49 protein-coding genes and 2 pseudogenes (2 of these 51 only partly in view) are annotated in these 57,671 nt (G+C 62.5%); 11 read left to right on the plus strand and 40 right to left on the minus strand.

Annotation, left to right across the window (positions count from 1 at the left end):
- The 3 genes from TM49_RS02610 to TM49_RS02620 form a co-directional block, all read right to left on the minus strand.
- Positions 1-210, minus strand: partial view of a carbohydrate ABC transporter permease gene (locus TM49_RS02610; RefSeq protein ID WP_045679416.1) — the 5' portion only. The gene continues 714 nt to the left of window position 1, outside the view; only the first 210 of its 924 coding nucleotides appear in the window; it begins with the start codon at positions 208-210; its stop codon lies off the left edge, out of view.
- A gap of 128 nt (positions 211-338) precedes the next feature.
- Positions 339-1,682 carry an extracellular solute-binding protein gene (locus TM49_RS02615; protein WP_244464781.1) on the minus strand — a complete coding sequence of 448 codons (1,344 nt, stop codon included), beginning with the start codon at positions 1,680-1,682 and terminating at the stop codon, positions 339-341.
- Between the two features lie 35 nt (positions 1,683-1,717).
- Entirely contained in the window at positions 1,718-3,259 is a 1,542-nt protein-coding gene (locus TM49_RS02620; protein ID WP_045684649.1) for a sulfatase, read from the minus strand.
- Between the two features lie 86 nt (positions 3,260-3,345).
- Between TM49_RS02620 and TM49_RS02625 the strand changes: the two genes are divergently transcribed.
- Positions 3,346-4,254: a LysR family transcriptional regulator gene (locus tag TM49_RS02625; protein WP_045679418.1), complete on the plus strand. Its 909-nt coding sequence runs from the start codon at positions 3,346-3,348 to the stop codon at positions 4,252-4,254.
- Between the two features lie 26 nt (positions 4,255-4,280).
- On the opposite strand, the gene TM49_RS02630 is transcribed toward TM49_RS02625, so the two are convergent.
- The 10 genes from TM49_RS02630 to TM49_RS02675 all read right to left on the minus strand — a co-directional run bounded on the left by TM49_RS02630 (position 4,281) and on the right by TM49_RS02675 (position 17,809).
- Positions 4,281-5,798: a sulfatase gene (locus TM49_RS02630; RefSeq protein WP_045679419.1), complete on the minus strand. Its 1,518-nt coding sequence runs from the start codon at positions 5,796-5,798 to the stop codon at positions 4,281-4,283.
- Between the two features lie 97 nt (positions 5,799-5,895).
- On the minus strand, positions 5,896-7,731 hold the full coding sequence (locus TM49_RS02635; RefSeq protein WP_144409458.1) for a chloride channel protein: 1,836 nt from the start codon (positions 7,729-7,731) through the stop codon (positions 5,896-5,898).
- Positions 7,732-7,870: 139 nt separating this feature from the next.
- Positions 7,871-9,556 carry a glycoside hydrolase family 3 protein gene (locus tag TM49_RS02640; protein ID WP_045679420.1) on the minus strand — a complete coding sequence of 562 codons (1,686 nt, stop codon included), beginning with the start codon at positions 9,554-9,556 and terminating at the stop codon, positions 7,871-7,873.
- A gap of 87 nt (positions 9,557-9,643) precedes the next feature.
- Positions 9,644-11,572, minus strand: a complete 1,929-nt coding sequence (locus tag TM49_RS02645) for a glycoside hydrolase family 127 protein (protein WP_045679421.1) — start codon at positions 11,570-11,572, stop codon at positions 9,644-9,646.
- Positions 11,573-11,610: 38 nt separating this feature from the next.
- The gene (locus TM49_RS02650) at positions 11,611-12,672 is read right to left on the minus strand and encodes an ABC transporter ATP-binding protein (RefSeq protein WP_045679422.1); all 1,062 of its coding nucleotides are present in this window, start codon (positions 12,670-12,672) and stop codon (positions 11,611-11,613) included.
- Positions 12,669-13,493: a carbohydrate ABC transporter permease gene (locus tag TM49_RS02655; protein ID WP_045679423.1), complete on the minus strand. Its 825-nt coding sequence runs from the start codon at positions 13,491-13,493 to the stop codon at positions 12,669-12,671. Before TM49_RS02655 ends, TM49_RS02650 begins: the two co-directional genes overlap by 4 nt.
- Positions 13,490-14,389, minus strand: coding sequence for a carbohydrate ABC transporter permease (locus TM49_RS02660; protein ID WP_045679424.1), 900 nt, complete (start codon positions 14,387-14,389; stop codon positions 13,490-13,492). The genes TM49_RS02655 and TM49_RS02660 overlap by 4 nt, the downstream gene beginning before the upstream one ends.
- 67 nt (positions 14,390-14,456) lie before the next feature.
- Complete coding sequence (locus TM49_RS02665; protein ID WP_045679425.1) at positions 14,457-15,686, minus strand: ABC transporter substrate-binding protein; 1,230 nt, start codon at positions 15,684-15,686, stop codon at positions 14,457-14,459.
- Positions 15,687-15,830: 144 nt separating this feature from the next.
- Positions 15,831-16,766, minus strand: a complete 936-nt coding sequence (locus TM49_RS02670; RefSeq protein WP_045684652.1) for a sugar phosphate isomerase/epimerase family protein — start codon at positions 16,764-16,766, stop codon at positions 15,831-15,833.
- 2 nt (positions 16,767-16,768) lie between these two features.
- Positions 16,769-17,809: a Gfo/Idh/MocA family protein gene (locus tag TM49_RS02675; RefSeq protein WP_082074589.1), complete on the minus strand. Its 1,041-nt coding sequence runs from the start codon at positions 17,807-17,809 to the stop codon at positions 16,769-16,771.
- A 155-nt stretch (positions 17,810-17,964) separates the two neighbouring features.
- Here TM49_RS02675 and TM49_RS02680 point away from each other — a divergent pair, with 155 nt between their 5' ends.
- Positions 17,965-19,002, plus strand: a complete 1,038-nt coding sequence (locus TM49_RS02680; RefSeq protein ID WP_045679427.1) for a substrate-binding domain-containing protein — start codon at positions 17,965-17,967, stop codon at positions 19,000-19,002.
- Here TM49_RS02680 and TM49_RS24025 read toward each other — a convergent pair.
- From TM49_RS24025 to TM49_RS02715, 8 genes are all read right to left on the minus strand, one after another.
- Positions 18,921-19,268, minus strand: coding sequence for an AraC family transcriptional regulator (locus TM49_RS24025; protein ID WP_082074590.1), 348 nt, complete (start codon positions 19,266-19,268; stop codon positions 18,921-18,923). The genes TM49_RS02680 and TM49_RS24025 overlap by 82 nt on opposite strands.
- Positions 19,269-19,336: 68 nt before the next feature.
- Complete coding sequence (locus TM49_RS02685; RefSeq protein WP_045679428.1) at positions 19,337-20,551, minus strand: MFS transporter; 1,215 nt, start codon at positions 20,549-20,551, stop codon at positions 19,337-19,339.
- Between the two features lie 244 nt (positions 20,552-20,795).
- On the minus strand, positions 20,796-21,722 hold the full coding sequence (locus tag TM49_RS02690) for an isoaspartyl peptidase/L-asparaginase family protein (protein ID WP_045679429.1): 927 nt from the start codon (positions 21,720-21,722) through the stop codon (positions 20,796-20,798).
- A gap of 2 nt (positions 21,723-21,724) precedes the next feature.
- Positions 21,725-22,618 carry a polysaccharide deacetylase family protein gene (locus TM49_RS02695; protein ID WP_045679430.1) on the minus strand — a complete coding sequence of 298 codons (894 nt, stop codon included), beginning with the start codon at positions 22,616-22,618 and terminating at the stop codon, positions 21,725-21,727.
- Positions 22,615-23,367, minus strand: a complete 753-nt coding sequence (locus TM49_RS02700) for an SDR family NAD(P)-dependent oxidoreductase (protein ID WP_045679431.1) — start codon at positions 23,365-23,367, stop codon at positions 22,615-22,617. Before TM49_RS02700 ends, TM49_RS02695 begins: the two co-directional genes overlap by 4 nt.
- Complete coding sequence (locus TM49_RS02705; RefSeq protein WP_045679432.1) at positions 23,358-24,377, minus strand: ketopantoate reductase family protein; 1,020 nt, start codon at positions 24,375-24,377, stop codon at positions 23,358-23,360. Before TM49_RS02705 ends, TM49_RS02700 begins: the two co-directional genes overlap by 10 nt.
- Entirely contained in the window at positions 24,374-25,075 is a 702-nt protein-coding gene (locus TM49_RS02710; RefSeq protein WP_045679433.1) for a creatininase family protein, read from the minus strand. Before TM49_RS02710 ends, TM49_RS02705 begins: the two co-directional genes overlap by 4 nt.
- Complete coding sequence (locus tag TM49_RS02715) at positions 25,047-26,072, minus strand: GntR family transcriptional regulator (RefSeq protein WP_045679434.1); 1,026 nt, start codon at positions 26,070-26,072, stop codon at positions 25,047-25,049. Before TM49_RS02715 ends, TM49_RS02710 begins: the two co-directional genes overlap by 29 nt.
- A gap of 153 nt (positions 26,073-26,225) precedes the next feature.
- Here TM49_RS02715 and TM49_RS02720 point away from each other — a divergent pair, with 153 nt between their 5' ends.
- From TM49_RS02720 to TM49_RS02745, 6 genes are all read left to right on the plus strand, one after another.
- The gene (locus TM49_RS02720; protein WP_045679435.1) at positions 26,226-27,797 is read left to right on the plus strand and encodes an ABC transporter substrate-binding protein; all 1,572 of its coding nucleotides are present in this window, start codon (positions 26,226-26,228) and stop codon (positions 27,795-27,797) included.
- Positions 27,798-27,961: 164 nt separating this feature from the next.
- On the plus strand, positions 27,962-28,936 hold the full coding sequence (locus tag TM49_RS02725; RefSeq protein ID WP_045679436.1) for an ABC transporter permease: 975 nt from the start codon (positions 27,962-27,964) through the stop codon (positions 28,934-28,936).
- Positions 28,936-29,847, plus strand: coding sequence for an ABC transporter permease (locus TM49_RS02730; RefSeq protein WP_045679437.1), 912 nt, complete (start codon positions 28,936-28,938; stop codon positions 29,845-29,847). The genes TM49_RS02725 and TM49_RS02730 overlap by 1 nt, the downstream gene beginning before the upstream one ends.
- Positions 29,844-30,809 (plus strand): ABC transporter ATP-binding protein, encoded by a 966-nt coding sequence (locus tag TM49_RS02735; protein WP_045679438.1) that lies wholly within the window; start codon positions 29,844-29,846, stop codon positions 30,807-30,809. Before TM49_RS02730 ends, TM49_RS02735 begins: the two co-directional genes overlap by 4 nt.
- On the plus strand, positions 30,806-31,837 hold the full coding sequence (locus tag TM49_RS02740) for an ABC transporter ATP-binding protein (protein ID WP_045679439.1): 1,032 nt from the start codon (positions 30,806-30,808) through the stop codon (positions 31,835-31,837). The genes TM49_RS02735 and TM49_RS02740 overlap by 4 nt, the downstream gene beginning before the upstream one ends.
- Positions 31,834-33,324 carry a carboxypeptidase M32 gene (locus tag TM49_RS02745; protein WP_045679440.1) on the plus strand — a complete coding sequence of 497 codons (1,491 nt, stop codon included), beginning with the start codon at positions 31,834-31,836 and terminating at the stop codon, positions 33,322-33,324. Before TM49_RS02740 ends, TM49_RS02745 begins: the two co-directional genes overlap by 4 nt.
- Positions 33,325-33,401: 77 nt before the next feature.
- Here the strand turns inward: TM49_RS02745 and TM49_RS02750 are convergent, their stop codons facing one another.
- The 8 genes from TM49_RS02750 to TM49_RS02785 all read right to left on the minus strand — a co-directional run bounded on the left by TM49_RS02750 (position 33,402) and on the right by TM49_RS02785 (position 41,406).
- A complete protein-coding gene (locus tag TM49_RS02750) occupies positions 33,402-34,439 on the minus strand; it encodes an ABC transporter permease (RefSeq protein WP_045679441.1) in 1,038 nt (345 codons plus the stop codon).
- A complete protein-coding gene (locus TM49_RS02755) occupies positions 34,436-35,953 on the minus strand; it encodes a sugar ABC transporter ATP-binding protein (protein WP_045679442.1) in 1,518 nt (505 codons plus the stop codon). Before TM49_RS02755 ends, TM49_RS02750 begins: the two co-directional genes overlap by 4 nt.
- A 69-nt stretch (positions 35,954-36,022) precedes the next feature.
- Positions 36,023-37,096, minus strand: coding sequence for a TMAO reductase system periplasmic protein TorT (gene torT / locus TM49_RS02760; protein ID WP_045679443.1), 1,074 nt, complete (start codon positions 37,094-37,096; stop codon positions 36,023-36,025).
- A 49-nt stretch (positions 37,097-37,145) separates the two neighbouring features.
- Positions 37,146-38,117, minus strand: a complete 972-nt coding sequence (locus TM49_RS02765; RefSeq protein ID WP_045679444.1) for a 5-oxoprolinase subunit C family protein — start codon at positions 38,115-38,117, stop codon at positions 37,146-37,148.
- Complete coding sequence (locus TM49_RS02770; protein WP_045679445.1) at positions 38,107-38,982, minus strand: 5-oxoprolinase subunit B family protein; 876 nt, start codon at positions 38,980-38,982, stop codon at positions 38,107-38,109. The genes TM49_RS02765 and TM49_RS02770 overlap by 11 nt, the downstream gene beginning before the upstream one ends.
- Positions 38,979-40,373 carry an acetyl-CoA carboxylase biotin carboxylase subunit gene (locus tag TM49_RS02775; protein WP_045679446.1) on the minus strand — a complete coding sequence of 465 codons (1,395 nt, stop codon included), beginning with the start codon at positions 40,371-40,373 and terminating at the stop codon, positions 38,979-38,981. The genes TM49_RS02770 and TM49_RS02775 overlap by 4 nt, the downstream gene beginning before the upstream one ends.
- The gene (locus TM49_RS02780) at positions 40,370-40,612 is read right to left on the minus strand and encodes an acetyl-CoA carboxylase (protein ID WP_045679447.1); all 243 of its coding nucleotides are present in this window, start codon (positions 40,610-40,612) and stop codon (positions 40,370-40,372) included. Before TM49_RS02780 ends, TM49_RS02775 begins: the two co-directional genes overlap by 4 nt.
- Positions 40,609-41,406, minus strand: coding sequence for a 5-oxoprolinase subunit PxpA (locus tag TM49_RS02785; RefSeq protein WP_082074591.1), 798 nt, complete (start codon positions 41,404-41,406; stop codon positions 40,609-40,611). The genes TM49_RS02780 and TM49_RS02785 overlap by 4 nt, the downstream gene beginning before the upstream one ends.
- A gap of 318 nt (positions 41,407-41,724) precedes the next feature.
- Here TM49_RS02785 and TM49_RS02790 point away from each other — a divergent pair, with 318 nt between their 5' ends.
- Entirely contained in the window at positions 41,725-42,624 is a 900-nt protein-coding gene (locus TM49_RS02790; protein WP_045679449.1) for a LysR family transcriptional regulator, read from the plus strand.
- Between the two features lie 13 nt (positions 42,625-42,637).
- Here TM49_RS02790 and TM49_RS02795 read toward each other — a convergent pair whose 3' ends face one another.
- Positions 42,638-43,201 carry a cupin domain-containing protein gene (locus TM49_RS02795; protein WP_045679450.1) on the minus strand — a complete coding sequence of 188 codons (564 nt, stop codon included), beginning with the start codon at positions 43,199-43,201 and terminating at the stop codon, positions 42,638-42,640.
- Between the two features lie 149 nt (positions 43,202-43,350).
- Between TM49_RS02795 and TM49_RS02800 the strand changes: the two genes are divergently transcribed.
- Positions 43,351-44,631: a 4-aminobutyrate--2-oxoglutarate transaminase gene (locus TM49_RS02800; RefSeq protein ID WP_045679451.1), complete on the plus strand. Its 1,281-nt coding sequence runs from the start codon at positions 43,351-43,353 to the stop codon at positions 44,629-44,631.
- Entirely contained in the window at positions 44,628-46,079 is a 1,452-nt protein-coding gene (locus TM49_RS02805; RefSeq protein ID WP_045679452.1) for an NAD-dependent succinate-semialdehyde dehydrogenase, read from the plus strand. The genes TM49_RS02800 and TM49_RS02805 overlap by 4 nt, the downstream gene beginning before the upstream one ends.
- Before the next feature lie 352 nt (positions 46,080-46,431).
- Here the strand turns inward: TM49_RS02805 and TM49_RS23825 are convergent.
- From TM49_RS23825 to TM49_RS02850, 10 genes and pseudogenes are all read right to left on the minus strand, one after another.
- Positions 46,432-46,562 (minus strand): annotated as a pseudogene (locus TM49_RS23825) (IS5/IS1182 family transposase); the annotation flags it as partial.
- An 84-nt stretch (positions 46,563-46,646) separates the two neighbouring features.
- Positions 46,647-46,781: pseudogene (locus TM49_RS02810) on the minus strand (integrase core domain-containing protein); the annotation flags it as partial.
- Between the two features lie 53 nt (positions 46,782-46,834).
- Positions 46,835-47,707: a 2-hydroxy-3-oxopropionate reductase gene (locus tag TM49_RS02815; RefSeq protein ID WP_045679454.1), complete on the minus strand. Its 873-nt coding sequence runs from the start codon at positions 47,705-47,707 to the stop codon at positions 46,835-46,837.
- A gap of 18 nt (positions 47,708-47,725) precedes the next feature.
- Positions 47,726-49,786, minus strand: coding sequence for an alpha-amylase family protein (locus TM49_RS02820; protein ID WP_045679455.1), 2,061 nt, complete (start codon positions 49,784-49,786; stop codon positions 47,726-47,728).
- A gap of 90 nt (positions 49,787-49,876) precedes the next feature.
- Entirely contained in the window at positions 49,877-51,589 is a 1,713-nt protein-coding gene (locus TM49_RS02825; RefSeq protein WP_144409653.1) for a dipeptide ABC transporter ATP-binding protein, read from the minus strand.
- 29 nt (positions 51,590-51,618) lie between these two features.
- Complete coding sequence (locus tag TM49_RS02830; RefSeq protein WP_082074593.1) at positions 51,619-52,830, minus strand: ABC transporter permease; 1,212 nt, start codon at positions 52,828-52,830, stop codon at positions 51,619-51,621.
- An 11-nt stretch (positions 52,831-52,841) separates the two neighbouring features.
- A complete protein-coding gene (locus tag TM49_RS02835) occupies positions 52,842-53,828 on the minus strand; it encodes an ABC transporter permease (RefSeq protein WP_082074594.1) in 987 nt (328 codons plus the stop codon).
- A 115-nt stretch (positions 53,829-53,943) separates the two neighbouring features.
- Positions 53,944-54,939 (minus strand): D-2-hydroxyacid dehydrogenase, encoded by a 996-nt coding sequence (locus TM49_RS02840; RefSeq protein ID WP_045679458.1) that lies wholly within the window; start codon positions 54,937-54,939, stop codon positions 53,944-53,946.
- A 96-nt stretch (positions 54,940-55,035) separates the two neighbouring features.
- Complete coding sequence (locus TM49_RS02845; RefSeq protein WP_045679459.1) at positions 55,036-56,985, minus strand: ABC transporter substrate-binding protein; 1,950 nt, start codon at positions 56,983-56,985, stop codon at positions 55,036-55,038.
- A 401-nt stretch (positions 56,986-57,386) separates the two neighbouring features.
- Positions 57,387-57,671 carry the 3' portion of a GntR family transcriptional regulator gene (locus tag TM49_RS02850; protein ID WP_158498599.1) on the minus strand. It continues 465 nt past the right edge of the window, so only the last 285 of its 750 coding nucleotides appear in the window; its start codon lies off the right edge, out of view; it ends in the stop codon at positions 57,387-57,389.

Below are 57,671 nucleotides of genomic sequence, written 5' to 3' on the forward strand. Positions count from 1 at the left end.
GGTGAACAGCTCGATGAAGTTCGCCAGACCGACAAAGCTGAGATCAGCCTTGCCGTCCGACCATTCCAGCGAGGACAGGCTCAGGATGGCGACGTTGATCACCGGCCAGATGGTCAGCGCCACAAGCAACACGACCACGGGGGCGAGCGAGCCGATCACCCACAGGCGGTTCGCCCGCATGAGCCCCTTTGTCGTAGTGGAGGCACGCATAAGCGCTCCTTTTCAAAGCGAAGGTTTTCAATGCCCTGCAGGGCCGCGGTTTCCGACGGCACCATGGTCATGGGCAAGACAGGCCGGACCGCGCCACCGGTGCGCGGTCCGGCAATCCGATGGCGGTGCTAGAGGCTTCCCGGCGGGGTGACGTCATAGCCCGCCTCGACGAGGATCTTGTTCATGTCCTCGGCCGCGCCGTTCAGCGCCTCGGTCGGCGTGATTTCGCCGATCACCGCACGGTTGAGGTAGAGCGAGATGACGTCCTTCAGCTCGGTTCCCTCGATCAGCGGCATGTTCATCACCGCGTTCTTCGCATTTTCCGAAAACGCCTTGATGTAATCATACTTGGCATCATCGGCGAGCGCCGTATCGGTCAGGTCATCGCGCACGGGAATACCGCTCGCCTCGACATAGGCGACCTGCTGGTCCTTGCCGATAAACCACTTCATGAAGGCGAGTGCAGCCTGCTGGCGGTCTTCCGGCACGTTGCCGGCGATACCGGCATACCACTGCCCGGCCGCAGAATAGTGCTTCTGTCCGGGCTCGGCGGGGATGAGCGCCGTTCCGATCTTGCCGGCAACGATCGAGCTGTTGGGATCCTCCAGCGGCGCAACGGCAGCGGCAACGGCGATCGCCTGGGCCCCCTTGCCGGTCGACAGCAGCTGGATGAGTTCGGCCTGCGCGATGGCACCGGGATTGGGCGGCCCCGCCTCCTGGCCGAGCTTGATGTACATTTCGAGCGCCTTCAGCCCTTCGGGACTGTTCAGCGTCACGGAGTAGTCACCCTTTTGCGGGTCCTTGAAGAAGGTGGCGCCATAGCCGAGGAGGTATGGCGTGAAATTGTAGAGGATCGAGTCACGGCTGGCGCGCGGCACGAAGCCGTAGATTTTCGGCGGGTCATTGAGAGCGTTGGCATTGGCGAGCAGCTCGTCCCAGGTTTCGGGAACCTTAAGCCCCTTCTCCTCGTAGAGATCCTTGCGATAGTAGAGAAGCTGGACATTGCCGTTCGTCGGAATGCCGTAAAGCGTGCTGTCGGGATCGAAGCTGTGGGTATCCGCATTCCAGTAGGCCGCCCCACCGAAGCCGATAATACCGTCCGGCAGCGTGAAGTCCGGATCGATCTCGTTGATCGGCTTCAGAAAACCGCCGGCATAGATTTCAGCCGCACCGGAAGCATTGATGTTGACGATGTCGTAATTGCCCTCCTCCGATCTCAGCGAGTTGCGGGTCTTCTCGAGCATGCCGCCGAACGGGGTGACATCGAGTTCGATCTTGTTGCCGGTCTCATCCTCATAGCGGTCAACCATCGCGATGAAGGAATTCAGCCACGGCGACTGATTGATGAGCATCCTGATCTCGGGCTGGTCCGCGGCAAGCGCCGGGGCGGCCAGACCGAATGCGAGCGTCGCCGCGGCGGCGGTCAGGCGAAGCGAACGGGCGAAACGCCGGTCCGTCGATTTCATGTGCATTTTCATTCTCCTCCCACTTGTGAGCGTTTGCGCCGCTAGCGGCGCTTAAAGGATGGTGCGGCCTCCTCAACCGCCAGTCCCATCCAGTTCATGAATGTCTCCGTTGCGTCATGGCGCGCCAGATGCCCGAGGATGGCCTCCCGCAGGCGCGCCTCGACGGCCTGGTCGCGGATCGGCTGTTGCTGTTCCGGATCTTGGCGCAGATCATAGAGCGCCGTCTCGAAACCCGTGAAGGCCTTTCTGTACTCGCCTGGCGGCCGGCGGGCGCTGGTGAGCGCCGCGATGGAAAATACCGGCACCCCCTTGGTGAAATCCATCGGCGGATGCATCGTCGCCGTCCGCAACTCATCGATCCCGAACAGGGATTTGAGATGGGTCGGCATGATCGTGTATTCCCTGAGGCTCTCGTCACCGAGGTCAGGCGGGTAGAGAAAATAGCTGTAGTCACCATCCGTCACGCCGATGGGACCGCCGAACATGCCGAAGATCACCTCGCGGTCGCCGGGCCTTCCCGCCATTCTTTCGAACAGGGAAAGGCCCGTGGTCTCGGGAGGGATCGGCTGCGAAAAGACGTCGAGCATGGTCGGCATCAGGTCCGGCGTCTGGGTCAGCGCATAGACGCGCGTACCCTGCCGGTCGGCGAGGTCGGGATGATGCATGATCAGTGGAATATGCGCGATCTCTTCGTAATAGGGCGTGACGTTCTTGCCCCACCAGTCATGCTCCGACAAAAGGAAACCGTGATCGGTCGTCAGGATCAGGCTGGTATCCTTCCAGAGGTCATGTTCATCAAAGTAGTCCAGCAGCTTTCCGAGATACTCATCGCACATGGCGACGAGGGCGGCATAATTTGCGCGCACCTCGGCGATCTCCTCCGGGCTCTCGGTGACCGCGACATATTGCGGCCAGTCCAGGATCGGCCCGTCATAATCGGTCGGCACCTTGTCGCGGAAACGCTTCGGCGCAAAGAACGGCTCGTGCGGATCGAAGCATTCGAGCTGCAGCATCCAGTTGTCGGCATCGCGGTTCTCGTCGAGGAAGGCGAAAGCCTTCTCGAAGCACTGGTAGGCCGGGAAGTCTTCCTCTTTGAGGATGAAGTCGCGGTTTACCTGGTGCTGAAGCCGGTTCGCCTGTTTGGGGCCGTTATAGTTGCGGTCCGAATAGTCCCTGCGATAGCGCTCGAGCGGCGGCTTCACCTTGGCCTTCCAGGCGTCATATTCCTGACCGCGCACGAATTCCCAGGTCGAATAGCGCGGATGATAGGTCGCGCCGCCATCTTCGAAATAGTGGAAGTGATCGGTGATCAGATGGGTGTAGACGCCCGCATCCTTCAGCAGTTCCGGCATGGAGTTGTCGAACGGCTCGAGCGGTCCCCATGAACGGTGCATGAAGCTCAGCCGGCCCGTATGCATGTCCCGCCGCGCCGGCATGCAGGGCAGGCTGCCGACATAGTGGCTGTCGAACGTCACGCCGCGCGCTGCAAGTCGATTGAAATTGGGCGTCGCGATGAGCGAACCGCCATAGCACTCCAGGGCCAGCCTGTTGAGCGAGTCAAAAAGCACCAATACCGATCGCATGAATTCCTCCGTGGCCCGCAAACTAGCGCTTCCCCCGAAGCCGCACCAATAGTAAAAGCTCAATAAGCGATAACCGGGAGATATCGATGAGCCTGCATCACGTCTGGAGGCTGAGGCACTTTCTGAGCATTGCCGAAAACGGCAGTTTCCACGCCGCCTCGCGGGCACTCAACATCAGCCAACCGGCCCTGACGAAGTCGATCCGGATTCTTGAGGAGGAGTTCGGCACGGCGCTGTTCGTGCGGCTGCCGCGCGGTGTCTGCCTGACGGAGCCGGGCGAGACGCTGCTGGTGCGTGCCCGCGAGATCGATGCGGCGTGGAATGCGTGTCTTGTCGAGCTCGGCGGCCAGGGGCGCGGCCTCGGCGGCCGCATCCACATCGGTGGCGGGCCGGTTTATTCCGCCGTCTATTTCCCGCAGCTTCTGGCGGAAATGCACGGGTTCTTTCCGAACCTCAGGGTCTCGGTGTCGATCGGGGTCGGTGCGGATCTGCTGCCCGCGCTCAAGAACGGGGATTTGAGGGCCTATGCCGGCGGCGTTCCGGAGGGTTCGGAGGCGCTCGGCCGCGATTTCGAGACAGAGGTGCTGACCATGCAGGCCAATTCGATCTTCGCCTCGCGCAAGCATCCCCTCGTCGCCCAGGACAAGATCGAAATCAAGGACTTGCTGAAATACCCCTGGCTGAGCCTCTACAGCGGCCAGTATGCGAGTTTCAAGATCGACCAGTTCTTCCAGAAACACGGGCTTCCGAGCCCAAAACTATCGATCGACGCCCATTCCCTTCAGATCGGGATGACCATGCTTTCGGAACACAATTTCATCGCCTGCATGCCCGAACCGCTGGCCCGCTGCTTTCCGAATGCGGAACTGAAGAATATCGGCGAGGACGACTTCCGCTGGAGCATGGCGACCGGGGTCTCGTTCCAGAAGAAGGATGCCGAATTTCCGCCGATCCGCTTCATGCTGCGTGCGTTGAAGCGGATGACGACGGCCTAGGGCGGCGCTGTCGCCGCCCCAAGCCTTCAGGGCTGGTCGAGGTCGTACCAGCCGTAGAGCTCCGACGGCGTGTCGTGGCGCGCCAGCTCAGTAATCATCGCGCCATAAAGCCCTTGCAGAACCGCCGGATCCACGACCGGGGCCGTCTGCGCCGGGTCGGCAACCAGGTCGTAGAGGCGGGTGCCGAGATCAGCGAAACTCTTGCCGTCATTATAGGGGATGCGCTTTGCATCCTTGCGCGCATCAATGCCCAGAACCGGAACGCCCTTGGTGAAATCGAAAGGCGGGCAGAGCCGCGCGGTCTTGAGCTCCTCCAGCGTGAAGGGCGCCGTCATATGGTTCGGCACCAGAGTATATTCCGTGAGCCCTTCCCGCGTGAGATCCGGGGGATAGTGGTAGAGAACATGGTCGCCATCGGTCACGCCGATCGGACCGGCAAAGACGCCGAAGATGGCGGCATCCCGGATCGGCTCGCCGCGGGAAAGCAGTGGCATGATGCTCTGCCCTGTCACCTCCTCTGGCGGGTTCAGATTGTAGAGTTCCAGGATGGTCGGCATCAGGTCGACGGTCTGTGTCAGCGCACCACGCCGCTCTCCCGCAAGCGCCTGATGATCGGGATGATGAACCATCAGCGGAATATGGGTGACCTCCTCGTAGTAGGGCATCCGGCACTTGCCCCACCAATCGTGCTCGGAGAGCAGGAAGCCGTGATCGGTGGTCAGGATGACGCAGGTGTCGTCCCACATATCGTGGGCGTCCATATAGTCCATCAGCCTGCCGAAATAGTCGTCGCACATGGCAACGAGGGCTGCATAATTGGCGCGGATTTCGGCGATTTCCTCCGGCGTCTCGCTGACCTGGTCATATTGCGGCCAGTCGAGAACGCGGCCGTTATAGCCGGTCTCGTAGGCCGCCTTGAAGCGCTCCGGCGCATGGAAGGGTTCGTGCGGGTCGAAGCATTCCAGCATCAGCAGCCAGTCGTCGGCACTGCGGTTACGATCGAGAAATTCGAAGGCGGAGGCAAAGCAGCGCGGCCCCGGAAAATCCTTCTCCTCGACGATCGCCTCGCGGTTGATCGCATGCTGCAGCCGCTTGTCCGGCTTTTCGGTGTTGTAGTGGCGCGGATCGAAGGTTTCGCGGATGCGCTCCAGCGGCGGCTCGACCGTGGCGACCCACGGATCGTATTCCTGGCCACGGACATAGTCATAGCTCGAAAAGCGGGTGTGAAAGCCGTGGCCGCCGTCTTCGAAATAATGCAGGTGATCGGTGACCAGGTGAGTGTGGATGCCGTTCTTCCGAAGGATATCGGCGAAGGAATTGTCGAACGGCTCCATCGGCCCCCAGGAGCGGTGGGGAAAGTTCAGGCGCCCCGAATGCATGTCCCGGCGCGCCGGCATGCAGGGCAGCGAACCGACATAGTGGCGGTGAAAGGTGACAGCGCGGGCGGCGAAGCGATCGAAATTGGGGGTCTTGACTGTCGTACCGCCATAGGCGCCGAGCGCGTTGCGGTTCAGGCTGTCAAACAGGACGAAAATGGTTCTCATAGTGTCTCCTCTCCCGCCTCTTCTGAACCGTTTTTACCGCGTGCGGTAATGAAACTTGCGGCCGGATCGATAACCTGAAACGATCGCTCGGAAGGCCTCAACGCCGGCCGGGCGGCCTTCGGTCAACGCCGCTCATGTCCATCCTGACCTTGTCCAGCTCTTCCGCATAACGGCGCAGCAGATAGCTCTCGCTCAGCATGCCGAGCACCTGGTTGGAGGACCGGTCGGTGACGACGGCGAGCGCATCGGAGGAGCGATCCTCGAACAGCTGGGCGGCCTGCCGCGCGCTCATTTCCGGCGTCAGCGCAGCGTCCTTCAGTGCCAGGAACTCGTCAAGCGGACGGTCCAGCATCTCCGCATCGAGCGCATAGATCTCCGGCATCAGCGCCATGCCGACATAGGCACCGGCATCATCGACGACCACGACCTGCTTGGAGGCACCGAGCGGAAAATCGCGCTGGAAGGTCCTGACGGTGATACCGGAGCGGGCAGTGCGGATGTCGCGGCGCATCATCCGCCCGACGGTGAGCGAACGGATGAGGCCGATATCATGCGCGCTGCGGATCGTTTCGCCGCGCTGGTGGAAGCGCCATGTAGCGAAGGAGTAGCCGAAGAACTGACGGATGAGCACGGAGGAGACGGCGGCAACCGCCAGCATGGTGATGGCGAGCGACAGAGAGCCGGTGTCCTCCAGCGTCAGGAACACCATGGTCAACGGCCCGCCGACGACGGCCGCGGCAAGCCCGGTCATGCCGGCAAAGGCGGCAACCCGGCCATCTGCGACCATGCCGGGGGCGACAATCTCCAGCACGTGGAAATAGGCAAGGCCGATCAACGCACCGACGAACAGCGACGCAAAGAACAGGCCGCCCCGGAAACCGCTGCCGAGCGACACCGCCGAGGCCACCATCTTGGCGCCGATCATGAATACGAGCAGCCAGAGCGAGGCCGGCGGTTCCTCGAGGACGGCCTGCAACGCCCCATGGCCGGACGACAGCACGAAGGGCGTGAAGGCCACGGCAATGGCCAGCACGGCGCCGCCGACGAGCGGCCGGACCAGCGCCGGGATCCGTAGCCTGGTAAACAGTTTCTCGGTCTCGCTGACGAGAAGCATCAGGGCGACGCTGAAAAGCGCCGTCACGACGGCAAGCCCCATCAGGGCTGCAAAGGTGTTGACGTCGATCTGCGGCAGGGCGCCGAGCTGGTTGCCGTGGTAATCGGTCAGCCAGCCGGAGACGAAGGTGGCGGCGATGCTGGCCGCCATCACCGGCGCCAGCGCGGCGATCGAATAGGTGCCGATCACCAGTTCGAAGGCGTAGAAGGCGCCTGCGAGCGGCGCCTGAAAGGCTGCGGCAATCGCCGCGCCCGCACCACAGCCGAGCAGGAGTCGCATGTCCGAGCGGCGCGCATGCAGGAAGGCGCTCAGTTTCGAGCCGAAGGCACCGCCCATCTGCGCATAGGCGGCCTCAAGCCCGACGGATGCGCCGAAACCATTGGAGACCACCGTCTGCAGGGTGATGATCAGGCTGTCGTAGAACGAGAGATGTCCACCGTGCAGCGCATTGGCCTCGATCGGGTCGACCAGGCGGCGGCCGTTGCGCTTCACCAGCCAGGCGATGGGCACCAGAATGGCGCCGCCGACGAGCGGCACGAAGAGCGCCAGCTCTCCGAGCGAGCCGGACACGGCGCTCAGCCGCTCATCCCCGGAGAGACCGAAAAGCAGTTGCTGCAATCCATGCGCCGCGGAGGAAATCGCCGCCTGCGCCAGACCTGCCGCAACACCGATCATGGAGGCGATCGCCACCAGCCAGATCTCGCTGCGACGCACCAGCAGGCGCAACCGCAGCACCGGCGAGAGAAGGTGCATCCAGGCATTGGTGGTGCGGAGCGTCGAACGCAGGACGGGCGAATTCAAATCTGGCAGGAAAGACACGGAATTTCACTGAATTGAGGGGCCAAGGCTTTGCGGGCTGACGTCTATCAACCCCGGCCGGACCGATCCAATGAAAAGATGACTCCAAGCGATAACCAGTATTGATCGCCGTCAGTTCTCCGCCCCGACGAAGCCGCCATCAAAAACGGGCCTGCTCCTGTCCGCAGAAGGCATCGACCGGGCTTTTGCCCACAAACGGCTTCACGCCGGTCATGCAGTCCAGCACGGCAGCCTGCATCTCGTCGGAGGTCGCATAGGCATTGATGACGCTCGGCATGCGCGGCGCATCGTAGAGATAATAGGGATAGCCGAAGGAAACGAGCGCGGTCGGCACCTCATGCCAGGGCCGCTTCATCGCCATGCGGAAATCGCCCATCAGCCGCATCCAGTCGAGGAAGATGTGGCTGCGGGTGAGCAGCGTCTCTTCCGCGAGCAGATAAAGAACGAGATCGTATTCCTTCGGCTGCCAGGGATCGCCCGGCCTGTAGAGCGTCACGTCGAAGCCCCGCGCCCGCATCATCTCCGGCAGCGCAAGCGGCAGCGCGGCGCCGTGGATCGGCGAGATGATGCCGCCCGAGATGACCAGTACGCGGCGATGGGTTTCGGCGGAGAGCGGAAACAGGCCCGGCACGTCCTTCACCAGCGTCGGCGCACGCGCAAAGGCATCGGCGGCAATCGCCTTCGCCTCCGGCACCGCAAGCCGTGCAAGCCGAACGCTCACCGCTTCGGCTTCGCGAGTGGCCTTGTGCAGGCCGAGCGCCGCCTTCAGCCCCAGCACCCGTGTCAGTGCCTCGTCGAGACGGGCCTGGCTCAGGCTGCCATCGGCAAGGGCGGCGCGCACATGGGCAATGTCGCCGGTCAGGTCGCCGGTGAACAGCACCATGTCGCAGCCCGCCCTCAGCATTTCGACCTTGGCCGGGCCTGCCGCCATGTAGGACGTCGCCCCCGCCATTTCGGATGCATCCGACACGATGAGGCCGTTGAAACCGAGCCTTTCACGCAGAAGCTTCTGATTGAGCAGACGCGACAGCGATGCCGGCCGATAAAGCTCCTCCGGTCCCGCATCCGGCTCGACCGCCCGCACGAAGGCGGGCAGCGCGATATGCGCCGACATGACGGAGAGCACCCTATTGGCGATGCCCGCCCGGTAGAGCCTGCCGAAGGTTTTCTCCCAGTCTTCAAGCGACAGCGGGTTCACTGTCGTGACGAGATGCTGGTCGCGATCGTCATAGCCTTCGCCCGGCCAGTGCTTGAGGCAGGCGGCGATGCCGTGGTCCTGCAGCGCCTCGATCTGGACCATGGCGTGACGCAGGATCAGATCCGGATCGGCACCGAAGCCGCGGGTGGCGACAATCGCCGAGCGAAAGGCCGCGTTGATGTCGACGACCGGCGTGAACGACCAGTTGGTGCCGACGGCACGAGCTTCCCCGGCGAGCAGGGCATAGATGTCGCGGGTGAGTGCTGTGTCGTCCGCAGCGGCCAGCGCCAGCGGGTTCGGCACCTGGGTGCCGAAGGAAAACGACATGCGCGACCCTTCGAGATCGGCGGAGACGAGAAGCGGAATGGAGGCCTGACGCTGCAGGGTGTCAAGCAGGCCGATCTCGGCCGCGCCATCGTTCTGGAAGAAGCGGGTGACGCCGCCCGGCCGCAGCCGCGCGATCTCCTCTGCCCAGGGGGCCGCCGGCCCATGAAGACCGAGAATGAAGAGCTGGGCAATCTTGCCTTCGATATCGTCATCAAAGGTCGCGGCTTTTTCCCGCACCCAGCCGATCGCCTCGTCATCAAGGCTGAACGGCGGCTCTCTCAATATCTGCAACGGATCCATGCGCACCTCCCCATCGACGCTCCATCATTCCGGACCGTACCAGCTTCCGGCCGGCGGCAGCGGGTTTATTCTCGCGCCGGGGCCACTTCACGGCTCTCGCCGCAGCCAGACCAGCATTTCGCCGGGCGCACGATTGTCCCAGAGATAGTAGGGGATCGCCTTCAGGGATGCCGGCCGGCGCTCCGGTGGGCTTTCGGCATAGAGCCCTTCAGCCGGCTGGCTTTCGAAGAGCGCATCCAGCGACAGCCCGACAGCGCCGGGCAACCCGTCGATATCGGATGGCGTCATCCGCACGCCGTCTTTGATGACATAGGAATTGAGCGCTGCGGTATTGTCGGTTTCCTCCACGCAATAGACGAACGGCCCGCGCAGGATGGCCGCACGCCCCTGATCCGGCGCGACCTTCGGATGGGCATAGAGCAGTTCCGCTTCCATGGTGAGCTCAAGCGCGACCCGGTCGCCCGCATTCCACTGCCGCCGAATGCGCAGATATCCATTTTCCGGCTGCGCCACCAACGGCTCCCCGTTGATCGCGAGCGAAAAGCCCTTCGCCCAGCCCGGCACCCTGAGCGACAGGGTGAAGTCGACCGGCCGCTCGGGATCCAGCGTGAGCGCGATGCTGCCGTCATCGGGATAGCGTGTCGTAAGGCCGAGGTTCAGCCTTGTGCCCGCCACCTCCAGCTCGGCGTCGTTCTCGCAATAGAGATGCACCGCGACCTCGTCTTCCGCAACGCCATAGAAATAGGTGCCGATCGATGTGACGAGGCGGGCGATATTCGGCGGGCAGCACGGGCAGAAATGCCAGCGCCAGCGATGATGTGCACCGCGGCTTTCCAGCGGGTTGTCGTAGAAGAAATGCGTTCCGTCCTCGGATATGCCGGTCAGCGCGCCGTTATAGAGCGCCCTTTCCATGACATCGGCAAAGCGGGCATCCGGCGCGCGGCCGAGCATGCGGCTTGCCCAGAAGACAAGCGCCACCGACGCGCAGGTTTCCGCATAGGCCGTCGCATTCGGCAGGTCATAGTCGTAGGTCAGGCCCTCATTGTCCTTCGAGGGACCGAAGCCACCGGTCACATAGAGGTTCTTCTCCGTCAGGTGGCTCCAGATCGCCTCCAGCGCCGGATCGAGGCTCGGGTCGGAAAATTCCGTCGCGACATCCGCCATGCCGGCATAGAGATAGGCCGCGCGCACGGCATGGCCAACGATTTCGCGCTGCTCGCGCACCGGCTTGTGGGCCTGCGCGTATTCGTAGTTCTTGAAGTGGAAATCCTCAGGCTTCTCGCCGCGCGCGACCGCTTCCTGATCGAAGTAGTGCGGTTCTTGACCACGGGCGTCGACGAAGAATTTGGCGAGATCGAGATAGCGTTGCTCGCCCGTCACCCGGCCAAGCTTGATCAGCGCCAGTTCGAGTTCCGGATGGCCCGGATAGCCGTGCTTCTGATCCGCGTTCGGACCAAAGGTCCGGTCGATCAGATCGGCATAGCGGCAGAGCATGTCGAGGAACTTGCGCTTGCCGGTCGCCTGATAATAGGCGACGGCCGCCTCGATCATGTGGCCGGCATCGTAAAGCTCGTGCTGGTCGCGCAGATTGGCCCAGCGCGTGCCGGGCTCGATGCGCAGGAAGAACGAGTTGAGATAGCCGTCCTCCGCCTGAAGCCGGCCATAGGTATCAATCACCGCATCGATGCGCGCTTCGAGCGCAGCGTCGCGTTGGCGATAGAGCGCGTAAGCCGCCGTCTCGATGCTTTTGGCGAGGTCGGAATCCCAGAACATCTGGGTCGTGACCTTGCCACCCGGATGATAGGGAATGACGATGCCGGGGCTGGGCTTGTCCGGATCGATCTGCTCCAGCATGCCGGCTTCCACGCAGCGATCGAAAAGAAGCGCTGCGGTCTTGGTGGCGATGACGTCGATGCGCGGCCCGAAGAAGCCGCCGACCCGGACCTGGTTGACCGCGAGCGGCCGGAATTTCGACTTCGGCGTCAGGGCAGCCGGGTGTTGGGCATTGGTGTTCATGGAAAAGGCCTTTCCTGTTCGACCGGTCGAAGCCGGCCTCAGATACGCTGTTCCGTCTCTGCGTCGAAGACATGGACGAGTTCGGGATCGATGGTCAGTCCGATGACGTCGCCTTCCCGCACCCCTTCGCGCCCGCCTGAGACGACCGTAATCAGGTCATCGGGGCTTGAGAGATAGGTGACGGAGCCGGTGGATTCGGCCAGCCCGACCTTCATGTGCAGGGCAGCATCGTTCTTTGCTAGCTGCAGGTGTTCCGGTCTCAGCCCGAGCGTCACGCGTCGATTGGGCGCAAGCGTGTGCGACACCGCCAGCCGTTCGCCATTCAGCGCATCGAGCGACACCGACTTTCCGTCCTCGCACACCGTGCCGTCAACGAAATTCATCGCCGGCGAGCCGATGAAGCCGGCGACGAAACGGTTGACCGGCTGCTCGTAGAGTTCGAGCGGCCGGCCGCGCTGTTCGATCACGCCCTTGCGCATGACGACGACGTAGTCGGCCATGGTCATCGCCTCGATCTGGTCGTGGGTGACGTAAACGGAAGTGGCGCCGAGACGATTGTGGAGGGCGCGGATTTCCTTGCGCATCTGCACGCGCAGAGCGGCGTCGAGATTGGAGAGCGGCTCGTCGAAAAGGAAGGCGCGCGGATTGCGGATGATGGCGCGCCCCATGGCCACCCGCTGCCGCTGGCCACCGGAGAGTTCCCGCGGATAGCGATGCAGCAGTTCGCCGAGGCCGGTGGAGGCAGCGACCTCCTGCGCGCGCTTGTGCCGCTCGGCCTTCGCCACCTTCTTCCAGCGCAGCGAATAGGTCAGGTTCTGCTCCACCGTCATGTGCGGATAGAGCGCGTAGGACTGGAACACCATCGCCACATCCCGCTTTCTGGGCGGCATGTCGGAGACATCCTCGTCCTCGATCCTGATTTCGCCGGAGCTGATCGTTTCCAGCCCTGCCATGGAACGCAGCAATGTCGACTTGCCGCAGCCCGATGGCCCGACAAGCGCCACGAAACTGCCCTTCTCGATCTCGAGTTCGATATTCTTCAGCGCATGGAAGGCGCCATAATATTTCTCCAGACTGCGGATCGCGATCTGTGTGGTCATTTGAGGGCTCCCGAGGTGAGGCCGGAGACGATGCGGCGCTGCAGGATGACGAAGACGGCGAGGATCGGGGTCACGTAGATCGCCGAATAGGCCATGATCGAGTTCCAGTCCGACGAGTTCGGCCCGAGGAAGCTGCTGAGCCCGACGCTTGCCGGCTGCAGGAGCGGATCCTGGATGATGGATTTCGAATAGATGTATTCGCCGAACGACGTCATGAAGGTGAGGATGGCGCAGACGAGAATGCCGTTTCTGGCAAGCGGCAGCACCACGAAGAAGAAGGCGCCGACGCGGGAATTGCCGTCGACCAGCGCTGATTCCTCCAGTTCGCGCGGCACGTTCATGAAGGTTGCCCTGACGAGCACCACGAAGAACGGCATCGCCTTGGCGGCGGTCGCGATGACCACGGCAGTGCGCGGAAAGTTCAGAAGGCCGATCTGGTTGAAGCCGACGAACAACGGCGTGATCATCACCGAGGCCGGCAAAACCTGGAGCATCAGGATGAAGAACAGGCCGATATCGATCCAGATGCTGCGATAGCGAGCCAGAACATAGGCGCAGCCCGTGCCGAGCAACACCGTCACCGCCGTGACGCCGCTCGCGATGATCAGCGAGTTGGTCAGGTAGGTCGGCATGGTGCGCCGCGCCCAGACTTCCGGATAGATCGAAAACGCTGCATCACGGGGCCAGAAGGTCGGCGGGTTGGCGAAGATTTCCGAGCCGCCCTTCAGGCTGGTGACATACATCCAGTAGAGCGGAAACAGGTAAACCCCCGCCAGCACAAGCGCGATGGTGATATAGAGGCTGGTGTTTGACCGGGTCATCCGCGCACCTCATGACGGGTGGAGCGGACATAGATGATCGAGGCGAACAACACGATGACGAACAGCATCACCGAGATCGTCGCGCCCTTGGCGAAATCATAGAGCTTGAACGACATCTGCCACGACCAGAACTGCGCGACGTTCGAGGAATTGGCGGGTCCGCCCTCCGTCAGCGCCGGGAACAGGTCGAATTGCTGCAGTGTGCCGATCGTGCCGAGCGCCAGCACGGCGCCGATCGTCGAGCGCATCATCGGCAGCGTGATGGTGTAGAAACGCTCCCAGGCATTGGCGCCATCGAGCTCCGCCGCCTCGTAGATATCGCGCGGGATCGCGGCGAGACCGACGGACAGAAGCAGCATGTTGAAGGCAAGGCCGAGCCAGATATTGGCGATGACGACGGACCAGATCGAAAGGCTCGGATCGGATTTCCAGAACATCGGTGAATCGATGATGCCGATCCCCTTGAGGATCGCGTTCAGCACGCCGAAATCGCCAGCCAGGATCCAGCTCCAGATGGCGCCGACGACGAGGCCGGGCATCACCCACGACACCAGAAACAGGCCGCGAATGACCCTTGCGCCAGCGAAATCCTTGGCGAAGAACAGCGCCAGCGCGAAGCCGAGCGTGAACTGCCCCAGAATGGAAAAGAAGACGAAAATGAATGTGTTTTTCGCCACCAGCCAGAACTCGGGCTGACGATAGACGTCGATATAGTTCTGGAAGCCGGCGAAGGGTCGGATCAGCGCATTCAGCGTGAACATGTCGACCTGCTGGAAGCTCATCAGAACGTTATAGACCAGCGGCAGACCGGCGAGCAGAAACAGGAACAGAAGCGCGGCGCCAACGAGCGCCAGATCGAAGCCGATCCCGTCCCGCAGACTGGAAAGGGGTTTCATCGCAAGAATCTCCCGATCAGGATAGGAATGCGCCCGGCCAGGCTGATGCTGACCGGGCGCGGCAACATCAGTTGACGATCGTTTCGATCGTCGCCTGGGCCTGATCGAGCGCATCACGAGGCGACATCTGCCCGGTCAGCGCCGCCTGCTCGGCGTCGTAGATCGCCTTCGAGATCTTCTGCCAGTCCGGATGCGGGCCACGCGGCTGGGCATATTGCAGCTGATCGAGGAACACGGCGATCGCCTCGTCCTTCTTGGCGTTGCCGCTCGGCTTGATCTCGATATCGCTGCGCGGCGCGACGTAGCCGAACTCATCGTAAAGCCGGTCTGCCTGGGAATCGAAATATTCGAGCGCGCGGAACGCCTCGTCGGGGTGCTTGGTTGTGGACATGATGCCCCAGTCGAAGCCGCCCAGAGCGGATGAGCGGTCGCCGCCCTCTTCCAGCGTAGGCAGCAGGGTGACGCCCCAGTCGAAATCGGCGTCTTCCACCATCCGGTCGATTTCCCAGTTGCCCGAGACCGCCATCGCGGCATTGCCGGAGTTGAAGGTGCCGGTCGAATCCCACTGGCCGAGCGACAGCACGTCCTTGGAGACCCAGCCGTTGTCGATCATCTTCTTCCAGGTTTCCAGCATCTCGACGGCGCCGTCGGTGTTGACGTTCTTGAAGCTGCCACCGGACATCTGGATGATCGGCAGGAACTGGAACGTGCCTTCCTCACCGGCACGCGCCGAGAAGGTGGCGCCATAGACATTGTTTTCCGGATCGGTAAGCTTCTCGGCATCCTCGGCGAATTCGGCCCATGTCTGCGGCGGATGGTCGATGCCGGCCTTTTCGAACAGGTCCTTGTTGTAGAATACGGCGATGGTGTCGGTGTATTTCGGGATGCCGTAATACTTGCCGTCCCAGGTCACCGAATTGAGCGGCCCCTCGAAGAAGTTGTCAGCGTTGATGATATCCGAATTGGCGATCCGGTCGGTGATGTCGAGCATCGCACCGCGCGACGAGAACAGCGCGAAATCCGGATTGTCGAGCGAGACGATGTCCGGCGCGTTGCCGGTGGCATAGGCCCTCAGCGTCTCGTTGACGAGGTCGTCGAAGGGCAGATAGCGATATTCGATGGTGATGTCGTCGTTCATCTCATCGAATTCCTTCGAGAAGGTGTCGGCGATACCGGGCCGGTCATCGCCGTCGATGGACCAGACCTTGAGTGTCACCGGATCGGCGAAGGCGGAATTCGCAAAGCCGATGCCGCCCAGTGCGACACAGGCAAGCAGGCTCAATCTGAAGTTCTTCATGCTTTCCTCCCATAGCAATGTTGCCAAAGACCGGCTGAAGCCTGCATGGCTTCAGCGGTTTCCGGACGGCTCCTCTACCTTCCATCCGGAAATTCTGGTGTTGCCGGCCGCCAGGTTCAGGCGGTCGGCAGGCCTGACGCCAGGTCAGGCCAGCGACGGATCGCCGCCGGCATAGGCTGCGCTCTCGGCGATGAATTCGTGACCGCCACGCGCCGCCTTCAGATGATTCAGCGCCATCACCTGGCCCGTCATTTCGAGATCGCCGCGATAGACCGGATCGTGCCAGCCCTCGATGTCGATGGCGCCCGCGTAGCCTGCCAGGCGAAGCTCGGAGATGATGTCCGTCCAGTTGCTGTCGCCGAAGCCCGGCGTGCGCATGAACACGAATTTTTCCTTGCCGAAGACGCCGTGTTCGCGGATCACCTCCCAGCGGATCGTCGCATCCTTGCCGTGGACATGGAAGAACTTGTCAGCCCATTTGCGGATCTGCGGCATCGGGTCGATGAGATAGACCATCTGGTGGCAGGGTTCCCATTCGAGGCCGATATTGTCGTCCGGCGTTTCGTTGAACATCAGTTCCCAGGCATCAGGATTATGTGCGATATTCCAGTCGCCGGTCTGCCAGTTGCCGTCCATGGCGCAATTCTCGAAGGCGATCTTCACGCCCTTGTCAGCGGCGCGCCGGGCAAGTTCCGACCAGACCTCGCGGTAGCGCGGCAGGCTTTCGGTGAGCGGCTTGTTGCGGATGCGGCCTGTGAAGCCGGCAATGCAGGTCGCGCCGAAGTGATGGGCATTGTCGATGCAGTCCTTCCAGCCCTGAAGGGTCTGGCGGTCCATTTCCTCGTCTTCCAGCGGATTGCCGAACATGCCGAGCGTCGAGATCTCGATGTCCCGGTCGCCGACCGCATCGCGGCAGCGCTTGCCGAGTTCGGCAAGGTCCTGGCCATTGGTCGTCTGCCAGAAGAATGGCTCGAAGCTTTCGAAACCACGATCGGCAATGGCCGCGATATTCTCGGCGGCCTTGCCTTCCGTGGCCTGGATCATGGTGCCGATGCGGATGGACTTGAGGGGATTGGTCACGATCAATGTTCCTGTCTGGCAATGAGGACGCGCTGACGGGTCCTGGCGCTCTCGATGGCGGCAAACACCATTTCGAGGCTTCTGATGTTGTCGGTCCCGACGGTTTCAGGCGCGGTGCGCGCTTCGACCGCGTCAAGGAAGTGGGCAATCATGCTGGCGTGCCCGTGGGTTTGTGCCTCATCCGGCACTGGCGGCACGTCGACGGCGGCGAGCGGCCGGAAAAAGCCTTCGTCACCGGCAACCACATTGGCGGACAAGCCATCTTCGCCATCCCAGAGCAGCGTGCCCTTCGTGCCGATGATGCGCCAGGCCGATTCCCAGCTGGTGTTGGCCCCTTCGGCGCACCATGAACCGCGATAGGTGGCGACAATATCGTCGGAAAATTCAAAGATGGCATTGGCGGCAGCGTCATGCGCATACCAGGAGCCGGCCGGATTGGTTTCAAGGCAGTAGACAGCAAGCGGATCGGCGCCCAGCATGAAGCGCGCCGCATCGAAGGTGTGGATGGCCATGTCGAGCAGCAGGACATGCTCCATCTCGTCGCGGAACCCGCCGAAATGGGCGCCGATGAAGAAATCGCAATGCAGCCCGGTGATCTGGCCGAGCGCGCCGCTCTCGACCATGGCGCGGATGCGACGGACGCCGGCATTGAAGCGGCGGTTCTGCACCACGGCGTGAATGCGCCCTGCCCTTTCGGTTGCGGCGTTGATGGCGCGGGCATCCTCAAGCGAAGCCGCCATCGGCTTTTCCGTCAGCACGTCGCAACCATGCCCGAGCGCCGTCTCGACGATTGCCCGGCGTGCGGCCGGTATCGCCACGTCGAAGACGAGATCGACGTCATGCGCATCGAGAAACGTCGCAAGGTTGTCTGAAATTTCAGCATCCGAAAGCGCGAAGGCGTCACGCAGCGCTTCGGCGGCCGATGTGTTGGTATCGATGAGGCCTGTGATTTTGACGCGCCCCCGGTTCATGGGCGCATCAAGGGCCTTCAGCCAGCCTGCAGCCATATTGCCGCAGCCGACCAGGACGGCAGTCTTGGTCAAGTTACTCTCCTCCCCAGGAGTATACTTATACTTTTATTGTGCAGCGCGGAAACAAGACCTCCATCTTGTCCGCAGCACACTCCGTAAGCGCTTACGACGCTAGTATTAAAACTTGTTTTGTGTCAATAGCCGAATGGGAAGATGGGGAGAATTGAATGAAAGGCATTGCGCAGCTGGCCCAGCAATTGGGGATTTCCACGGGCACGGTATCGCGCGCGTTGAACGGCAAACCGGATGTAAACGCGGAAACCAGACGCCGGGTTCTCGAGGCAGCACGCAGCCAGGGCTATGCGCCGAACCATGCTGCGCGCGCCCTGGCGCAGGGCGCGACCCATCAGGTGGGCTTCATGATCCAGCTTGCGCCGGAGAACGCCTCGAGCAATGACTACTTCTTCATGGGCGTGTTTGACGCGATGCAGCGGGTGCTCGACAAACACGAGCTCGATCTGCTGGTCTTGCCCTGCCCCAGCCATCAGGACCACTACACCTATTTGCAGCGTTTCGTATCCCGCAGTGCGGTGGACGGCATGATCCTCGCCTCGACGATGCGCACCGATCCGCGCATCACGCTGATGCAGTCCTCGGGCATTCCCTTCGTAACGCTGGGGCGCAGTTCCACCGGCAGCGGCTACTCCTGGATCGACCTTGATTTCGAGACCGCCGTCGAAACCGCGATCGACCGCTTCGTCGCCCGCGGCCATCGCCGCATCGCCCTGACCCTGCCGGATGGGGAGATCAATTTCGGCAGTGTCGTGCATCAATCCTACAGGCAGGCGCTCGCCCGTCACGGACTGGAATATGACGAGCAACTGGTGCTGACGACCCATCGGCGGGAAGACGATGGCGATGGCGTTGTCGACAGGCTGCTGGCGCTTTCCGCGCCGCCAACCGCCATTTTCCTGATGTACGAGTTGACGGCGATCGGCATCTATCGGCGGCTGCGCGAACGCGGCCTTGAGCCCGGCAGGGACCTCGCGATCATCAGCTTCCGCGACGAGCCGACGATCCGCTTCATCGAGCCCTCCCTGACCTGCTTCCACATCTCGCTCGATGACGTCGGGATCGCGCTGGCGCACGCACTGCTCGCCCAGATCCCGCAATTTTCCAAGGCCTATCCCGGCGGTATCATCGGCAAGCGACCGCCGGTAACGCTCGTCGCCGGCCGCAGCGACGCCTGCGACCCGCCCGCCTGATGTTGGGCCCGGCATCGCTGACGGTGACGATTGCGGCGGCGAAGCGAACCCGACCTATACGCCGCGAATGATCCCGCCATGGCGGAGCTGAGCCGCCACGTTGCTTCGCGCCGCGCTGCCGGTTCACCGACCGCAGGCCGAGAGGCAGAGCCTCCCTCGACCCGCGTGGAAAAGCGCTCGCGATAGTCGCTCGGCGTCACGCCCTGCAATGCCCTGAAGCGGCGCGAGAAATAGGAGGAATCGCGGTAGCCGAGCCGGAGGCCGATCTCCGGCGCTCCTTTATCTCAAGAGAAAGCACAGAAATTACAAGACAAGCATTTCGCAGTCGGTGACGTCACCTTCGGGCAATCGCCGCGAGCCACAGGAAAGCCACGAGCGTGATCAGTGCCACGACGAGGAGAAGCGCGACCGCTGCCGTCGGTCCGAGCCGCCCCTCGACCAGAATGACGGCGAAGGGCGCCGCTGCCGCGACCACCAGCCGGACAAAAGAAAGATTGCCGGTGAGCGCGCCATAGCCGGCGGCACCGAAGAACTGCAACGGAATGGTGCCGCGGATGATCGAGGCGAGCCCCTGACCGACGCCATAGAAAAGCCCGAAGGCAAGCGCCAGCGATACGACAGGCGAGAGGACAGCAAGGAGAAGAAGGGCGATGCCGAGTGCCGTCGCCACGCTGGCGATCAGGGCCGTCGTCACGGGCGCCACGCTTCCATGGCGCATCAGTTCCCCGATCCGGCCGAGTACCTGGGCGGGGCCGATCACCGCGCCGGCAAGTGCCGCCGTGCCGCTGGAAAAGCCGATCCCGCCGAGAAGCACGACGAGCGAGGCGGAAATGCCTGAAAACAGGAAGCCGGTTCCGGCAAAGGCGACCGCCATGATTGCCAGGATGAGCAGCCGTTCGCGCCCTGCCGGAACCGGCATCGCAGAAGTCGACGCTTTGGCCGTTTCTGCCAGCGGGGAAGAAGGTTCCTCCGCTGCCGCCGGTCGCCCGCGCAACAGCACAAGGTGGATCGGAAAGGCGATGAGGAGGTTGACGAGCGCCAGCACCAGATAGACCGCCCGCCAGCTCGCAAAGCCGAGCATCCATTCGATCACCGGCCAGAACAGGGTGGAGGCGAAGCCGGCGATCAGCGTGACGGTGGTGATTTGCCTCCGTGCCGCAGCGCCGAAATGAACGGCAAGCGCGGCAAAGCCCGCCTCATACTGAACCGCTATCGAAACCGTGGTGATCAGGATCGTGACAACGCCGAACTGCAATGCCGATTGCGTGAGCGCGGCGAGCGCCAGAAGCAGGGCGGCCAGAAGCGAGCCCGTCGCCATGACCACGCGCGGTCCATAGCGATCGAGAACCCGCCCGCAGACCGGCGCGGCCAGCGCCTCCAGAAACAGACCGAGCGACAGCGCGCCGAAGATGAAGCTCTGGCTCCAGCCTTCCGCCGCAGCCGCGGCTGGCGCCAGCAGCGAAAAGGAATAGAACAGCGCGCCGTAACCGATCAGCATCGAAACGCCGAGGCCGAGGGTCAGAGCGGGCAGGCTTTTGAGGGAGATCATGAAACTCTTGCTGTGGGTTCGCACCTGCCGCGACGCTGCCAGCAAAGCCGACCAAAGGAAAGGGGCATAACACCCCTCTGCCTGACAAAACTCGCTTCAGCCCATGTGTTATGTCGGGGCTGTCCCGCATGAGGGCGGAGGGACTTCGACAAAGCGCTGCCCGCAATCATCTGGTTCTGGCTGCCGCGACAGGTGCAGGACATCGCCGCAACGATATCCTCCTGCCGGAACCGCTGCTGCGGGCCTACGAACGATAGATCGCCGTCACGGCCTCCTCGCCGGCGCGAACGAACCCTCGATACATGCCTTCCGAATTGAACGGCAGGGCAATGTTGCCGTCGCGGTCAACCGCGATGACGCCGCCGGAGCCGTCGTTTTCGCCGAGATCGACCATCACCACATGGCACGCGGCCTCTTCGAGGCTCTCGCCCTTGTAACGCATGCGGGCAGCGATCTCGGACGCCGCCGTCCAGCGGATGAATATCTCGCCGTGGCCCGTGCCGGACACCGCGCAGGTGGCATTGTCGGCATAGGTGCCGGCGCCGATCATCGGCGTGTCGCCAATGCGGCCCTTGGCCTTGCCGGTCCAGCCGCCGGTGGAGGTGGCGGCCGCCAGGTTGCCGTCCTTGTCGCAGGCCACCGCACCGACCGTGCCGTGGCGGCGCGCCGGGTCGGCATCATCCTCGCCCTTGGCCTTCATCTTCAGCGTTTCCTGGAGCGCGTCCCAGCGGGCTTGTGTGAAAAAATAGTCCTTGTCGGCGAATTCGACGCCGGCTTTGCGGGCAATTTCCAGAGCATTCGGCCCGGTCATGCAGACATGAACCGTATGCTCCATCACCGCACGTGCCGCCAGAACCGGGTTCTTCGGGCCGAAAATGCTGGCGATCGTGCCAGCCTTCCGGTCGCGTCCGTCCATGACGGCGGCATCCATTTCCTGCTCGCCGTGATCGGTGAACACAGCACCACGCCCGGCATTGAAGAGCGGCTCGTCTTCCAGCGCGCAGACGGCGGCCGTCACCGCATCAAGCGCCGCCCCGCCATCCTTCAGCACGGCTTCACCTGCTTCCAGCGCCCGGCGAAGGCCTGCGTGATAGGCCGCTTCCTTTTCCGGCGTCATCTTCGATTTCAAAATGGTTCCGGCCCCGCCATGGACCGCGAGAGAATAACGCATGTCTACTCCTTCAGCCCGGCTTCGGTAGCGCAGTAGCGGGCGATATCGGCATGGGTGGCAATCCAGCAATCACCCTTTGACGTGATATGCGACAGAAGCTCTTCCAGAATGAAAATCCGCGAACGATAGCCGGTGATGTGCGGGTGCATGGTCAGAAGGAACATGCCGCCCTCTTCATAGGCGCCGTCGAATTCGCGACGGAAGATATCGAGCACATCGGTTGGCGGCGTATAGGGTCGCTGCGCGCCGAAACGGTTCATCATGAAATAGACCGCATCATCGCGGATCCATTCGACCGGCAGCTCGACGATGCCTGTGCGCTCGCCATTGTCGAGGATCTCGTAAGGATCGTCATCGGCAAAAAGCGAACTGTCGTAGACGAGACCGAGTTCGCGCGCGATCTTCAGCGTCGCATCGGAGTAGTCCCATGACGGCGTGCGCATGCCAACGGGGCGGGTGCCGGTGATCTTCTCCAGCGTATCGGCGGAGCGCAGCATCAGTTCGCGCTCCTTATCGGCGGGCACCTGCGCATTGCGTTCGTGGATCCAGCCGTGAAGCGCGATCTCGTGACCATCCTCGGCCAGCGATTTCTGTTCTTCCGGGTGCAGCAGCGCGGAGACGGCGGGCACGAAGAAACTGACCTTTGCGCCGTAACGGTCAAGCACCTTGCGGATGCGCGGGATGCCGCACCTTGCACCAAACTCGCCCCAGCTGAGGCGGGCGGGGGATTCCCCGCCATCGCGCAACTCGTTGGTTTCGTGGTCGCTGTCGAAGCTGAGCGCCACCGCGCAGCGCGCGCCGCCGGGCCAGGCCTTCGGCAGCAGGCTCTTGCCCGCGCGCACCTGATTGACCCGGCCGCGCCAGGTCGCCTCGTCCCATTCATAGGGTTCGCTCATGCATGGCCTCCATCGACCGAAAGAATTTGTCCGCTGATCCAGCCCGCTTGCGGCGAGGCCAGAAAGGTGACGGCGTTTGCGATATCGGCCGGCGCACCAAGGCGGCGCATGTGTATTCCGCCGATGACGGCCTTCTGCCGCTCTTCCCCAAAGGCTGCCCACTGCTTTTCCGTGGACGGATTGGAAAGGATGAAACCGGGCGCCACGGAATTGACCGTGATGCCGAAGGGGCCGAGCTCGAGCGCAAGCTGTTTCGTCAGCCCGACAAGCGCGTGCTTGGCGCTGGCATAGGCCTGAATGCCGGTCAGGCTCGGACGAAGGCCCGCACCTGAGGAGATGGTGATAATCCGGCCTTCTCCGCGCGCCTTCATATCGGGCGCCGCAGCCTGCGCGCACCACATGGCGGCGTCGACATTGGCCTGAAAGATCACGCGCCAGTCATCCTCGCCGATCTCTTCGATCGGACGCCCCGCCTGCCCGCGCACACCACCGGCTGATGTGACAAGCCCGTCGATACGGCCATACTGTGAAAGCACCGTCTGGATTGCCGCATGCGCGCCCTCGCGCGAGCCAAGATCGGCCTGATGCAGGCTGATGCCATCACCAAGAAGCGGTTTCATGCCATCGCCGTCGATATCGATGGCGGCGACAGCAGCGCCAGACGCCTTGAGCTGGCGGGCGATGGCCGCGCCGATACCCTGCGCCGCACCGGTTACGGCAAACACCTTGCTGGAAAGATCTAGCTGCACAGCGGCACCATCTCATCAACAAGGGCCGCCGATTGCTCGCGCTTGCCGTCCTCGATGTCATGAATGAGGTCGACCATCTTCGCGAGGGCGGGAACGGCAAGACCATGCGAGGCGGCAAGCGGGATCATCGTGCCGATCTGCGCATCCACTTCCGTCTTGCGCTTGCGCACGGCAAGGTCGCGCCAGATGCCGGAATGGGTCTTGGCCGTCTTGCGGTTATGAGCCACCATCTTGTCGAGCGCCGCCTGCATACCTTCGGGATCAGCCGCCAGAAAGGCCGCCGGATCAAAACCGTTGAAGCCGAGCGGGCTTGCGCCCTCGGCCTCGGCCAGTTTCATCACCTCATGACCGAGCTTCTCGTAGACGACGCGATGTTTCGGCCGCGCCATCGCATCCGACATGGAATCCGGCGTCAGTGCCGTACAGAACAGCAGTGAGCCATAGCCCATCTTGCCCCAGAGATAGCCCCAGATATTGTCGGTCGCCACGGCATCCGGCTCGACCAGCGACAGGAGCCTGTGCACCTCGCCAACGCGCGGCGTCATCCGGCCATCAAGTTCGCCGACGGCAACGGCAGCGCGGTTGCCATAAAGAATGCGGCCCGGCTCCAGCCAGTCTGCGCCATAATTGACGAAGCAACCGACGGTGTTTTCGGCGCCGATCTTTTCGGCGATCACCTTTTCATTGAGACCATTCTGGGCGGAAACGACATAGCCGCCTTCCGCCAGATGCGGGATGAGCATGTCGAGCGCTTGTTGCGTATGATGCGCCTTGACCGCCAGAAACACGCGATCGAACTGCCCTTCAAGTTCATCCGGCGTGCTCGCCGGCAGGACCTGCGTGAATTCCTCCACCGGGCCTTCGATCTTCAGGCCGGTGGTGCGTATCGCCTCGACATGTTCAGGCACGATATCGACCATGTGCACATCATGGCCGGCGCGGGCGAAATAGGCACCGAGAACGCCGCCGATCGCGCCGGCGCCCCAGATCAGGATTGGCGAATTGCTCATGCCCAGTCACCCTCGATCAGGGCGCGGGTCTCCTCGACAGCCACGGACCAGACCCGGTCCATGTCTTCATCGGGGCGCTGGTAGAGACCGCCATAATTGCCATCGCCGATCAGCGCGCGAACGCCAGCGGCATTGCGATCGCGCAGGCGGTCGAAATCGACATAGGGCTTCTGCTCGGCCGGCATTTTGCGGCCCGGCAGGCGCGTCCAGGCAAAATTCTCCATCCAGCTGGCGTGGCTGGCGATGGGATCGATCTCGCGCACCGTGGCAAACGTCTTTGGCGCCCGCCACCAGTCATGGAAGCGGCAGCGCGCGCCTTCGTGACGTTCCATCCATTCCATCGTCACCGGCTGCACCGGCGTGTTGCCGCCATGGCCGTTGACGATCAGGATACGGCGGAAGCCGGTCGCATAAAGGCTGTCGAGAATGTCTGATATCAGCGCTGCATAGGTCGAGAGCTTCAGCGTGACGCTGCCCGGAAAAGCCATGAAATAGGGCGTCAGCCCATAGGCGACGGCCGGAAACACTGGAACGCCGAGGGGCTCGGCGGCATCGGCCGCGACCTTTTCGGACAGGATGCTGTCGACCGACAGGCTGAGCCAGGCATGCTGCTCGGTGCTGCCCAATGGCAGGACACAGCGGTCATCCGTCTTCAGATATTCCTCGACCTCAAACCAGTTGCTTTCGGAAATTTTCAACGTTGCCCCTCCGTTTTTTCAGGATTTTTGTTCTGTAGGCCTCGATCGTGGGAAGCAGTTCCTTCCGCACGGCGTGGATATCGGGTGTGTGACGGTATTCGAATGCATGCTGGTCGGGTCGGAGCGTTTCGATGAGATAGTCGGCACCGGTGGCATAAACCAGCACGTCGGCAGCGGCGATGGCGGCTTCCACACCTGCCTCGCCGCGTACCACGATCTGCAATTCGGTGATGTGCGGCCCGAAGCGGCGGATGCCAGCCTTCATGATGGTGACGAATGTATCGAAATAGGAGTAGCCGACGACGCGCGCATCGGTCGCAAGCGAGGCAAGCGCGACCCGCGTTGCCTCATCGGGAATGAGGGTGACGCCGGTAATCGGCGTATCGGTGAAATGTGCCTTTGCCGGCTCCAGAAGGCTGCGCGGCGAGATGACGAGATCGACCTGTTGCGGGTCGATGCTGGCGAGATCATCCATGGTGCCGATCGACAGGAGATCGCCTGCAGCCAGATGCGGACGCAGCGCCCTTGCGTAGGCTTCCGTCGCCTCGACGAAATTGCCGAGAATGAGAAGCCGCATGTTGACGTGCGTCTGACGCGACATCATCGAGACCCGCGTGGCAAGCTCGGTCGGATTGACCCCGCATTCACGGGCCAGTTCAACCAGTTCGACAATCTTCGCATCAAGTTCGCGCAGCCGGCCGGCATTGGCGGAAAGCGATATGCTCTTCACGAACGTGCCCGAGCCCACCCGGCCTTCGATATTGCCGACGTCCTGCAGGGCCGCATAGACTGTGCTGACGGTCACCGGCGATATGCCAAGCCGGGTGGCAAGCGCGCGCACCGATGGCAGCCGGGCGCCGGAGGGCAGATCGCCGGAGGCGATGCCGAACTCCAGCGCGCCGCGCAACTGCACGGAAACCGGGACCGTGGATGAACGGTCGATGGCCTCGATGATGCGATCCATGGCCTGATCGAATTGCGCCTGCGTATCTGTCATAGTGTTATAATGGATAAAAACACTCTGGCTGCCAAGCCACCAAAACGACATTTTTCTGACGAGGCAGCTCAGATTTTGTACCAATTTAGGCTTGACCGTATCATTTTTTCGGCCCTACTGTATCACTCAGATGAAACAAAGGGGAACAAACCTATGACGAAATCCTTTCTGCGATCTGCCGTAACGGCCCTTGCCATCATGGCGGCGGCACCTGCTGTCTATGCTGATGACCTGATCATCGGCCTGCGTGCCGGTCCCGATTCCATTGATCCGCACTGGTCTACGCTCGGCAGCCAGGCCGAAGCGCTGCGCCACATCTATGACACGGTCGTTGATGTTGACGACAAGCTGCAGCTGAAACCCGGCCTCGCCGTCAGCTGGGAGCCGATCGACGACACCACCTGGGAATTCAAGCTGCGCGAAGGCGTGAAATTCCATGACGGCTCGGACTTCACCGCCGAAGACGTCAAGTTCTCGATCGAGCGCATTCCGGAAGTCACCGGCCCGATGCCGATGACGCTCTACACGAAATATGTCGACAGCGTCGAAGTGGTCGACGACTACACGCTGCGCGTTCATACAAAGGGCATGGCGCCTGCGCTTCCGAACGACTTCACCCGCCTTTTCGTCGTCTCCGACGGCACCAGCATGGAAGCCCGCAACGAGGAGTTCAACTCCGGCGAAGCGGCCATCGGCACCGGCCCCTACAAGTTCGTCTCCTGGGAGCCCAAGGGCGACCTCGTGCTCGAGCGTTTCGACGATTACTGGGGCGAAGAACCGGCCTGGGAAAAGGTCATTCGCCGCGAAATTCCCGATGACGCCGCCCGTGTCGCGGCCCTGCGTTCCGGCGATGTCGACATGATCAACTACGTTCCGGCGTCCGATTATCTGGCCTTCCAGAACGACGACAGCCTGGAAACCTTCATCTCCGACTCGATCTACATCCTCAACATCGCGCCGAGCGTGAAGGATGAAGAACCGCAGCCGATCACCGTCAACGGCGAGCCGGTCGACGGCAACCCGCTGCAGGACCTGCGCGTGAGAAAGGCGCTCGACCTTGCGATCAACCGCGACGTGCTGGTCAATGTCGTCCTCGAAGGCCTCGGCAACCCGGCCAACCAGCTGATGCCGGAAGGCTTCTTCGGCTATTCGGAAGAACTCGGCCCGCGCGAATACGATATCGAACAGGCCAAGGCGCTCTTGGCAGAGGCCGGCTATCCGGACGGTTTCGAGATCGACTTCACCTGCACCAACAACCGCGTTCCCGGCGATGCCGTGGTCTGCGAAGCACTCGCCCAGATGTGGGCCCGCCTTGGCCTGAAGGTCAACGCACAGGCTCTCAACGGCACGGTCTTCTTCCCCGCCGCAGCGCGCGAGGAATACACGATGACCATGTCGGCATGGGGCACGCTGACGGGCGAAGCCGCCTACACCTATGGTGCGCTGACGCACACCAAGGACGCGGAAAAGGGCTTCGGCAACTTCAACCGCACCGGCTATTCCAACCCGGAATTCGACAAGGTCTTCGACGAAGGCACGCAGACGCTCGATGCCGAGGCACGCAAGAAGCTTTATGAAGAAGCCTCCTACATCGCCATGGAAGACCGCGCGCTGATCCCGACCGTCATCCTGCAGACCGTCTGGGCCGCAGACAAGGACACCGTCGAGATCACGCCGCGCGTCGACCAGGAAACGCGCGCCTACGAAATCAAGCCCGCCAAGTAAGGCGGCGCGGCGAACGCTCGTGCGCCAGGGCGTTCACGGGGCTGCGGCAGGTATCGCCGCAGCCCTTCATCGGCGAATTGATCCCCGGCCAGATGCCGGATGATGCCATTCGTGCGATATTCAGCGCGTCGCGCAGATGCGCATGCTCATTCCAAGAGGCTTAGATGCTTGGTTTTCTTGTCCAGCGGCTGCTGCAGGCCGTTGTCGTCATCTTTGCAATGTCGATCATCGTCTTTCTTGGCGTCTACGCGATCGGCAATCCGATTGACGTGATGATCGACCCCGGCGCGACCCAGGCGATCCGCCAGAAACTGATCGAGCAATACGGTCTCGACCAGCCGCTGTGGCAGCAATATCTGACCTTCCTGACCAATGTCGTGCATGGCGATCTCGGCACGTCGATGGTCTACAATGTCTCGGTCATCAAGCTCGTCTTTTCCCGGCTTCCGGCGACCGTCGAGTTGGTGTTCGTCGCCGTGATGATCGCGACCCTCATCGGCATCCCGGCCGGCATCTATGCGGGCTACCGCCCGAACAGCATTCCCGCCAAGGCGATCATGGCGCTGTCTGTCCTCGGATTCTCGGTACCCACCTTCTGGATCGGCATGCTGCTGGTCATGGCCTTCGCGGTCAATCTCGGCTGGCTGCCATCCGGCGGGCGCGGCGATGTAGGCTCGCTCTTCAGCCTGCAGACCTCGCTTGTCACGCTCGATGGCTGGCGCCACGTCATCATGCCGGCCTTCAACCTTTCGCTGTTCATGATGGGCCTGCTCATCCGTCTCACCCGCGCCGGCATGGTCGAGGCGATGCAGACGGACTATGTGAAATTCGCCCGCGCCCAGGGCCTGCCCGACCGGCAGATCGTGTTCCGCCATGTGCTGCGCAATATCTCGATCCCGATCGTCACGGTCTTCGGCCTTGAACTGGGTTCGACGCTCGCCTTTGCCGTCGTGACCGAGAGCGTCTTCAACTGGCCGGGCGTCGGCAAGCTGATCATCGACAGCATCCTCCAGCTCGACCGCCCCGTCATGGTCACCTACCTCATTCTCGTGGTCATTCTCTTCGTGCTCATCAATCTTGTCGTCGACGTCATCTACGCCCAGCTCGATCCGCGCGTGCGGCTGAAGGGAGGCAAGTGATGGCTGACGCAACGCCCGCTGCGGCGCCGGTGGAAACCCGCCCCGCCCGGTTCCGCAATTTCTGTTCCGACTTTGCCCGCTCCCCAGTCGCCGTCGTCTCACTGATCATGATCGTGGGCCTGCTGTTCGTCTCCTTTGCGGCGCCGCTGGTGTCGCCGCAGGACCCCTATGACATGGCCAAGCTCGACTGGATGGATGCGTTCCTGAAGCCCGGAACGGTCGGCTCCGGCGGCTATACCCATCTTCTCGGCACCGACAACGTCGGCCGCGACATGCTTTCGGCGATCTTCTACGGATTGCGCACCAGTTTCGTCATCGGCCTTTCCGCCGGCGCCCTGGCGCTGATCGTCGGCATTTGCGTCGGCCTGTCGGCAGCCTATTTCGGCGGCCGGATCGAGGCCTTCCTGATGCGCATCGTAGACCTGCAATTGTCGATGCCGGCGATCCTGCTGGCGCTGGTGCTGGTCGCCGTTCTAGGACAGGGCGTCGGCCAGATCATTCTGGCGCTGGTGATTGCCCAATATGCCTATTTCGCCCGCACCACCCATGGCGCGGCGACCGTCGAGCGCGGCAAGGACTATATCGAGGCCGCGCGCTCGACGCCGCTTCCGACAGGCCGCGTTCTCTTCCGCCACCTGCTGCCGAATGTGCTGCCGCCGCTGATCGTGGTCGCGACGGTGCAGGTCGCAAGTGCGATCGCGCTGGAGGCGACGCTCTCCTTCCTCGGCGTCGGCCTGCCGCTCACCGAACCCTCGCTCGGCTCGCTGATTGCCAACGGCTTCAAATATATCCACACGGACCGCTACTGGCTGTCGATCTATCCGGGCCTGTTCCTGATGGTGACGGTGGTGACGATCAATCTGGTCGGCGACCAGGTCCGCACCGTTCTCGATCCGAGGCGCAGCCGATGACCAAAGCACTGGACGTCCGGGGCCTCACCACCCGGTTTGAAACCCGCCGCGGCGACGTCACCGCCGTCAACAATGTCAGCTTTTCGGTCGGGCGCGGCCGCATCATGGGTCTTGTCGGCGAGAGCGGCTCGGGCAAGAGCGTCACCGGCTTTTCCATTCTCGGCCTTGTCGAGGAACCCGGCCATATCACCGGCGGCGAAGTTCTGGTCGATGGCCAGGACCTCAGGGCGTTGAAGCCCGAGGCACTGCGCAAGCTGCGCGGTTCCAAGGTCGCGATGGTGTTCCAGGACCCGATGATGACGCTGAACCCGGTCTTGCGGATCGGCGACCAGATGGCGATGGCCGTGCGCGTGCACGAGAAGATGTCGAAGCACGACGCCTGGGAGCGGGCGCGCCAGGCCCTCGAGACTGTCGGCATTCCGGCCGCCCGCGAAAGGCTGAAGGCCTATCCGCACCAGCTTTCCGGCGGCATGCGCCAGCGCGTGGCCATTGCCACCGCATTGCTTCACCGCCCGGCGGTGATCATCGCCGACGAACCGACGACGGCGCTCGACGTCTCGATCCAGAGCCAGATATTGGCCGAGGTGCGCAGGCTTGCCGACGAGACCGGCACGGCGATCGTCTGGGTCACCCACGACCTTGCCGTCATCTCCAGCCTCGCTGACGACATCTGCGTCATGTATGCCGGCAGGATCGTTGAGCGCGGCACGGCCGAGGAGGTGATTGCCGCCCCTCGCCACCCCTATACGGTGGGCCTGATCGGCTCCGTGCCGAGCCTGCATGAGCCGGGCGCGCATCTGCCGCAAATCCCCGGCTCGACGCCACAGCTTGCCAACCTGCCGTCGGGCTGTCCGTTCAGGCCACGCTGTCCGCGTGCCTCAGACATCTGTGCCACCGAGCCGCCCCTGCATGAGACCGGAACGCATTCGGTTTCCTGTCATCATCCGATGGAGGCCCCATGAGCAAGCCGCTTCTGACAATCGACGGCGTTCACAAGCGCTTCACCCGCAAGCCCGGCCTTGTCATCCAGGGTATCAACAGGCTCGCCGGCAAGCCCTCGGGCGAAACCGTTCATGCGCTTTCCGATATCTCGCTGGAGGTCGCCGAGGGCGAGGTGCTCGGCCTCGTCGGCGAATCGGGCTGCGGCAAGTCCACGCTCGGCCGCATCATCTCGGGCATCTACACGCCAAGTGAGGGCCATGTGTTTCTGAACGGCGCGCCCGTTGCCCGCAAGCATGGCAATAACGTCGACAAGCTCACCACCAAGGTGCAGATGATCCATCAGGATCCGTTCGCAAGCCTCAATCCGCGCATGAAGGTGGGCGAGACGATCGCCGAGGGCCCGCGCATCCACCATATCGTCAAGGCCAATGAAGTCCGCGCCCGTGTGCGCAGTCTGCTTGAGCAGGTGGGCCTTGAGGCCGCCTATGCCGACCGCCTGCCGCACCAGTTTTCCGGTGGTCAGCGCCAGCGCGTTGCCATTGCCCGCGCGCTCGCCATGGAGCCGGAACTGCTTGTGCTGGACGAAGCGGTCGCCTCGCTCGACGTGTCGATCCAGGCGCAGGTGCTGAACCTGTTCATGGATTTGCGCCGCGAACTCGATCTCACCGCCGTCTTCATCAGCCACGACCTTTCGGTCGTCCGCCATGTGTGCGACCGTGTGGCGATCATGTATCTCGGACGCATCGTCGAACTGGCCACAGCGGAAGAGCTTTATGCGACCCCGCGCCACCCCTACACCAGGGCGCTTTTCGCCTCGATCCCGAAACTTGGCGCCGGGCGCGGCTCGTTCCAGCCGATCGAGGGCGAAATCCCCTCGCCGATCAATCCGCCGAAAGGCTGCGCCTTCCATCCGCGCTGTCCGATGGCAGGCCCGAGGTGCAAAATCGAACTGCCGCGCCTCAAGCCGGCGACAAGCGGAACGGCATCGGTTGCCTGCCACCTCAATGACGGCGGCACCGGCGCCACAGCAAAGCCGGAGGCCGCATGAACGCGTTCACGACCCGCATCGCGGAAATCAACGACATTCTTTCCGCCGTCAACCTGCTGCAATGGGATGCGCGGGTCATGATGCCGGCAGGCGGAGCGGCCACCCGCGGCCAGCAGATCGCCACGCTGAAGGCCAAGGCCCGCGCGATGCTGCTCGATACCGCCACGGAAGATGCCGCCGAAGCCTTACTGGCAAAGCCTGCCGATGAACGCGAGCGCCGCGCCGCCGAGGCTGTGCTTGCCGCTCGCAAGTGGCATCTGAGCGTGCCGCCCGAACTGCTGCGTCGCCAGGACGAAATCTCGATTATTGCCGGCCGCGCCTGGCAAACGGCCCGCGCGAAAGGCGACTTTGCCCTGTTCCGCCCGCATCTTGCCGAGATCGTTTCGCTGGCGCGGCAGATGGCCGACGCAATCGGCTATGACGCCCACCCCTATGATCCCATGGTGCAGATCTACGAGCCCGGCGAGACCGCCGCCTCGCTGAAGGCTCTGTTCGACGACCTGCGCGAGGGCATCAAGCCGATCCTGGCGGCAGCGCTTGAGCGAGCGAAACCGCGCACGGATTTCCTCTACCGCGACTATCCCGTCGAGCAGCAGAAGGCCCTCTGTGCGGAGCTTGCCGAAGTTCTCGGCCTCGATTTTACCCGCAGCCGGCTCGACACAGCCGTCCACCCCTTCGAGATCTCGTTTACCCGCCAGGATGTGCGCATCACCTCGCGCTGGAACCCGAACTATCTGCCGATGTCGATCTTCGGCACCATGCACGAGACCGGCCACGCGCTTTACGAACAGGGCGTCGATCCGGCACTGACCCGCACGGCGCACACGACCGACCTGATCGGTCTTTATGCCGTCGGCGGCAGCAGTTTCGGCATGCATGAGAGCCAGTCGCGGCTCTTCGAAAACCATATCGGCCGCTCCGCTGATTTCTGGGCGCTGCATTTCGGACGGCTCAAGGCGCATTTCCCGGACCAGCTTGCCGATGTCAGCGAGGAAGAGTTCGTCAAGGCCGTCAACCGCACCGAGCCGGGCCTCATCCGCGTAGAAGCGGACGAACTGACCTATGACCTGCACATCATGCTCAGGGTGCGCATTGAAATGGCGCTGATGGATGGTTCGCTTGCCGTTGATGACGTGCCGGCGGCCTGGAACGCCGCCATGCGCGACGACCTCGGCATCGATGTGCCGCATGACGGGCTCGGCTGCCTTCAGGACGTCCACTGGTCAAGCGGCTATATCGGCTCTTTCCCGACCTACACGATCGGCAATGTCACCGCCGCCCAGATCATGGCGCGGCTCGATGAAACCGATCCGCAACTACGCGATGCCGCCAGGGCCGGTGACCTTGCGCCGCTGCGGCAAAAGCTCGGCGAGATCGTCTGGAGCCACGGCCGCTCGAAGGGTCGTCAGGCAGTGCTTTCCGCCATCGGCGCGGAAGCGGGCGATTGCAACGCTTATCTGACCTATCTGCAGAGGAAATTCGCATAGAGCGCTGCGTCTTGCAGTATGCCTCTGCTTCTGCCTGAACTCAACGCCACGGGCGGAACGGACAACTCCGCAACCGCCTACCTGTCGCCGATCAGCATCCGGTAGCGGAACTGGTCGATGACCACGGCGAGCACCAGCAGGCCGCCAAGCAGGATCATCTGCATGTAGGAACCGATCTGCATCAGGTTCATGCCGTTTTGCACCAGCACGATGAAGAAGGCGCCGAGCACGACGCTTTCCACCCGGCCGATGCCGCCGCGCAGCGACACGCCGGCGATGACGCAGGCGGCAATCGATTCCAGCGCGATCGTGCCGCCGAGATTGGTCTCGCCGCTTTCCACGCGCGCCGTCAGCAGCACGCCGGAAAGGGAGGCGAGAAGCGCGCAGAGCATATAGGCGATAAAGAGCGTGCGGGCGGTGTTGATGCCGGAGAGTTTTGCCGCCTTGACATTGCCGCCGACGGCATAGATGCGCGCGCCGGTGCGGGTACGGTTCATCAGCGTCCAGATGACGATGATGGCAAGCACGGCAACGACGACCGGAACCGGCACCCCGGCAATCCGCCCGAAGCCGAAGAAATCGCCGAAGGCATAGGGCAGCCCGCCAATCGGCACGCCGCCGGTGATGAACAGCGCAACGCCTGCTCCCATCGACTGGACGCCGAGCGTCATGATGAAGGGCGACACGCCGAATTTGGCAACGCCGAGACCATTGAGCGCGCCGATGGCAAGCGCCGCAACAAAGCCCGTCAGGATGCCGAGCGTGACCACCAGGAAGGCAGCGTCGGGAAAAACACTGGCGAAATAGACCATTGCGGTGGCGGATGTGACCGAGGTGAGCGCGATCGCGGTTCCGACAGAAAGATCGAAGCCGCCGGTGACCAGCACGATCATCTGCCCGAGCGAAACGAGCACGAGATAGACCGACTGGCGGGCCACATTGACGATATTGTCGACCGTCAGGAATTGTTTCGAGGCAAGCGCGAAGATGATCAGCGCCGCGACCAGAAAGAAGGGCAGCACGCCGAGCTTCAGGAAGACATCGCCAAAAAACTGCCGGAGGGAAAAGCCGGCGCCCGGCTGCGTCGTTTTCACGGCTTCCGCTTCATTGGTCATGCCGTCTGCCTTTCTTCATGGAAAAATGCTTTGAGAATTGTCTCTTCCTCGATCTCGTCGCCTGAAAGCGATGCCGAGATCCGGCCCTGGCTAAAGACCAGCATGCGGTGCGCCAGGTTCATCGCCTCCGGCAGGTCGGAGGAAATCACCACCACCGCCTTGCCAGCCTCGCAGATCTGCTTGATCAACTGGTAGAGAGCGGCGCGCGTGCCGACATCGACGCCGACCGTCGGTTCATCGAAAATGTAGACGTCGCGATCGCTGGCAAGCCCCTTGCCGAACAGGATCTTCTGCTGGTTGCCGCCGGAAAGTTTTGAAGCCGTGCGCGCGAGATAGGCGTCTGACAGATCAACGCGACCGCCGATCTCTGCCGTCAGCCGATTGACCGCCTTTGGCCTTCTGAGGCCGAAGAGGCCACGGGTCTCCTGGTGGTCGAGCGTGGAAAGCGCGATATTGTCGCCGGCAGTCGCGCCCAGCATCAACCCCTCCTCCTTGCGGTCGGAAGGAAGGTAGAAGATGCCGTCCTTCAGGAGTTTTGCCAGCGGCGCTCCTGTTACATCGCGGCCCTTATAGGTGACGCTTCCGGCCGCAATGCCGCCAAGGCCGATGGCAGCCCGGAAGGCGCGGGACTTGCCGCAGCCGACGAGACCGGCAACGCCTAGTACCTCGCCGCGGCGGACATCGATATCGACGCCTTCGACGCCAGCCGCCTTCAGGCCGCGGATCTTGAGCACGGGTTCTGCTTCAGGATTTGCGGCAATCGCCGGATAGATCTCGCTGATCGCCCGGCCCGTCATCATCTCAACCAGCGCATTGTGGTCGAGGTCGCGGGCGCCGACGGTGCCAACAAGCTTGCCATCACGCAGAACCGTGATCCGGTCGGCGATCTGGGTGAACTCCTGGATACGGTGGGAGATATAGATAATGCCGGTTCCCGCCGCTTTCGCGTTGCGCACGAGGCGGAACAACTCCTTGGTCTCACGTTCTGTCAGCGACGCAGTCGGCTCATCGAGAATCAAAATCTTGGCGCGGGCATGGATGGCTTTCGCAATTTCCACCATCTGCTGCTCGGCGCGCGACAGGCTCAACACCTGACGGCGAACATCGAGCGCGAAGCCCATTTCATCGAAAATCTCCTGCGCACGATGGCGCATGGCGGCGTGGTCGATCAGCATGCCCGTCAGCGGCTCGTCGCCGAGGAAGATGTTTTCGGCAACAGTGCGCGTCGGCACCAGCGAAAACTCCTGAAAAACCGCGCCAATGCCGGCTGCCCGCGCATCCCGCGCGGAGGAAAAATGCACCGAATGCCCGTCGATCAGCACTTCGCCTTCGCTCGGCTTGTACACGCCAGCGAGAATGGAAATCAGCGTCGATTTGCCGGCGCCGTTTTCGCCGAAGAGCACGTGGACCTCGCCCGCCTCAAGGCTGAAGTCGACATTATCGAGCGCCTTGACGCCCGGAAACTGTTTCGAAATACCGCTCATACGCACGAGCGGAATGGCTTTCTCAGCCATGGCCGGCCCCTTCCAGAGGTTTCCGCACCGCCGGCAAGGCGATGCGGAATGCTTCATCTGTTGCGGATATCAATCGACCGAGAAGACCGGACGGAAGCCGTTCGGCGGCAGGATGTCGGTCTGCGGCACAGAGTCGATATTGTCGCCGTCGACGACAAAGATCTTCGGACCAACATGCTTGACCAGTTCCTTGCCTTCCAGCGCGCGAACCGCCTGATCGACGGCGATACGCCCCTGGATCACCATTGAATCCGCCGGCGCTGCCTCGATGAAGCCGCGCTTGATGCCCTCATAGACGCCGGGCGTCATGTAGAAGGCCAGAAGCCCAACCTTGTCCTTCAGGCCGCGTTCGCGAATGAGGCCCTGCGCGGCTTCGGCGGTCACGGCCGTGCCGGCGATATAAGCGACGTCAGGCTCGGCCTGCAGCACGTCTTCCACCAGTTTCAGCTGGGCTTCCTTGCCGGTGTCGCCGTATTTCGGCTCCAGCACGGTCAGCGCCGAACCTTCGACCGCTTTCAGGAAACCTTCATTGGCGGCTTCCACCCAGCCGGCACCGGCCGGACCCGGGAACCAGCCGACAATTGCCGGTTCGCCGCCTGCCGGATGCTTTTCGGCGAGGTATTTGCCGGTCTCAAAGCCCATCGTGTAGAAAGAGACGAGCGACTTGGCGGTAATATCGGGAGAAGAAATGCCGTTGATGACATCGATGACCGGAATACCCTTGGCCGCCACTTCCGAAACGAGGCTGTTCAGCCCGTCATAGGAAATCGCGCCGATGACCACGGCATCCGCGCCACCGGCAACGCAGTCCTCGATCTGCGAAATCTGCTTGGCAAGCTCGGTATAACCGCCGGCCTCGACGACGTTCAGCTTGACGCCGAGGTCCTTCGCTTCCTCGACCACGCCGTAATCGACGCCGAGCCAGTAGGCGTCCTTCATATGCGGGAAGGATACGCAGATATTGTAGGCTTCCTCGGCCTTTTCGAGCGGCACATACTTGACGTCGGAAGCCGTGCCGTCGGCCGCAAAAGGCGGCGTGATTTCGACGGCATCATAGGGATACCAGGTCTCGGCAAGCACCGGCGATGCTGCGGAAACGGCGAGCGCCGAGATGGCGACTTTAAGAATTGAATGTGCTTTCATTGAAGTTCCCCTTCGTGGTTATAGAAAAAGCAGCGTTCGGTTGGTATTCCTAGAAAAGCGCCCGGATTTTTCCGATAAGGGCGGCCCGGTCTTTCCGGGCGGCCAAGGCGGTTTCCATATCCACCTTGACGAAACGGGTTGGCGTGTGTGGCTGAAGCTGGCCGATCAGGTCCATGTCGGCCGAGATCACCGTGCCGACCATGAAATAGCCGCCGCCGGAAACGGCGTCGCGATGCAGAACGATCGGCTCCGAGCCGCCCGGCACCTGCACCGAACCATAAGGGTAGCAGGCGTCGACGATATTCGATGGATCGGACCCGGCGCCGAATGGCTGTTCGCGTTCGACAAACGCGATCGGATGACCGCCGCGGAAGCGATAGCCCATGCGGTCCGCCTCCGGCGCGACCTTCCATTCATCGGAGAAGAAATGCTCCAGTGAAGCATCCGTCATGCGGTGATCGTAGAGACCGGGAAGCACCCTGAGTTCGGCAGGCGTTCCCGGCTTGCGGCGCAGCGCCTCGGGGATTTCCTTGCCGATCTCCGCCTTTTTGGCAGGCGTGCCGACGGGAAGCTCGTCACCGACAGCAATCGCCCTGCCCTCGACACCGCCGAGCGCGCCGATGGGATAGGTCGAGCGGCTGCCGAGCGCCATCGGCACATCGATACCGCCGGCAACGGCGATATAGATACGCGCGCCGGTCTTGAGGAAGCCGAAGGAGAGCTTCTGCCCTGCCTTGATCGAGAGCGCGGTCCAGCCCGGCACTTCTTCCTCATCGATCAGCACCGGCATTTCGGCGCCGGTGACCGCGATGACCGCGTCTTCGGTGAATTCAAGCGCCGGCCCCATGAACACGGCTTCCAGGCCCGCAGCCCCCTCGTCATTGCCGACGAGATGATTTCCGGCGATCAGCGCCAGGCGATCCATGGCGCCGCCTTCGGGAATACCGAGGTGATAGTAGCCGGGGCGACCGAGATCCTGAACGGTGGTGGCAAGACCGGGATGGAGAACCTTAATGGTCATTGAGAATGCCCTCCAGCTTGGCATTGTAGCCGTCAATGTCCTTGTTGAATTCGTTGAGGTCGAAGGAGACCTCGCGGATCGGCGGGGCGAAGGTGCCGTTCTCCACCGCCTTGACCTCGGCATCATAGGTTTCGCGGTCGATCGGCTTGAACTTGACGATGTCGCCGGGCTTGAAGAACACCATGAAGTCCTTCAGGTAGCTGGTCGTCTGGGTCGGGTCGTAGATCGGCATCGGGGTGATGCCGAACATCTGGTAGCCGCCGGCCCCGCGCACCGAATAGATGCAGGAGAAGCAGCCGCCATAGCCGACAGTCAGCTTCGGCGTATCGGTGCGGGGGCGCAGATATTTCGGCACCTCGATCTGACGCTGGCGCTCGACCATCTGGTACATGAACGGCAGGCCCGAGACGAAGCCGACCATGGTGACAATCCACGGCGCGCCGGAATGGGCGTCGATGAAATCGGCGACGGATTTGTAGTCGTTGATCCGCGCGGCATATTCGAGATCAGTGCTTTCCGGATCCTGATGGCGCTCGCGGAAGCGCATCAGCGTCTCATGCGTCCACGGGTCGTTGTAATAGACCGGAATTTCGATGATCCGGGTCTTGATCACCGGCTCCGATTTCTGGTCGGCAAGCTCGATCGCCTGGACTTCCTTCAGCATGTCGTCCGGATGGATGATGTCCGGGTCAAACTTGATCTGGAAGGAGGCATTGGCCGGGCAGATCTCTGTGACGCCCCTGATCTTCGCGTCGCGGACCCTATTGGTCATCGACAGCGAATGGAAAAACGCCTCCAGCGACATTTCCTCGCTGCATTCGACAAAGAGGTGTTCGTCACCTCCGAAGGAATAGCGCAGCTTCATGACGAGGCCTCCTCATGGACTTTGGCCGGGGTTTGAGGGTTGAAGTGCGTTTCGAGCCAGGGCTCGAGAAAGCGGGTGTGGAAGGCGCCCTCGGCAACGGCTTCATCGCGGCAAAGGGCAAGGTGAAGCGGAATGGTGGTCGTAAGCCCTTCGATGACAAGACCGGACAGCGCCGCCTCCAGCTTTTTGAGGCAGGCCGCGCGGTTCTCGGCATGCACGATCAACTTGCCGAGCAGCGAATCGTAGAAGGGCGGCACGGTGTAGCCTTCGTAGAGGAAGGTATCGAAGCGGATGCCCGCGCCTTCCGGCGCGACGAGCTTGGCCACCGTGCCGGGGCCAGGCATGAACCCCTTTGCCGGGTCTTCGGCATTGATGCGGCATTCGATGGCGTGGCCGGATAGGGCGATATCATCCTGCGTGACCGAAAGCTTTTCGCCGCCGGCAACGCGGATCATCTCCTGCACGAGATCGATGCCGGTGACCATTTCCGTGACCGGATGCTCGACCTGGATACGGGTGTTGACCTCGATGAAGTAGAATTCACCGGCGTCCTCGTCATAGAGATATTCGACCGTTCCCGCGCCCTTGTAGCCGACCGATTTCGCCAGCGCGACAGCGCTCTCACACAGCGCCGTGCGCACATCGTCCGGCAGGCGGCAGGAGGGGGCTTCTTCCCAGACCTTCTGCCGGCGGCGCTGCAGCGAGCACTCGCGCTCAAAGCAATGAACTGCGTTTTCGCCATCACCGAGGATCTGCACCTCGACATGCCGCGCCTTGGTGATGACCTTTTCAATATAAAGACCGCCATCGCCGAAGGCCGCCTTGGCTTCCGCTGCGGCCAGAGGAAACTGGCGCTCGAAATCCTCCATCGTGTCGACGATACGGATACCGCGCCCTCCGCCGCCGGCAGCAGCCTTGATCATCGCCGGAAAGCCCGTTTGCGCGATGATGTCGCGGGCCACGGCCATGTCCTCGATACGGCCATCGGAGCCCGGCACGGTCGGAACCCCGGCCTTTGCGGCGACGCTGCGGGCTGCAACCTTGTCGCCCAAGAGGCTGATCGCATCGGCAGACGGGCCAATGAAGATCATCCCGGCGTCGGTGACGGCGCGGGCAAATCCGGCATTCTCGGAGAGAAAGCCATAGCCCGGATGAATGGCATCCACACCGGCGCTCTTCGCCGCCTCGATGATCTTCTCGATATTCAGATAGGATTTTGCGGCAGACGGCGGGCCGATATCCACGGCTTCATCGGCGAGCTTCACGGCCAGCATGTCGGCATCGGCGGCGGAGTGCACCTGCACCGTCCTGATGCCGAGGGCCTTTGCCGCGCGAATGATGCGCACGGCAATTTCCCCGCGATTGGCGATGAGGATCGAGCGAATGGTCATGCCTCGACCTCGGCGAGCACCTGACCGGCCATCACGGGTTCTGCGTCATCCACCAGGAAAATAATGCTGCCGCCGGAAACGCCAGCGGGAATCTCGTGAAACGTCTTCATCACTTCGATCAGCCCGATCGTCTCCTTCTCGGTGACGCTGGCGCCATCTTCCTTGAAAGCGGCTGCGTCGGGAGAGGGCTTGCGGTAGAAAGTGCCCGGAAGGGGCGACCTGATTTCGAGCTTGCTCATGCTGTTCTCCGGATTTTTTCATTTATGATTTCTGAAACGGGGGAAATGCGGATGCCGGCGGCGATCAGCGCCTCGCGCAGCGCCTTTGCGATGGCAAGCGCGCCGGGCGTATCGGAATGGAAACAGATCGATTCGAAGGGAATGTCGACGTCGCGGCCCGTCACCGCCGTCACCTTGCCCTGCTTGCAGGCGCGAACGGCACGCGCGGCCAGCGCCTCAGGGTCAAGATGACCGACGGAACGGGTGAAGACGATCTGACCGTCCTCGCCATAGTCCCGGTCTGCAAAGAATTCGCGGATGACCGGAACGCCCGCTTCCACCGCGATCTCTTCCGTCACCGAACCGGCCATGCAGAAAATGCTGACATTAGGAGCGGCGGTGCGCATGTAATCGACAAACAGATGCGAAAGCTCGGCGTTGACCGCCATCTCCATGTAGAGCGCGCCGTGCGGCTTCACATGCTGGAGGATACCGCCATGGCGGCGGGTGAATTCGCGCAGCGCACCGACCTGATAGATGATGTCGTTGACCAGTTCCTTGGCCGTGCCGTCGATCTTGCGGCGGCCGAACCCCTGCAGATCGTTGTAGCCGGGATGCGCGCCGACGCCGATCCCGTGCTCGACGGCCATGCGCACTGTCTGATCCATCAGGTTCGGATCGCTGGCATGGAACCCGGTGGCGATGTTGGCGGATGTGATGAACTCCATGAGCTGCGCGTCATCGGTGTCTCCGATCTGCCAGCGACCGTAGGATTCGCCCATGTCACAATTGATGTCGACAACCTCGCGCTGCAAAACCCTACTCCCTGAATGTGCGGGACCGGCTGACCACGGACAAAACTGCCCTCAATTTAAGCGCCAATCCCGAATGCCTATGAATTCGTCAAAAAACAAGCTAGACCGGAAAAACGACTTTGAAAAATTCTATTTCTTGTTCAGCATTATCTGAAAAACAGAACGAAACGGCATCACGCACGCCTCGAAGTATCGGGCTTGAAACCTGACTTTCACGGGTTTTCTGACCGGAATGACAGCGTCTTTGGAGCCGAGAATGGCTGGTCACTCAGAAAAACTGAAAGACCACATTCTGAAAATCAGAAGGGAAATTGCTTAGTGTCGCTCAATCTCAGACAGCTCCGCTATTTCGTCGCCACCGCCGAACTCGGGCAGGTCTCGCAATCCGCCATGCATCTGTCGATTTCGCAATCGGCGATCACGACGGCCATCAAGGAGCTGGAACAAACCGTCGGCACGACGCTGTTTACGCGTACCTCCCATGGCATGAGCCTGACGGATGCCGGACGGCAATTCCTGTCGCACGCCTATGAGATCCTGCAGAAGGTCGAGGAAGCGACGCAGCTTACCAGCTACACGGAGGAGCTGACCGGCACGCTGACGGTTGCCACCAGCTATACCGTCATCGGCTATTTCCTGCCGCTTCATATCGAGCGGTTGCGGCGGCGTTTTCCGGGGCTGGAAATCAAACTCTTCGAACTCAATCGCGAGTCGATCGAGGAGGGTCTGCTGACCAATCGCTACGACATTGCCGTCCTTCTGACCTCCAATATCCTCAACACCGAGCTGACCACGGAAAAGCTGCTCAGTTCCGAACGGCGACTTTGGGTCCCTGCGCGCCATCCGCTGCTAAGTGCGGAATCGGTCGGGCTGATGGAAACCTCTGAAGAAAGCTACATCATGCTGACGGTCGACGAGGCCTCGCACAGTTCGCTGAAATACTGGAGCCGGACGGCGTTTCAGCCGAAGATCACGCTGCGCACCTCGTCCATCGAGGCCGTGCGCTCGCTGGTGGCCAATGGCCAGGGCGTGGCGATCCTCTCCGACATGGTGCATCGCCCCTGGTCGCTCGAAGGACGGCGCATCGAGACGATCAATCTGCGCGACCCGGTCCCCTCGATGGATGTCGGTCTTGCCTGGCGCAGGAATGCCGAGTTCACGCCGGCCATGGCGGCCTTCCGCTCCTATTTCCGGCAGGCCTTCCACATTCCGAACTGATGAAGGCTTCCCGCTAGAAGGTCGGCGGCGTGCTGGCGGAGACGATGACGCAATCCTCCGGCCCCACCTGACGGAAACGATGCGGCTCGCGGCTGTCGAAATAATAGGCATCGCCGGGGCCCAGGATCTTGCGCTGATCGCCGACGGTGATCTCGACCCGTCCGGAGATCACGATCCCGCCCTCCTCGCCCTCGTGGCGATACATCACCCGGCCGGTATCGGCGCCCGGCCTGTAGGTCTCCTGCAGGATCATCATGGCGCGGCCGATGGAATTGCCCACCTGCTTCAGCGACAGCCGCGCCTTGCCGATCTCCGTCAGCTCCTCGGCGGCATAGAACACCTGCTTCTCGGCTTCCGGCGTGAAGGCGAAGAACTCCGACAGACCGATCGGAATGCCCTCGAGAATCCGCTTCAGCGATCCGACCGAGGGGTTCAGCCTGCCGGACTCGATCAGCGAGATCGTCGAGCTCGACACATTCGCGTTTTTCGCCAGCGCCCGCTGCGAAAGCTTCGCCCGCTCGCGCACCGCTCTCAACGTCCGCCCGAGCTCGATATCGTCATGCGAAGCGCTGAGCATGCTTCATATCCTCATCATTTCCGTTCCAGTATCAATTAAATCAATATCTTCCGATTATCAAGAAACAGACTTTCTTGCCGATCGAAAGCCACATACGCTCTTCCCACAATGACGGCGCTTGACGACCGTCACGGAGCAAGGAGCAGCTTATGTTGAATTCGGATATCGCCACACGGCGGGATGCCGCCATTTCACGCGGCGTCGGCATGCAGACGCAGATCTATGTCGACCGGGCCAAAAACGCGGAAGTCTTCGACGTCGAGGGCCGGCGTTATATCGACTTTGCCGCCGGCATCGCCGTGGTCAACACCGGCCATTGCCACCCGAAGGTCATGGCAGCGGTGGAAGATCAGTTGAAGCGCTTCACCCATACCTGCCATCAAGTGCTCCCCTACGAGCACTATATCCGCCTTGCCGAGCGGCTGAATGCCGCCGTTCCCGGCGATTTCGACAAGAAGACTGTCTTCGTCACCACCGGCGCCGAGGCTGTCGAGAATGCGGTAAAGGCCGCGCGCGCGGCCACCGGCCGTTCGGCCGTGATCGCCTTCAATGGCGGCTTTCATGGCCGCACCTTCATGACCCTGTCGCTGACCGGCAAGGTCGCACCCTACAAGACCGGCTTCGGGCCGATGATGCCGGATGTCTACCACATTCCCTATCCTGCCGAACTGCACGAGACGTCGGCTGAAGACAGCCTGAAGGCGCTGAAGTCCCTGTTCAAGACCGATCTCGATCCGGCGCGCGTCGCCGCCATCATCATCGAGCCGGTACAGGGCGAAGGCGGCTTCTATCCGGCCCCCGCCGAACTGATGCGCGCCATCCGCGCCATCTGCGACGCGCACGGCATCGTCATGATCGCCGACGAAGTGCAGACCGGCATCGGCCGCACCGGCAAGCTCTTCGCCATGGAAGCCTATGATGTCGCCGCCGACCTGACGACGATCGCCAAGGGCATTGGCGGCGGCCTGCCGCTTGCCGCCGTCACCGGACGGGCGACAATGATGGATGCGGCCGGCCCCGGCGGGCTCGGCGGCACCTATGGCGGCAACCCGCTGTCGATCGCCGCCGCCAATGCGGTGCTGGACGTGATCGAAGAGGAAGACCTCCTGAACCGCGCCAGCCGGCTCGGCTCCTACCTCAAGCAGCGGCTTGAGGCGATCCGCGCCGTGACGCCCGAGATTGCCGAGATCCGTGGCCCGGGCTTCATGGTCGCTGCCGAGTTCATGACGGAAGACGGCGCGCCGAACCCGGACATGACCAATGCGGTGCGGCTGGAAGCCCAGAGCCGCGGCCTCATCCTGCTGACCTGCGGCGTTTACGGCAATGTCATCCGCTTCCTCGCCCCGCTGACGATCGAGGAAGAGGTTCTGGCGGAAGGCGTCGACATTCTCGAGGCATCGATCGCCGCCGTGAAGGAGAAGCAGGCATGAAATTGAAAGATCCAACCCTTCTCGAGCACCGCGCTTATATCAACGGCGCCTGGATCGAAGGCGAAAGAACCTTCGACGTGCTCAATCCTGCAACAGGCGACAAGATTGCCGCCGTCACCGACCTTACCGTCGACGATATCCGCGCCGCAATCGACGCCGCCCATGCCGCAAAACCCGCCTGGGCAGCACTGACCGGCAAGGAACGTGCAGGCTATCTGCGCCGATGGTACGACCTGATGGTGGAAAACGCCGATGATCTGGCGACCATCCTGACGGCCGAGATGGGAAAACCCTGGCCGGAAGCGCGCGGCGAAATCCTCTATGGCGCAAGCTTCATCGAATGGTTCGCCGAAGAGGCCAAGCGCGTCTATGGCGACACCATTCCTGGCCACCAGCGCGACAAGCGCATCATCGTGATGAAACAGCCCGTCGGCGTTGTTGGTTCGATCACGCCCTGGAACTTTCCCAATGCAATGATCGCCCGCAAGGTTGCCCCTGCCCTTGCCGCCGGCTGCACCTTCGTTGCCCGACCCGCCGAACTCACGCCCCTCTCGGCCCTTGCCATGGCGGTGCTCGCCGAGCGCGCCGGCATCCCCGCCGGCGTCTTCAACGTCATCCCCTGCGCCGATGCCGCAGCAGCAGGCGCAGAACTCTGCGCCAATGAGAAGATCGCCAAGATCACCTTCACCGGCTCGACCCGTGTCGGCCGCATCCTGATGCGGCAATGCGCCGATACGATCAAGAAGATGTCGCTGGAGCTTGGCGGCAACGCCCCGTTCATCGTCTTCGATGATGCCAATCTCGATGCGGCCGTCGAGGGCGCGACGATCGCCAAATACCGCAATAACGGCCAGACCTGCGTCTGCGCCAACCGCATCTATGTTCAGTCCCGCGTCTATGACGCCTTTGCCGAGAAGCTGAAGGCAAAGGTGCTTGCCCTGAAGGTTGGCGACGGGTTCGAGAACGGCGTCAGTGTCGGCCCGCTGATCAGCCCTCAGGCCCTGGTCAAGGTCGAGGATCATATCGCCGACGCCGTCGCCAAGGGTGCAAAAGTCATTGCCGGCGGCAACCGCTCGAACCTCGGCGCAACCTTCTTCGAGCCGACGGTCATGACCGGTGTAACGCAGGCGATGAAGGTCGCGCATGAGGAAACCTTCGGGCCCGTGGCGCCGCTCATTCGCTTCGAGAGCGAGGACGAGGTCATCGCCATGGCCAATGACAGCGAGTTCGGCCTCGCGGGCTATTTCTTCGCCCGCGATCTCGCCCGCGTCTTCCGCGTGGCCGAAGCGCTTGAAACCGGCATGGTCGGCGTCAATACCGGCCTGATCTCCACCGAAGTCGCCCCCTTCGGCGGCATCAAGCAGTCCGGCCTCGGCCGCGAGGGCTCGAAGTACGGGATCGAGGACTATCTGGAGATCAAATATCTCTGCCTCGGCGGAATCGCCTGAAACGCCGGATCCATCCTGTCCTCCGTCCGCTTTGGTCCACCGGCCTCTTCCATCATCCTGACGGCAAACACCTCTGGCCCGCCCAAACCCAGCAGCTTTGGTGCAAAACAACAAAAAGCCCTCGCGTTTTTGCGGGGGCTTTTGTGTCAGATTTGGTTGCGGGGGCAGGATTTGGACACTGTTTTATTCAAACCGACGATCGTGTCGCCAATGCAATGTTGAAGCCGAGCGATACGTGAGGTTGCTCGGAGAGGTTCGGTTTCAAAGCCGGAGTAATGAAGGTTCATGGCGTTGGGCACTGCGGCTTAGTGGCTCGCATGCTTCTGCAGATTCGAGAACCCGCCTCCAAGCTCTATGGACAATAGCGATATTTTGCGCAACGTCCTGTTTTGAGTCGCATGTGAGCGCATCGATACATGCTTCGGCTGATGCGATAGATTTATGCCGATCCTTTGCCAGCCGCCGGCGTCGTCCGAGCCATGCAATGGGTGTTCGACAACGATCAAAGAGCTGGCCCGGTTTGTCTGATCAGTTTGGGACGTTTTGCTAAGTGGATTTCCGCCTCGATTATGCAACCACCATCATTGGTGCCAGCGTGTTGAAGTAGGCCTGATCCGGCGTCTGCCGGCCAAGGGATGAATGCGGTCGTCGGGTGTTGTAGAAGTTCAGATAACGACCGATGCCAGTGCGGGCTTCGGACACCTAGATTGCGACGAGCGGGATATAGGCCGCATCAGCTAATGGGTCTGCGATTTTTAGAGTGATCCTGCCAGCGCCTCCAGCGTCTTGATCAGTGCTGAATGGTCATCATCGCCGTCGCCCCTGGCGATCGCGGCATTCATCAGTTGCTCGGTCGCAGCCGCATTCGGCAGGGCGAGACCGATGTCGCGCGCGGCATTGACAGCAAGCGCCATGTCCTTGCGGTGGAGGCGAATGCGGAAGCCGGGCTCGAAGGTGCGTTCGATCATGCGTTCGCCGTGAACCTTCATGATCGTCGAGCCGGCGAAACCGCCCATCAGCGCCTCGCGCACCTTGGCGGGGTCAGCGCCCGCCTTCTTCGCGAACAGCAAGCCTTCCGCGACTGCCTCGATGGTCAGTCCGACGATGATCTGGTTGGCGACCTTGGCGGTCTGGCCGTCACCGACCGGGCCGACATGGGTAATGGTCTTGCCCATGGCTTCAAACAGCGGCCTGCCGCGTTCGACGTCAGCATCCGAGCCGCCGACCATGATCGTCAGCGCCGCGTTCTTCGCGCCGACCTCGCCGCCGGAAACCGGCGCATCGAGATAGCCGCAGCCCTTTGCCGCGATCCTTTCGGCAAAGGTCTTGGTTTCGACGGGCGAGATCGAGCTCATGTCGATGACCATCTTGCCTTCGGAAAGACCCTCCGCCACGCCGTTCTCGCCGAAGAGGACGGCGTCGACGTCAGGCGTATCCGGCACGATGGTAATGATGATATCGGCGGCCTCGGCGACGGCCTTCGGCATGTCGCAGGCAACCGCCCCCTTCTCGACGAGGAATTCAGAGACCGGCTTCACCCGGTTGATGAAAAGTGTGTGGCCGGCGTCGATCAGATGCGCCGCCATGGGGCGCCCCATGAGGCCGAGGCCGATAAATCCGATGTTCATGTGCTTTCCTTTCGTTTACTACGCTTCGAACACCAACGCCTCGAACGTGCCGACCGGCGGCAACACGAACCAGCGAAGGTCGCCGCCCTCCGAAGGCTCGGCGGACACATCGGCTCCGGCCACCAGCGTGCGCCCGGTTGGGCCAACGCCGCGGATGCCAAGCCTCAGGCCGGTGAGCACGGGCGGATCCTCATAGAGATTGTTGTGCTGGCCGCTGTAGTTGACGAGATGAACCAGCAGCCGGCCGGTCTCGACCTGTCGCTGCAGCGTCACCTCGAAAAGCCCGTTGCCTTCGATCACGACCGGAAGCGCGTCCGGCCTTTCGGCGAGGAACGAGGTCACGAGGGTTCGATTGTCCGGCAGGCTATCGCGATGATAGAGCGCATCGGGATGCCAGGGGAAATAACAGCAGTCGCCTTCCCCGTATTGCCCCCGGATCACGCCCGGCAGATCGCTTTCGACCTCCGGGAAGCAGAGTTCCGGCGGGCCGAAGCGCTGCGGCGGAAGAAGTTTCAGCAATGTCATGGCGCCATCGCGCGGTTCGCATGCATGGTAGACGCCGTCGAGCATATAGAGGCCAGCACCGGTTTTCTCCGCCTCGTCCGCATCCGCCTCGAAATAGGCGCCGCGCATGTCGCGCCGCATCGTAAGCCGCTCGCGGATCGGCAGGCTTTCGAGCGCCGGCTTTTCGCGGCGCGCGCCGCGCTCGTCGTAAAGGCCGGTCTCGCCGGTCGCGATCAGCAGTCCGCCAGCCTTCACCCAGGCATCCAGCGTCGCCGCCTCGCCGTCGGAGATGCAGGCGACATTCGGCATCACGATCGCCCGATAGCGGTCGAGATCGGTTTCGGCGAGCTTCTCGTCGCTGATGAAATCGAAGGGAATGCGGGCCTCGAGCAGCATCCGATAGGCGCCGCGGAAGGCCTGCGCACCCGCCGCGCGGGCATCCGTGCGGCCGCGATAGGCATTGGTGCCGAAGGAATGGTAGAGGCCGACACGGGCGGCGGACGAGAGACCGGTATAGTGTTCTTCGTTGCGGGCATGCCATTTGTAGAGACGCTCGATGGCCGGGAAGGCCTTCTTGTCCTGCTGGTCCATGACGCCGAGCAGGTAATAGTCGAGCGTCGCGCCGCTTGCGAGCTGCTGGGCCATGCGCAGTTCCTGGTAGGCGCCGGTTTCCGAGACGAAGCGCCAGGCGAAGTCGATGAAATTGGTCGCCGTCGACGCCGCCATCTTCTCCGGCGCATAGGCCCGCGCCCAGCGCGCCTGCTCACCCGACTGGTAGGGCCATTCCGGCTGCGCCCGGTCGACGGCGCGCTGCACCTCCATGCGGATGAAATCGTTCTTGCCGCGCTGGCCGCTCATGGCGACGCGCGGATTGACCGCCTTGATGTGGTCGTAGATGCGGCCGCTGAGCTCGCGCGAGGTACGGTCCTTGAATTCCACATAGTCGGGGTAAGCCTCGCAGGCAAAATCCTCGCGCTCGGGCAGCGCCTTGCCATACATCTGGCGAAACCGCCGCTGGCAGTTCTCGCACACGCAGATGCCGAAATCCTCCCCGGAATAGGTCGTGGTTCGGTAGCCGAACATGTTGAAGAACACGCCGTCGACGTCATAGCGCCCGAGCGCCTCGGAAATGATGTCGAAGGCATATTGCTGGTACCAGCCGCCGTTGACGCAGGCCTGGTAGGTGCCGTTGTATTCGAGTGGCCGGCCCTGCCTGTTGTGCACGAACCATTCCGGATGGGCCTCATAGGCGATCCGGGTCGCCTTCGACATGTCGAAGCGCCCGACCAGCGCCAGCCCCTCCTGATGCGCCGCCTCGATCGCGTCGCCGAGGGCATCGCCCTTCATCATCGGGTTGCGGGCGTGGAGCGGCAGGTCGGTCGGGTAGAAGGCATAGATGCCGCCGATGTTGTAGAGCAGGACATTGGCGCCGAATTCCCGGGTCTCGCGGGCCAGCGCCTTCTGGTCGTAAAGCGCGTCCGGCTGGCGCAGGTTGGTCTGGACCATCCGGTAGGGCTTCTGCCACCACGCCTTTTCTCCGGCCAGATTGATATTTCCCCCGGTTTTCTCCGACATTTCTTTCTCCTCTGGCCTTTCTCAAGGCGATCGCAGCTATGGCCGCCGGTCGTCCGGCGCACCTGGAATTCGTTCATTCGCGACATGCTCTCAGCCGGCCGGCATCGCCCGCTCGTCGAAACGGGTGCGGTGGAGCATGCGCTTGTTGCGTGGGTCCGGATTCGGCACGGCGGAAATCAGCGCCTGCGTGTACGGGTGGTCCGGCGCCGTGCAGATCTTCTCCGCCGTTCCCGTCTCCACCACCCGGCCGCGATGCATCACCGCGACCCGGTCGCAGAAATAGCGCACCACCGAAATGTCATGGGCAATGAACAGGAAGGAGAGGTCGAGCCGGGTCTGCAGGTCGAGCAGCAGGTCGAGAATCTGAGACCGGATCGAGACATCCAGCGCCGACGTCGCCTCATCGGCGATGATGACGCGCGGGTTGAGCGCCAGCGCCCGGGCGATACCGATGCGCTGCCGTTGCCCGCCGGAAAAGGCGTGGGGATAGCGATCCATGGCATCCTGCGGCAGGCCGACCATCTCGAGAAGCGCGCCGACCCTCTCCTCGAGTGCCCTGCCCTTCGCCAACCCGTTGATCCAGAGCGGATCGCCGACGACCTGCTTGACCGTCATGCGCGGGTTGAGCGAGGCGAACGGGTCCTGGAAGATCAGGCGCATCTCGGCGTGGTAGCGGCGCAGCGCCTTCTTGTTCATCGTCAGGACGTCGGCCTCCCGGCCGCTCCTGTCGCGATAGGTGACCGAGCCGGAGGAGGCCTCGATGATCCTGAGGATCAGCCGGCCGAGCGTGGTCTTGCCCGATCCGCTTTCGCCGACGATGCCGAGGTTCTCGCCCGGCATCAGGTCGAGGTCGACATGATCGACCGCAAGCAGTCCCGAGGTTGCTCCCTTGCCGCCGCCGAAATATTTGGTGAGGCCGCCCACGGAAAGGATCGGCTTGGCCTCAGCGGTCGGAGCCGCCGTCTCCCGGACCTCGGCATGATGCTCCAGCTTGCGGGTCATCGACAGCAGATGGCGGGTATAGGGGTGGGCTGGCGCGTGGAAGATCCGGTCCACCGGCCCCTCCTCCACCAGCCGCCCGTAACGCATCACCGCGACATTGTCGGCGACCTCGGCGACGATCCCCATGTCGTGGGTGATCAGCAGCACCGCCATGCCGAATTCGACCTGCAGCCGCTTGATCAGGTCGAGGATTTCGGCCTGGGTGGTCACGTCGAGCGCGGTCGTCGGCTCGTCGGCGATCAGGATGTCGGGATTGCAGGCAAGCGCCATCGCGATGCAGACGCGCTGGCGCATGCCGCCCGAATATTCGAAGGAATAGCGTTTGGCCATCTCCTCCGGATTCTTGATTTCCACTTGCCGCAGCAGCTCGATCGTCCGCTTGCGCGCCTCCTTCTTGTCGAGATGGAGGTGGATCTCGATCGCCTCGTCGATCTGGTCGCCGATCGTGTGCAGCGGCGAAAGCGCCGACATCGGCTCCTGGAAGATCAGCCCGATCCTGCCGCCGCGCACCGCCCGGATATGAGGTCCGGTCGGCTTCAGCGCGGTGATGTCGACGGGCTTGTCGCCACCGGAAAGCACGATCTTCCCCGCGCTGATCCGTCCGGGCTTGTCGACGATCTGCAGCAGCGAGCGCGCCGTCACCGACTTGCCCGAGCCGCTTTCGCCGACGAGGCAGAGCGTCTCGCCGCGCTTCAGTTTGAAGCTGACCTCGCGCACCGCCGGAAAAACCGAATTGCGCAGCCTGAACTCGACCGAGAGGCCGTCGACCGACAGCACGATATCGTCCGTTTCGCCAGCGATCCCTGTTTCGCTCGTCATTACCGGTCCTCCTAGTCGCTGTATGGATCGGCCGCGTCGCGCAGGCCGTCGCCAAGGAAGTTGAGGGCAAGCACGGTGACCACCACCGCCACACCCGGCAGAAGCAGCCAGGGCGCGGTGGCGACCGTGCGGATGTTCTGCGCCTCCTGCAGCAGCACGCCCCAGCTCACCACCGGCGGCCGGAGGCCGATGCCGAGGAAGGACAGCGCGGTTTCGCTGAGGATCATCACCGGAATGGCGAGCGTGACCGCCGCAATGATGTGGCTTGCGAAGGACGGCAGCATGTGGCGCACGATCGTGCCGATCTCTCTCGCCCCATCGAGCCGGGCGGCGACGACGAAGTCCTCGTTCTTCATCGCGAGGAACCGGCCGCGCACCACCCGGGCAAGCCCGGTCCAGCCGACGAGCGACAGGATGATGGTGATCATGAAATAGACCTGCACCGGCGGCAGCGTCGGCGGGATCGCGGCTGCGAGCCCCATCCACAAGGGGATCGTCGGGATCGCCAGCAGGAACTCGATCACGCGCTGGATGATCGTGTCTGCCGCGCCGCCGTAATAGCCCGAGATGCCGCCGAGCAGCACACCGAAGATAAGGCTGAGGGTCACGCCGATGAGGCCGACCGTCATCGAGATGCGGGTGCCGAAGATGATCCGGCTCAGCATGTCGCGCCCGAGGCGGTCCGCGCCCCAGAGATACATCGGCTGGCTCGGGTCGATCGGGCCGATCAGGTGACGGTCCATCGGGATCATGCCCCAGAGGCGGTAGGGCGCTCCGCGCACGAACAGGCCGACATCGATGCGGCTGTCCTCGTCGATGACGAATTCGCGGGCAAAGCTCTCCGGATTGACCTTCACCTGATAGCCATTGACGTAAAGCCCCAGCCTTTCGCCATCCCATACGTGAAGCTGTTGAGGGGGCGCGTAAGTGTAGCGCGCGGCGAATTCATTGGGACCTTCGGGCGCGAGGAAATCGGCGAAGGCGGCGACGAGATAGATGAGGATCACCACCACGCCGCTCGCCAGAGCGAGTTTGTGGCGCCGGAACTTCCACCAGGCGAGCGTCCACGCGCCGGCCCGCTCCGCGCCCTTTTCCGGCCTGGTATCGTCGCCGAAACCATGCTCGGCATGGTCGTCGGCGAGCGCGCTGGTCTCTTCGAGCGTCTCCGGCTTGCCGTCGCTGTCCTTGCCGGCCGGGAACCAATGATCGTCTGAATGAACCATGATGGTCTCCCTTATCTGTAGCGGATGCGCGGATCGAGCCACGCGAGCAGCAGGTCGGAAATCAGGGTTCCGATCACGGTCAGCACCGACAGCATCAAGATCATCGCGCCGGCGAGGTAGACGTCCTGCGAGATCAGCGCCCGAAGGAGGAGTGGCCCCGTTGTCGGCAGGTTGAGGACGATCGCCGTCACCGTCGCGCCGGAGACCAGCTCGGGCAGCGCCCAGCCGAGTGTCGAGACGAAGGGATTGAGCGCGGCGCGCACCGGATAGCGCAGGATCAGCCGCCATTCCTTCATGCCCTTCACCCGCGCGGTGGTGACATAGGGCTTGTAGAGCTCGTCCAGCAGGTTGGCGCGCATGATCCGCACCAGCGAGGCGGTCCCCGACGTGCCGAGCACGATCACGGGCACGATCAGGTGCTGGCCGAGGTCGGCGACCTTCGCCCAGCTCCACGGCGCGTCGACGTAACCCGGCGAGAACAACCCGTCGATGCTGACGCCGAACAGCTTCAGCGCCAGGTACATCATGATCAGCGCCAGCAGGAAGTTCGGCACCGCGAGGCCGATGAAGGCGATGAAGGTCGCGAAGTAGTCGCCGATCGAATATTTGCGGACCGCCGAATAGATGCCCACCGGCAGCGACACCACCCAGGTGAAGATCAGCGCGCAGAAGGACAGCACGAAGGTAAGACCGAGCCGGTTCCACAGCAGATCGGAGACCGGCACGTCCCAGTCGAACGACCGGCCGAAATCGCCATGAAACAGGATGTTCTTCATCCAGATGCCGTATTGCACCCAGATCGGCTGATCGAGGCCATATTGCGCGCGCAGCATGGCGAGCGTCTGCGGGTCGATGCTGTCGCCCTGCTGCGACATCTGGGCCGCGAGCGTGGTGACGAAATCGCCCGGCGGCAACTGGATCAGCGCGAAGGTCACGATCGAGATCGCGACCATCGTCGGTATCATGTAGAGCACGCGCTTGAATACGTAGCGTAGCAATTGCCCATCCTCCCCTGCAGGCGTTTGCCAGAGCATTTCGCAGTCAGGCGAAACACCCCGCGAAAATGCGCCAAAACAGATCGATAGAGCGGATTCCGTGAAAGGCCGAACCGCTCTATTGTCCGGCGGTCCAGAGATCTTCCGCGGTCATCCGGTTCTGCATCTCCTCCCCGGCCCGGTAGCGCCTGAGGTTCTCCGTGATGACATCGACCGAACGGTCGACCTTGTCGGGAAGCGCCGCGGTGAAATGCGGCGTGATCAGCACGTTCGGCGTATCCCAGAGCGGATGACCCGGCGGCAGCGGTTCCGGATCGGTGACATCGAGGCCCGCGCCGGCGAGACGCCCCTCGTTCAGGGCGGCCATCAGCGCGTCGGTGTCGATGACGCCGCCGCGCGACAGGTTGACGATGATCGCCGACGATTTCATCTTCGCGATCTCCGCCGCGCCGATCATCCGGTGTGTCGCATCCGAAAGGTTGAGGACCAGCGCCAGGATGTCGGCCTCGGCGAGGATCGCGTCGATGCCCTCGCCCTTGTCCGCGCTGTACATCCGGTCGACGCCGGGCGGCGGCTCCAGGTCACGGCGGCGATAACCGAGCACGCGCATGTTGAAGGCCTTGGCGCGAGTCGCGAGCGCCTTGCCGGTATGGCCCATCCCGAGAATGCCGATGGTGCGGCCATAAAGCGCCCTCAGGTCCCACATCCAGTCGGCGCGCCGCCATTCATGCTGCTTCTGCGCATCGTAGAACGCGGGATATCGCGAGCAGAGCATCAACGAGAACATCATCACATGCTCGGCGAGCGCCGGACCGGACCGGCCGGCCGAGCCGGTGACGACGAGGCCTTTTTCGAATACCTCCGGCCGCGCGGACTTCGTCAGCCCGGCATGGTCGCAATGCACCCACCGAAGATGCGGGGCGTTGACATGTCGCTCGTCGAGATCGCCCGCGAGAATGGCGATTTCCGCCTGCCGCAGGGCGTTGTCGAGAGCGCTCCGATCATCGGGATCGACATAAATCGCCCTGTCGGAGCCGATGGCCTCCTTCAGGCGATCCCAGTGCCTAGGCTCGAAAGGGAGGTTGTTCATGACGAGAATGGTGCGTTCCGGCATCTTTATTTCCAATATTCGGGCATCAGCCCTGCGGCCGACGCGAAAACTGTCGAGTATCCGCCGCCGACCTTCGTCGGCAGCGGCCGTTCACGGCGCTCAGTTCTTGCCGATGTAATACTGCTCCGGATTGGTCGGAGCCGGCGTCGGATAGATCCACGAGGCCGGCATGGATTCCGGCACGTTGTGGAAATTCGTCTTCTTGACGCCATAGCCATTGGCCTGCCAAGCGACGCCCATGGTCCAGAACTCGTCTGCGGCGATCTGCAGGATCTCGTTCATCAGTTCGACCTGCTTGTCGAAATCGGGCTCGGCCTGGAGCTCGTTATAGAGGTCCATCTGCTTCTGTATCGCCGGCGGCGGAGCTTCCGGCTTGACCTGCGAGGTTTCCGGATTGGCGCCAAGATAATAGGCGGTCCAGGCCGGAGCCCAGTAGAAGCTGTCATTGTTGGCCGGGAACCACCAGCGCGGATCGAGCACCACTTCCTGGCCGGCGCCGCCGCCACGCTCCCATGCCACGCCCTCCAGCTCTCCGGCATCCTGGCGGGTCTGGATCAGGGTGCGGTCGAGCGGGGTCGGCGTCATCGCGATGCCGGCCTTGCGCCATTGCGCCGCGACCAGTTCCAGCGCATCGCCGAATACCGGGTTGGCGGCGCTATAGGCATAGGTGATCGCGAACGGCTTGCCGTCCGGTCCGAGCCGCATGCCGCTCGAATCCTTGTTCGGCAACACCTTGTCGAGATACTCGTTGGCCTTGTCGAGGTCGTATTCGGTATACTGCTTGGCGAGCTGCTCGTTATAGTAGACGCTACCCGGCATCACCGAGGTCTGGGCGATCTCGCCCTGGCCGAGCCAGACGACATCCAGCAGCTCCTGTCGGTCCATCGCGTAGGACAGGCCGATGCGGAAATCCCTGTTCTGGAAGATCTCACGCTTCTCCGGATCCTTGTGGTTCAGGTTCAGCATCATCACGATGTAGTTCGGGCTCGCCGGCGTTTCGGTGAAGAACTCGTAGCCGCCCTGCTGCTGCCCCTGATAGAGCACCGGCTTGTTGGCCGGCGTCGCGAGGCTGCGGTCCTGGAAATCGATCTCGCCCGCAAGCGTCTTGGTCACCAACACCTGCGGGTCCGAGAGCACGTTGAAGAAGCGGGTATCAATATAGGGAAGCTGGTTCCCCTCGGTGTCGACCTTCCAGTAATAGGGATTGCGCTCGGCGATCGCCTGCGTGGCGGAACCGCTGCCGTAGCCCTGGGTGAAGTCCCAGGCGTTGATCGTCGGAACCTCGGTATTGGTCCAGTAGTTGGACTTGTTGACCATCAGGCCGACCCAGTTGCTCTGCCCCGCGGCATCGATTTCCTTCTGGATATCCGGATTGTATTTCGGATGGAATTTTTCCAGATAGTGCCGGGGGAAGCGCACCGTCGCGATATCGAGCGGCCTTGCGGTCGCGAGATACTGCAGGAACAGCCCCTTCGGATTGGCGAACTCGAATTCAAAGGTCGTGTCGTCGATCATCCGGAATTTTGCCGGAGAGCCGTCCGAATTGATGAAGGGCTCGGTCGGCGTCGGCGAGAATTCCTTGTTGAGGAACAGGTCCTCGTACCAGAACTTCACGTCGTCGGCGGTGAACGGCGCGCCATCCGACCACTTCATGCCTTCGCGCAGGTGAAAGGTGAACAGCGTCGCGTCATCGTTGACATCGACGGAACCGGCGACGTTCGGCACGACCTCCGTCCAGTCCGGCGACCAGCGCATCAGATTCTCATAGGAGACCGTGCGCAGGATCCAGCCATCGTCGGAACCACCCACCATCGCCGAACGCCATGTGCCGCCATATTCGCCGACCTCGTCAACGGGCGCGACGACCAGCGGATCCTTCGGCAGCCGCTCTTCCAGAGGCGGCAGCGTGCCGGCCTGCACCTTCTCCGCCAGCACCGGTGCCTCTCCCGCGAGCGCCGAAAACGCGCCGCCCCATGCCAGCAGCGCCGTCAGCCCGACGGTCGTCAGCGCGCGGCGTTTCAACGTCCTTGTGACCGATCCAGATACCATTCCCATATCTTCCTCCCATTTTCTGAACATGTCAGTCGGCAGCCGCCCGATTTGCAGCGGCAACCGACCGCCAGACCCTCCCGTCAACACGGCCGGCGCCAATCGCCATGACTCAGACTAGCAGATAATGTGTGATTTTGAACAAAAAACATATCATATCGTGAAATTTTTATTTTTTCGCAATTTTAACAATGGATTGGTATTGCCGACCAAAGTCGCGCACTTCCGAATTCGCACCTGATCGCGATCTCGACCGCGGCCGGCGCAGACAATGCCTTGGCGAGGCCCACCCACAGGAGGCTCACCCAAGCGTCCGCGTTATCGGGAGCAGGAAAGAAGGATAGGTCGGGAAGGCGCCCGGCACTCCGGAGGTGGCTGGAGAAGATCGGGGAAGACGATCCTCACACGCCCGAATCGGCGTCGTCGGCGACGCCTTTCTGCATGCGGTCGCGGCGGAGATTGCCCATGAAGACGGCGCGCGAATTGCGCATGTGGGTTTCGATGACTTCGACCGCGCGGTCTGGATCACCTTGTTCCACTGCCTCCAGCAGCTCCCAGTGCTCGCGGCTCGACCGGCGCATGTTGGCGAGCGTCAGAGGGTTGCGATTGGAGATCGCACGCAGCCAGCCATTGTGCTGCTTCATGATCTTGATCGCCTCGGCATTGAAATGCTGATCGATGATATA

It is taken from the genome of Martelella endophytica, from assembly GCF_000960975.1.
GTDB classification, from domain to species: domain Bacteria; phylum Pseudomonadota; class Alphaproteobacteria; order Rhizobiales; family Rhizobiaceae; genus Martelella; species Martelella endophytica.

What these genes read in the sequence shown, in the direction of transcription:
- TM49_RS02615 (WP_244464781.1), bottom strand. Translation starts at nt 1,682, where the DNA reads ATGCACATGAAATCGACGGACCGGCGTTTCGCCCGTTCGCTTCGCCTG.
- TM49_RS02620 (WP_045684649.1), bottom strand. Translation starts at nt 3,259, where the DNA reads ATGCGATCGGTATTGGTGCTTTTTGACTCGCTCAACAGGCTGGCCCTG.
- TM49_RS02625 (WP_045679418.1), top strand. Translation starts at nt 3,346, where the DNA reads ATGAGCCTGCATCACGTCTGGAGGCTGAGGCACTTTCTGAGCATTGCC.
- TM49_RS02630 (WP_045679419.1), bottom strand. Translation starts at nt 5,798, where the DNA reads ATGAGAACCATTTTCGTCCTGTTTGACAGCCTGAACCGCAACGCGCTC.
- TM49_RS02640 (WP_045679420.1), bottom strand. Translation starts at nt 9,556, where the DNA reads ATGGATCCGTTGCAGATATTGAGAGAGCCGCCGTTCAGCCTTGATGAC.
- TM49_RS02645 (WP_045679421.1), bottom strand. Translation starts at nt 11,572, where the DNA reads ATGAACACCAATGCCCAACACCCGGCTGCCCTGACGCCGAAGTCGAAA.
- TM49_RS02650 (WP_045679422.1), bottom strand. Translation starts at nt 12,672, where the DNA reads ATGACCACACAGATCGCGATCCGCAGTCTGGAGAAATATTATGGCGCC.
- TM49_RS02655 (WP_045679423.1), bottom strand. Translation starts at nt 13,493, where the DNA reads ATGACCCGGTCAAACACCAGCCTCTATATCACCATCGCGCTTGTGCTG.
- TM49_RS02660 (WP_045679424.1), bottom strand. Translation starts at nt 14,389, where the DNA reads ATGAAACCCCTTTCCAGTCTGCGGGACGGGATCGGCTTCGATCTGGCG.
- TM49_RS02665 (WP_045679425.1), bottom strand. Translation starts at nt 15,686, where the DNA reads ATGAAGAACTTCAGATTGAGCCTGCTTGCCTGTGTCGCACTGGGCGGC.
- TM49_RS02680 (WP_045679427.1), top strand. Translation starts at nt 17,965, where the DNA reads ATGAAAGGCATTGCGCAGCTGGCCCAGCAATTGGGGATTTCCACGGGC.
- TM49_RS02685 (WP_045679428.1), bottom strand. Translation starts at nt 20,551, where the DNA reads ATGATCTCCCTCAAAAGCCTGCCCGCTCTGACCCTCGGCCTCGGCGTT.
- TM49_RS02690 (WP_045679429.1), bottom strand. Translation starts at nt 21,722, where the DNA reads ATGCGTTATTCTCTCGCGGTCCATGGCGGGGCCGGAACCATTTTGAAA.
- TM49_RS02695 (WP_045679430.1), bottom strand. Translation starts at nt 22,618, where the DNA reads ATGAGCGAACCCTATGAATGGGACGAGGCGACCTGGCGCGGCCGGGTC.
- TM49_RS02705 (WP_045679432.1), bottom strand. Translation starts at nt 24,377, where the DNA reads ATGAGCAATTCGCCAATCCTGATCTGGGGCGCCGGCGCGATCGGCGGC.
- TM49_RS02715 (WP_045679434.1), bottom strand. Translation starts at nt 26,072, where the DNA reads ATGACAGATACGCAGGCGCAATTCGATCAGGCCATGGATCGCATCATC.
- TM49_RS02720 (WP_045679435.1), top strand. Translation starts at nt 26,226, where the DNA reads ATGACGAAATCCTTTCTGCGATCTGCCGTAACGGCCCTTGCCATCATG.
- TM49_RS02725 (WP_045679436.1), top strand. Translation starts at nt 27,962, where the DNA reads ATGCTTGGTTTTCTTGTCCAGCGGCTGCTGCAGGCCGTTGTCGTCATC.
- TM49_RS02730 (WP_045679437.1), top strand. Translation starts at nt 28,936, where the DNA reads ATGGCTGACGCAACGCCCGCTGCGGCGCCGGTGGAAACCCGCCCCGCC.
- TM49_RS02735 (WP_045679438.1), top strand. Translation starts at nt 29,844, where the DNA reads ATGACCAAAGCACTGGACGTCCGGGGCCTCACCACCCGGTTTGAAACC.
- TM49_RS02740 (WP_045679439.1), top strand. Translation starts at nt 30,806, where the DNA reads ATGAGCAAGCCGCTTCTGACAATCGACGGCGTTCACAAGCGCTTCACC.
- TM49_RS02745 (WP_045679440.1), top strand. Translation starts at nt 31,834, where the DNA reads ATGAACGCGTTCACGACCCGCATCGCGGAAATCAACGACATTCTTTCC.
- TM49_RS02750 (WP_045679441.1), bottom strand. Translation starts at nt 34,439, where the DNA reads ATGACCAATGAAGCGGAAGCCGTGAAAACGACGCAGCCGGGCGCCGGC.
- TM49_RS02755 (WP_045679442.1), bottom strand. Translation starts at nt 35,953, where the DNA reads ATGGCTGAGAAAGCCATTCCGCTCGTGCGTATGAGCGGTATTTCGAAA.
- torT (WP_045679443.1), bottom strand. Translation starts at nt 37,096, where the DNA reads ATGAAAGCACATTCAATTCTTAAAGTCGCCATCTCGGCGCTCGCCGTT.
- TM49_RS02765 (WP_045679444.1), bottom strand. Translation starts at nt 38,117, where the DNA reads ATGACCATTAAGGTTCTCCATCCCGGTCTTGCCACCACCGTTCAGGAT.
- TM49_RS02770 (WP_045679445.1), bottom strand. Translation starts at nt 38,982, where the DNA reads ATGAAGCTGCGCTATTCCTTCGGAGGTGACGAACACCTCTTTGTCGAA.
- TM49_RS02775 (WP_045679446.1), bottom strand. Translation starts at nt 40,373, where the DNA reads ATGACCATTCGCTCGATCCTCATCGCCAATCGCGGGGAAATTGCCGTG.
- TM49_RS02780 (WP_045679447.1), bottom strand. Translation starts at nt 40,612, where the DNA reads ATGAGCAAGCTCGAAATCAGGTCGCCCCTTCCGGGCACTTTCTACCGC.
- TM49_RS02795 (WP_045679450.1), bottom strand. Translation starts at nt 43,201, where the DNA reads ATGCTCAGCGCTTCGCATGACGATATCGAGCTCGGGCGGACGTTGAGA.
- TM49_RS02800 (WP_045679451.1), top strand. Translation starts at nt 43,351, where the DNA reads ATGTTGAATTCGGATATCGCCACACGGCGGGATGCCGCCATTTCACGC.
- TM49_RS02805 (WP_045679452.1), top strand. Translation starts at nt 44,628, where the DNA reads ATGAAATTGAAAGATCCAACCCTTCTCGAGCACCGCGCTTATATCAAC.
- TM49_RS02815 (WP_045679454.1), bottom strand. Translation starts at nt 47,707, where the DNA reads ATGAACATCGGATTTATCGGCCTCGGCCTCATGGGGCGCCCCATGGCG.
- TM49_RS02820 (WP_045679455.1), bottom strand. Translation starts at nt 49,786, where the DNA reads ATGTCGGAGAAAACCGGGGGAAATATCAATCTGGCCGGAGAAAAGGCG.
- TM49_RS02830 (WP_082074593.1), bottom strand. Translation starts at nt 52,830, where the DNA reads ATGGTTCATTCAGACGATCATTGGTTCCCGGCCGGCAAGGACAGCGAC.
- TM49_RS02840 (WP_045679458.1), bottom strand. Translation starts at nt 54,939, where the DNA reads ATGCCGGAACGCACCATTCTCGTCATGAACAACCTCCCTTTCGAGCCT.
- TM49_RS02845 (WP_045679459.1), bottom strand. Translation starts at nt 56,985, where the DNA reads ATGGTATCTGGATCGGTCACAAGGACGTTGAAACGCCGCGCGCTGACG.